This is a genomic window from Enterobacter sp. BIDMC93 (genome assembly GCF_001037805.1).
In the GTDB taxonomy this organism is placed as follows: Bacteria; Pseudomonadota; Gammaproteobacteria; order Enterobacterales; family Enterobacteriaceae; genus Enterobacter; species Enterobacter hormaechei_C.
In genome coordinates, this window is sequence record NZ_KQ089962.1 from 908,318 (window position 1) to 965,988 (window position 57,671).

Annotated in this window: 52 protein-coding genes, 1 tRNA gene and 2 rRNA genes (1 of these 55 cut by a window edge); 28 read left to right on the forward strand and 27 right to left on the reverse strand. The window is 54.9% G+C overall.

Annotation, left to right across the window (positions count from 1 at the left end):
* Positions 1 to 15: 15 nt before the first annotated feature.
* From rrf (SK58_RS04300) to rrf (SK58_RS04310), 3 genes are all read left to right on the forward strand, one after another.
* Positions 16 to 131 (forward strand): 5S ribosomal RNA (gene rrf, locus SK58_RS04300).
* A gap of 14 nt (positions 132 to 145) precedes the next feature.
* Positions 146 to 221: transfer RNA gene (locus SK58_RS04305), tRNA-Thr, on the forward strand.
* Positions 222 to 264: 43 nt separating this feature from the next.
* Positions 265 to 380, forward strand: a 5S ribosomal RNA gene (gene rrf / locus SK58_RS04310).
* Positions 381 to 715: 335 nt separating this feature from the next.
* On the opposite strand, the gene SK58_RS04315 is transcribed toward rrf (SK58_RS04310), so the two are convergent.
* The 3 genes from SK58_RS04315 to SK58_RS04325 form a co-directional block, all read right to left on the reverse strand.
* Positions 716 to 937: a lipoprotein gene (locus SK58_RS04315; RefSeq protein WP_003860364.1), complete on the reverse strand. Its 222-nt coding sequence runs from the start codon at positions 935 to 937 to the stop codon at positions 716 to 718.
* Between the two features lie 248 nt (positions 938 to 1,185).
* Positions 1,186 to 4,299 carry an efflux RND transporter permease subunit gene (locus tag SK58_RS04320; protein WP_017693888.1) on the reverse strand — a complete coding sequence of 1,038 codons (3,114 nt, stop codon included), beginning with the start codon at positions 4,297 to 4,299 and terminating at the stop codon, positions 1,186 to 1,188.
* A gap of 11 nt (positions 4,300 to 4,310) precedes the next feature.
* Positions 4,311 to 5,450, reverse strand: a complete 1,140-nt coding sequence (locus SK58_RS04325; protein WP_015572026.1) for an efflux RND transporter periplasmic adaptor subunit — start codon at positions 5,448 to 5,450, stop codon at positions 4,311 to 4,313.
* 396 nt (positions 5,451 to 5,846) lie between these two features.
* Between SK58_RS04325 and envR the strand changes: the two genes are divergently transcribed.
* The gene (gene envR, locus SK58_RS04330; protein ID WP_023295515.1) at positions 5,847 to 6,494 is read left to right on the forward strand and encodes an acrEF/envCD operon transcriptional regulator; all 648 of its coding nucleotides are present in this window, start codon (positions 5,847 to 5,849) and stop codon (positions 6,492 to 6,494) included.
* Here the strand turns inward: envR and SK58_RS04335 are convergent.
* The 14 genes from SK58_RS04335 to SK58_RS04400 all read right to left on the reverse strand — a co-directional run bounded on the left by SK58_RS04335 (position 6,489) and on the right by SK58_RS04400 (position 19,421).
* Positions 6,489 to 8,573, reverse strand: a complete 2,085-nt coding sequence (locus tag SK58_RS04335) for a putative bifunctional diguanylate cyclase/phosphodiesterase (protein WP_048219426.1) — start codon at positions 8,571 to 8,573, stop codon at positions 6,489 to 6,491. The two genes, envR and SK58_RS04335, sit on opposite strands and share 6 nt — an antisense overlap.
* Before the next feature lie 139 nt (positions 8,574 to 8,712).
* Entirely contained in the window at positions 8,713 to 8,877 is a 165-nt protein-coding gene (locus SK58_RS04340) for a DUF2556 family protein (RefSeq protein WP_003860373.1), read from the reverse strand.
* Between the two features lie 178 nt (positions 8,878 to 9,055).
* Positions 9,056 to 9,352 (reverse strand): DNA-binding transcriptional regulator Fis, encoded by a 297-nt coding sequence (gene fis / locus SK58_RS04345; RefSeq protein WP_000462905.1) that lies wholly within the window; start codon positions 9,350 to 9,352, stop codon positions 9,056 to 9,058.
* A gap of 23 nt (positions 9,353 to 9,375) precedes the next feature.
* Positions 9,376 to 10,341 carry a tRNA dihydrouridine synthase DusB gene (gene dusB / locus SK58_RS04350; RefSeq protein ID WP_023295513.1) on the reverse strand — a complete coding sequence of 322 codons (966 nt, stop codon included), beginning with the start codon at positions 10,339 to 10,341 and terminating at the stop codon, positions 9,376 to 9,378.
* Positions 10,342 to 10,671: 330 nt separating this feature from the next.
* Entirely contained in the window at positions 10,672 to 11,412 is a 741-nt protein-coding gene (locus SK58_RS04355) for a carbonic anhydrase (protein ID WP_017382702.1), read from the reverse strand.
* A 137-nt stretch (positions 11,413 to 11,549) separates the two neighbouring features.
* Positions 11,550 to 12,431 carry a 50S ribosomal protein L11 methyltransferase gene (gene prmA, locus SK58_RS04360; RefSeq protein WP_015572021.1) on the reverse strand — a complete coding sequence of 294 codons (882 nt, stop codon included), beginning with the start codon at positions 12,429 to 12,431 and terminating at the stop codon, positions 11,550 to 11,552.
* An 11-nt stretch (positions 12,432 to 12,442) separates the two neighbouring features.
* Complete coding sequence (gene panF / locus SK58_RS04365) at positions 12,443 to 13,894, reverse strand: sodium/pantothenate symporter (protein ID WP_017693892.1); 1,452 nt, start codon at positions 13,892 to 13,894, stop codon at positions 12,443 to 12,445.
* The gene (locus SK58_RS04370; RefSeq protein WP_003860385.1) at positions 13,884 to 14,126 is read right to left on the reverse strand and encodes a YhdT family protein; all 243 of its coding nucleotides are present in this window, start codon (positions 14,124 to 14,126) and stop codon (positions 13,884 to 13,886) included. The genes panF and SK58_RS04370 overlap by 11 nt, the downstream gene beginning before the upstream one ends.
* Before the next feature lie 108 nt (positions 14,127 to 14,234).
* Positions 14,235 to 15,584, reverse strand: a complete 1,350-nt coding sequence (accC, locus tag SK58_RS04375; RefSeq protein ID WP_003860388.1) for an acetyl-CoA carboxylase biotin carboxylase subunit — start codon at positions 15,582 to 15,584, stop codon at positions 14,235 to 14,237.
* Positions 15,585 to 15,594: 10 nt separating this feature from the next.
* A complete protein-coding gene (gene accB / locus SK58_RS04380; RefSeq protein ID WP_015572018.1) occupies positions 15,595 to 16,059 on the reverse strand; it encodes an acetyl-CoA carboxylase biotin carboxyl carrier protein in 465 nt (154 codons plus the stop codon).
* A gap of 21 nt (positions 16,060 to 16,080) precedes the next feature.
* On the reverse strand, positions 16,081 to 16,533 hold the full coding sequence (gene aroQ, locus SK58_RS04385; protein ID WP_047062657.1) for a type II 3-dehydroquinate dehydratase: 453 nt from the start codon (positions 16,531 to 16,533) through the stop codon (positions 16,081 to 16,083).
* Positions 16,534 to 16,767: 234 nt separating this feature from the next.
* On the reverse strand, positions 16,768 to 17,367 hold the full coding sequence (msrQ, locus tag SK58_RS04390) for a protein-methionine-sulfoxide reductase heme-binding subunit MsrQ (protein ID WP_047062658.1): 600 nt from the start codon (positions 17,365 to 17,367) through the stop codon (positions 16,768 to 16,770).
* Positions 17,368 to 18,369, reverse strand: a complete 1,002-nt coding sequence (msrP, locus tag SK58_RS04395) for a protein-methionine-sulfoxide reductase catalytic subunit MsrP (protein ID WP_015572016.1) — start codon at positions 18,367 to 18,369, stop codon at positions 17,368 to 17,370.
* 77 nt (positions 18,370 to 18,446) lie between these two features.
* Positions 18,447 to 19,421, reverse strand: a complete 975-nt coding sequence (locus SK58_RS04400) for an acrylyl-CoA reductase (NADPH) (protein ID WP_017382706.1) — start codon at positions 19,419 to 19,421, stop codon at positions 18,447 to 18,449.
* 183 nt (positions 19,422 to 19,604) lie between these two features.
* On the opposite strand from SK58_RS04400, the gene csrD reads away from it, so the two are divergent.
* The 8 genes from csrD to tldD all read left to right on the forward strand — a co-directional run bounded on the left by csrD (position 19,605) and on the right by tldD (position 31,878).
* Positions 19,605 to 21,545 (forward strand): RNase E specificity factor CsrD, encoded by a 1,941-nt coding sequence (csrD, locus tag SK58_RS04405; RefSeq protein WP_032669091.1) that lies wholly within the window; start codon positions 19,605 to 19,607, stop codon positions 21,543 to 21,545.
* A 282-nt stretch (positions 21,546 to 21,827) separates the two neighbouring features.
* Positions 21,828 to 22,871: a rod shape-determining protein MreB gene (mreB, locus tag SK58_RS04410; RefSeq protein ID WP_000913396.1), complete on the forward strand. Its 1,044-nt coding sequence runs from the start codon at positions 21,828 to 21,830 to the stop codon at positions 22,869 to 22,871.
* 62 nt (positions 22,872 to 22,933) lie between these two features.
* Positions 22,934 to 23,950, forward strand: coding sequence for a rod shape-determining protein MreC (mreC, locus tag SK58_RS04415; RefSeq protein ID WP_003860400.1), 1,017 nt, complete (start codon positions 22,934 to 22,936; stop codon positions 23,948 to 23,950).
* Entirely contained in the window at positions 23,950 to 24,438 is a 489-nt protein-coding gene (gene mreD / locus SK58_RS04420; protein ID WP_003860402.1) for a rod shape-determining protein MreD, read from the forward strand. Before mreC ends, mreD begins: the two co-directional genes overlap by 1 nt.
* Positions 24,439 to 24,447: 9 nt before the next feature.
* Positions 24,448 to 25,041 (forward strand): Maf family protein, encoded by a 594-nt coding sequence (locus SK58_RS04425; RefSeq protein WP_003860403.1) that lies wholly within the window; start codon positions 24,448 to 24,450, stop codon positions 25,039 to 25,041.
* Positions 25,031 to 26,500, forward strand: coding sequence for a ribonuclease G (rng, locus tag SK58_RS04430; RefSeq protein ID WP_003860405.1), 1,470 nt, complete (start codon positions 25,031 to 25,033; stop codon positions 26,498 to 26,500). The genes SK58_RS04425 and rng overlap by 11 nt, the downstream gene beginning before the upstream one ends.
* A 42-nt stretch (positions 26,501 to 26,542) precedes the next feature.
* Positions 26,543 to 30,349 (forward strand): AsmA2 domain-containing protein YhdP, encoded by a 3,807-nt coding sequence (gene yhdP, locus SK58_RS04435; protein ID WP_048219428.1) that lies wholly within the window; start codon positions 26,543 to 26,545, stop codon positions 30,347 to 30,349.
* Positions 30,350 to 30,432: 83 nt separating this feature from the next.
* Entirely contained in the window at positions 30,433 to 31,878 is a 1,446-nt protein-coding gene (gene tldD, locus SK58_RS04440) for a metalloprotease TldD (RefSeq protein WP_015572010.1), read from the forward strand.
* Positions 31,879 to 31,927: 49 nt separating this feature from the next.
* Here the strand turns inward: tldD and aaeR are convergent, their stop codons facing one another.
* Positions 31,928 to 32,854: an HTH-type transcriptional activator AaeR gene (aaeR, locus tag SK58_RS04445; protein ID WP_017382712.1), complete on the reverse strand. Its 927-nt coding sequence runs from the start codon at positions 32,852 to 32,854 to the stop codon at positions 31,928 to 31,930.
* 179 nt (positions 32,855 to 33,033) lie between these two features.
* Here aaeR and aaeX point away from each other — a divergent pair, with 179 nt between their 5' ends.
* From aaeX to SK58_RS04470, 5 genes are all read left to right on the forward strand, one after another.
* The gene (gene aaeX, locus SK58_RS04450) at positions 33,034 to 33,237 is read left to right on the forward strand and encodes a p-hydroxybenzoic acid efflux pump operon protein AaeX (protein WP_003860416.1); all 204 of its coding nucleotides are present in this window, start codon (positions 33,034 to 33,036) and stop codon (positions 33,235 to 33,237) included.
* Positions 33,238 to 33,244: 7 nt separating this feature from the next.
* Positions 33,245 to 34,177: a p-hydroxybenzoic acid efflux pump subunit AaeA gene (gene aaeA / locus SK58_RS04455; RefSeq protein WP_017382713.1), complete on the forward strand. Its 933-nt coding sequence runs from the start codon at positions 33,245 to 33,247 to the stop codon at positions 34,175 to 34,177.
* Between the two features lie 5 nt (positions 34,178 to 34,182).
* A complete protein-coding gene (aaeB, locus tag SK58_RS04460; protein WP_003860418.1) occupies positions 34,183 to 36,150 on the forward strand; it encodes a p-hydroxybenzoic acid efflux pump subunit AaeB in 1,968 nt (655 codons plus the stop codon).
* A gap of 86 nt (positions 36,151 to 36,236) precedes the next feature.
* Complete coding sequence (locus SK58_RS04465; protein ID WP_017382714.1) at positions 36,237 to 37,691, forward strand: NAD-dependent succinate-semialdehyde dehydrogenase; 1,455 nt, start codon at positions 36,237 to 36,239, stop codon at positions 37,689 to 37,691.
* A gap of 45 nt (positions 37,692 to 37,736) precedes the next feature.
* Complete coding sequence (locus SK58_RS04470; RefSeq protein ID WP_048219430.1) at positions 37,737 to 38,009, forward strand: barstar family protein; 273 nt, start codon at positions 37,737 to 37,739, stop codon at positions 38,007 to 38,009.
* 59 nt (positions 38,010 to 38,068) lie between these two features.
* Here SK58_RS04470 and yhcN read toward each other — a convergent pair whose 3' ends face one another.
* On the reverse strand, positions 38,069 to 38,332 hold the full coding sequence (gene yhcN, locus SK58_RS04475) for a peroxide/acid stress response protein YhcN (protein WP_023304501.1): 264 nt from the start codon (positions 38,330 to 38,332) through the stop codon (positions 38,069 to 38,071).
* A gap of 378 nt (positions 38,333 to 38,710) precedes the next feature.
* Positions 38,711 to 39,181: a transcriptional regulator ArgR gene (gene argR, locus SK58_RS04480; protein ID WP_003860428.1), complete on the reverse strand. Its 471-nt coding sequence runs from the start codon at positions 39,179 to 39,181 to the stop codon at positions 38,711 to 38,713.
* 397 nt (positions 39,182 to 39,578) lie between these two features.
* On the opposite strand from argR, the gene mdh reads away from it, so the two are divergent.
* Positions 39,579 to 40,517: a malate dehydrogenase gene (gene mdh, locus SK58_RS04485; RefSeq protein WP_003860429.1), complete on the forward strand. Its 939-nt coding sequence runs from the start codon at positions 39,579 to 39,581 to the stop codon at positions 40,515 to 40,517.
* A 51-nt stretch (positions 40,518 to 40,568) separates the two neighbouring features.
* On the opposite strand, the gene degS is transcribed toward mdh, so the two are convergent.
* The 3 genes from degS to zapG all read right to left on the reverse strand — a co-directional run bounded on the left by degS (position 40,569) and on the right by zapG (position 43,665).
* Entirely contained in the window at positions 40,569 to 41,636 is a 1,068-nt protein-coding gene (degS, locus tag SK58_RS04490; RefSeq protein ID WP_003860430.1) for an outer membrane-stress sensor serine endopeptidase DegS, read from the reverse strand.
* A gap of 92 nt (positions 41,637 to 41,728) precedes the next feature.
* Positions 41,729 to 43,096 carry a serine endoprotease DegQ gene (gene degQ / locus SK58_RS04495; protein ID WP_015572006.1) on the reverse strand — a complete coding sequence of 456 codons (1,368 nt, stop codon included), beginning with the start codon at positions 43,094 to 43,096 and terminating at the stop codon, positions 41,729 to 41,731.
* Between the two features lie 170 nt (positions 43,097 to 43,266).
* Positions 43,267 to 43,665, reverse strand: coding sequence for a Z-ring associated protein ZapG (gene zapG / locus SK58_RS04500; RefSeq protein ID WP_003860432.1), 399 nt, complete (start codon positions 43,663 to 43,665; stop codon positions 43,267 to 43,269).
* A gap of 189 nt (positions 43,666 to 43,854) precedes the next feature.
* Between zapG and zapE the strand changes: the two genes are divergently transcribed.
* The 10 genes from zapE (at position 43,855) to nanQ (ending at position 52,436) form a co-directional block, all read left to right on the forward strand.
* Entirely contained in the window at positions 43,855 to 44,979 is a 1,125-nt protein-coding gene (gene zapE / locus SK58_RS04505) for a cell division protein ZapE (RefSeq protein ID WP_015572004.1), read from the forward strand.
* Between the two features lie 289 nt (positions 44,980 to 45,268).
* Positions 45,269 to 45,697, forward strand: a complete 429-nt coding sequence (rplM, locus tag SK58_RS04510; RefSeq protein WP_003860434.1) for a 50S ribosomal protein L13 — start codon at positions 45,269 to 45,271, stop codon at positions 45,695 to 45,697.
* A 15-nt stretch (positions 45,698 to 45,712) separates the two neighbouring features.
* Entirely contained in the window at positions 45,713 to 46,105 is a 393-nt protein-coding gene (gene rpsI, locus SK58_RS04515; RefSeq protein ID WP_003860436.1) for a 30S ribosomal protein S9, read from the forward strand.
* Positions 46,106 to 46,412: 307 nt separating this feature from the next.
* Complete coding sequence (sspA, locus tag SK58_RS04520) at positions 46,413 to 47,051, forward strand: stringent starvation protein SspA (protein ID WP_003860438.1); 639 nt, start codon at positions 46,413 to 46,415, stop codon at positions 47,049 to 47,051.
* Positions 47,052 to 47,056: 5 nt separating this feature from the next.
* Positions 47,057 to 47,554 carry a ClpXP protease specificity-enhancing factor gene (gene sspB, locus SK58_RS04525; RefSeq protein ID WP_026080566.1) on the forward strand — a complete coding sequence of 166 codons (498 nt, stop codon included), beginning with the start codon at positions 47,057 to 47,059 and terminating at the stop codon, positions 47,552 to 47,554.
* A 102-nt stretch (positions 47,555 to 47,656) separates the two neighbouring features.
* Complete coding sequence (gene nanR, locus SK58_RS04530) at positions 47,657 to 48,439, forward strand: transcriptional regulator NanR (RefSeq protein WP_017382717.1); 783 nt, start codon at positions 47,657 to 47,659, stop codon at positions 48,437 to 48,439.
* Positions 48,440 to 48,561: 122 nt separating this feature from the next.
* The gene (nanA, locus tag SK58_RS04535) at positions 48,562 to 49,455 is read left to right on the forward strand and encodes an N-acetylneuraminate lyase (RefSeq protein WP_048219432.1); all 894 of its coding nucleotides are present in this window, start codon (positions 48,562 to 48,564) and stop codon (positions 49,453 to 49,455) included.
* A 62-nt stretch (positions 49,456 to 49,517) separates the two neighbouring features.
* Positions 49,518 to 51,008 carry an MFS transporter gene (locus SK58_RS04540; protein WP_015572000.1) on the forward strand — a complete coding sequence of 497 codons (1,491 nt, stop codon included), beginning with the start codon at positions 49,518 to 49,520 and terminating at the stop codon, positions 51,006 to 51,008.
* 88 nt (positions 51,009 to 51,096) lie between these two features.
* On the forward strand, positions 51,097 to 51,969 hold the full coding sequence (locus SK58_RS04545; RefSeq protein ID WP_015571999.1) for an N-acetylmannosamine kinase: 873 nt from the start codon (positions 51,097 to 51,099) through the stop codon (positions 51,967 to 51,969).
* On the forward strand, positions 51,969 to 52,436 hold the full coding sequence (gene nanQ / locus SK58_RS04550; RefSeq protein WP_023295505.1) for an N-acetylneuraminate anomerase: 468 nt from the start codon (positions 51,969 to 51,971) through the stop codon (positions 52,434 to 52,436). The genes SK58_RS04545 and nanQ overlap by 1 nt, the downstream gene beginning before the upstream one ends.
* Positions 52,437 to 52,525: 89 nt before the next feature.
* Here nanQ and SK58_RS04555 read toward each other — a convergent pair whose 3' ends face one another.
* The 4 genes from SK58_RS04555 to gltB all read right to left on the reverse strand — a co-directional run.
* Positions 52,526 to 53,818 (reverse strand): cytosine deaminase, encoded by a 1,293-nt coding sequence (locus tag SK58_RS04555; RefSeq protein WP_048219433.1) that lies wholly within the window; start codon positions 53,816 to 53,818, stop codon positions 52,526 to 52,528.
* Positions 53,808 to 55,058 carry a cytosine permease gene (gene codB, locus SK58_RS04560; RefSeq protein ID WP_017693905.1) on the reverse strand — a complete coding sequence of 417 codons (1,251 nt, stop codon included), beginning with the start codon at positions 55,056 to 55,058 and terminating at the stop codon, positions 53,808 to 53,810. The genes SK58_RS04555 and codB overlap by 11 nt, the downstream gene beginning before the upstream one ends.
* Positions 55,059 to 55,245: 187 nt before the next feature.
* Positions 55,246 to 56,664 (reverse strand): glutamate synthase subunit GltD, encoded by a 1,419-nt coding sequence (gene gltD, locus SK58_RS04565; RefSeq protein ID WP_017382721.1) that lies wholly within the window; start codon positions 56,662 to 56,664, stop codon positions 55,246 to 55,248.
* A 9-nt stretch (positions 56,665 to 56,673) separates the two neighbouring features.
* Positions 56,674 to 57,671, reverse strand: partial view of a glutamate synthase large subunit gene (gene gltB / locus SK58_RS04570; protein WP_048219434.1) — the 3' end only. Its footprint extends 3,463 nt past the window's final position; the window shows 998 of its 4,461 coding nt (coding positions 3,464–4,461); its start codon lies off the right edge, out of view — the gene reads right to left on this strand; it ends in the stop codon at positions 56,674 to 56,676.

The following is a 57,671-nucleotide window of genomic DNA, read 5'->3' on the forward strand; positions in this document are numbered from 1 at the left end:
AAGTAAAAGAATTTGTCTGGCGGCTTTAGCGCGGTGGTCCCACCTGACCCCATGCCGAACTCAGAAGTGAAACGCCGTAGCGCCGATGGTAGTGTGGGGTCTCCCCATGTGAGAGTAGGGAACTGCCAGGCATCAAATTTAGCGTGCTGATATGGCTCAGTTGGTAGAGCGCACCCTTGGTAAGGGTGAGGTCCCCAGTTCGACTCTGGGTATCAGCACCACTTTATACTTAGGTTAAAGTTCGGCAAGAAGTAAAAGAATTTGTCTGGCGGCTTTAGCGCGGTGGTCCCACCTGACCCCATGCCGAACTCAGAAGTGAAACGCCGTAGCGCCGATGGTAGTGTGGGGTCTCCCCATGTGAGAGTAGGGAACTGCCAGACATCAAACAAGTAGAAAGGCCATCCGAAAGGATGGCCTTTTTGCGTTATCGCTCCAGCCAAACCAATTCCCTCATTCGATATTCCTGCTGTCGCCATTAATACCTTACGGACGTATTAAAGCGTTTTACCCTACTGAAACTGAAGTTGTGGAATGCATTATGCTGGCTCGCAGCAGCGTTAAATCAATTAAATGTTATGTACAGGTATGGGGTATAGCGGGGAGTAAGGTAGCGTATTGAATTTAATTAATATCTGATGCTATTCGTGATGAGGAATATACGTTCCTTATATCAGGGAAAAATAAAAGCGCGGCGATGGCCGCGCTTTTAGAAGCCTTATTTAGTCAGGGCGACAATACCGAGTGTCAGGCCAGCGATTGCCGCGGCGCCACCAGCAATCGCACCTGCTGTTTCCCAGTTATCCTGGGTAGTGCCCTTCATACAGGTATTGGTGTGAACCAGTCGCCCCTGATCGTCGTATACCGGTACACATGGAGAGTCGTGCGCGCAACCAGCAAGCAGCGCAGCGAGAAGTGCAACGGAAAGGAATCTTTTCATGATGTTACCTCAATATGATCGCTTATTCGCTAAAGAGCCGATACAGCAATTAACGAACTGATGATTATTTTACCACCGCACTAATACCATGCAGCACGGGGAATAATCTCAATTTGTGTGGATTGTAAAAATTATGAAGAAAAAAGCGCGGGCACTGATTATTAATGGAGGAAATGTGAAGAGGGGATGTGTTTTTACATTGTTTTCAGGAAATAAAAAAGGCACCAGAGGTGCCTTTATGATTTTCATTAATCCTTGTGCTTTGTAAACCGTCTCCGGACAACCACAAAGAAAACAGGAACAAAGAAAATGGCCAACAGGGTGGCTGACAGCATCCCGCCCATCACGCCCGTCCCGACCGCATTTTGTGCCCCACTACCTGCACCGCTGCTGATGACCAGAGGCATAACACCAAGGATGAATGCCAGGGAAGTCATCAGGATAGGACGCAGACGCATACGCGAGGCTTCAAGCGTGGCTTCGATAATCCCTTTGCCTTCTTTATCCATGAGATCCTTGGCGAACTCAACGATCAGTATGGCGTTCTTGGCTGATAAACCAATTGTCGTAAGCAGACCAACCTGGAAGTAAACGTCATTGTTCAGCCCTCGCATTGATGCAGCCAGAAGCGCGCCGATCACCCCCAGCGGCACAACCAGCATGACCGAGAAGGGAATTGACCAACTTTCATAGAGGGCCGCCAGACACAGGAACACCACAATCAGTGAGATGGCGTACAGCGCCGGAGCCTGATTCCCGGAAAGTCGTTCCTGATAAGACATCCCCGTCCAGTCGTAGCCGATGCCGGAAGGCAGTTTTGACGCAAGGCTTTCCATCAACGCCATTGCCTCACCGGTACTTTTGCCAGGGGCAGACTCACCGAGGATCTCCATTGACGGCATCCCATTGTAACGTTCCAGACGCGGTGAACCGTACACCCAGTGAGAGCTGCTAAAGGCAGAGAAAGGCACCATTTCGCCGTTAGCGCTACGCACATACAGTCCGTTAATGTCTCCAGGTAGCATACGGAAGCGAGCATCAGCCTGCACATAAACTTTTTTCACCCGTCCGTGATCGATAAAGTCGTTCACATAGGTGCCACCCAGGGCTGTTGAAATCGTCTGATTGACGTCAGACACGCTCACACCCAGCGCCTGTGCCTTCTCCTGATCGACGTCCAGCTTGAACTGTGGCGTATCTTCCAGTCCGTTAGGACGCACGCGGACCAGTAAGTCAGGATGTTCTCTCACCATGCCCAGCAGCTGGTTACGCGCCTGGGTTAACTGCGTATGCCCCAGGTTTGCCTGGTCAATCAGTTCAAAGTCAAAGCCTGTTGCGGTACCCAGTTCAATAATGGCAGGCAGGTTAAACGGAAATACAAGACCGTCTTTGATCTGGCTGAACGCTTTCGTCGCGCGGCTGACAATCGCCTCAACGCCGTTTTCCTTGCCCGGGCGTTCTTCCCATGGCTTCAGGCTGACGAAAGCGATACCGGAGTTCTGCCCCTGTCCGCTAAAGCTAAAACCGTTTACGGTAAAGACCGATTCAACGTTCGCTTTCTCTTTCGTCAGGTAATAATCCTGAACCTGATCCAGTACCTGCTGGGTACGCATCTGCGTCGCCCCTGCCGGCAACTGAACCATCGTCATAAACACCCCCTGATCCTCTTCCGGCAGGAAGGAGGAAGGCAGGCGCAGGAACAGAACTGCCATGCCGCCGACGATGATGACGTAAACCAGCAGATAGCGGCCGGTTTTACGTAAAATGCCGCTCACGCTGTTGCTGTAATGCTCCACACTTTTATCAAAGAGCGCGTTAAACCAGCCGAAGAAACCACCTTTCTTTTCATGATGTTCGCTGGAAACCGGTTTGAGCAGCGTGGCACAAAGAGCAGGCGTTAATATCAACGCCACCAGTACCGACAAGGCCATCGCGGAGACAATGGTCAGCGAGAACTGACGATAGATAGCCCCGGTTGAACCACCAAAGAATGCCATCGGAATAAATACCGCCGAAAGCACCATGGCAATGCCCACCAGAGCGCCCTGGATTTGCTCCATCGACTTCTGCGTCGCCTCTTTTGGCGGCAGCTTGTCCTCAACCATGACGCGTTCTACGTTCTCGACCACCACGATGGCGTCATCGACGAGCAGACCTATCGCCAATACCATCCCGAACATCGTCAGGGTGTTAATGGAGAACCCGAACGCAGCCAGTACCGCAAAGGTGCCCAGTAACACCACGGGCACGGCGATCGTCGGAATAAGCGTTGCCCGCAGGTTTTGCAGGAACAAGTACATCACCAGGAACACGAGAACAATCGCTTCAAACAGTGTCTTCACCACTTCATGGATTGAGATCTTCACGAAAGGTGTAGTGTCGTACGGATACACGACTTTCAGGCCTTGAGGGAAGAAGGGCTGCAACTGCGCCAGTTTACTCTTGATGGCGGCAGCGGTATCCAGCGCGTTTGCGCCAGTCGCCAGCTTGATCCCCAGCCCCGTTGCTGCCTGGCCATTGATTTTGGTGACCATATTGTAGTTTTCGCCACCCAGCTCAATGCGGGCCACATCTTTCAGGTGGACCATTGAACCGTCCTGGTTCACCTTCAGCGTCACACGACCAAACTCCTCCGGCGATTTCAGACGCGTTTGAGCAATAATTGAGGCGTTCAGTTGCTGCCCAGGTACGGACGGTGTTCCGCCCAACTGGCCCGCAGCAATCTGGTCGTTCTGCGTTTTTAGCTGGTTAATGATATCCAGCGGCGTGAGCTGATATTTGTTCATCGCGTTGCTGTCCAGCCAGATGCGCATTGCATACTGGGCACCGAACAACTGCACGTCACCGACGCCGGAAGTACGGCTGATCGCATCTTTTACGTTAGAAGCGACATAGTCGGAGATATCATCCTGCGTGAGGTTTTTATTGTCCGACACAAAGCCTGCAACCAGCAGGAAGCTGCTGCTGGATTTCTCCACGCCGATCCCCTGCTGCTGCACTTCTTGTGGCAGCAGCGGCATGGCGAGCTGAAGTTTGTTCTGAACCTGCACCTGCGCAATATCAGGATCCGTACCCGACTCGAACGTCAGGGTGATGGTGACGTTACCAGCAGAATCACTGGTGGACGACATGTACATCAAATTATCGATACCGTTCATGTTCTGTTCGATAACCTGAGTGACGGTGTCCTGTACCGTCTGGGCATCAGCGCCCGGGTAGGTTGCTGTCACCGCAACCGCCGGCGGCGCAATGGTCGGATATTGCGCGACCGGTAGTTTTAAAATGGCCAGCCCGCCCGCAATCATCAGAATGATGGCGAGTACCCAGGCGAAAACAGGCCGTTGAATAAAGAAATTAGCCATGTCGTTATTCCTTAACTGGCTGGAGTCGCTGCGGTATCAGGAATAGCCACGACGGTGACGCCAGGGCGAACTTTTTGCAGGCCGCTGATAATGACGCGGTCGCCGTTTTTGAGGCCTTCCGTGATCAGCCAGCGATCGCCAATCGCCTGCGGTGCAACGACAGTGCGTGATTCCACCTGGTTTTTCTCATTTACCACAAGCACGGTGGCATCTCCGCGTGGTGTACGGGTTACTCCCTGCTGGGGAACCAGTATGGCATCAGGTTGCGTACCTTCATCGATGCGCGCACGGACAAACATACCCGGTAACAGCATATGCTGTGGGTTAGGGAAGAGGGCGCGAAGGGTGATTGAGCCGGTACTTTCATCTACCGTGACATCAGAGAACTGGAGCGTTCCTTTCAGCGGATAAGGCTGGCCATTTTCCATCAGCAACTCGACGCTGCTGGTGTCTCCCTTTTGCAGGCTCGTCTGCTGCTTCAGGCGCATAAAATCGCTGCTGGATTGCGTCACATCGACATAAATGGGATCGAGTTGCTGAACCGTCGCCAGTGCAGTTGCCTGGCCATTAGTGACTAACGCCCCTTCGGTGACGCTGGATTTACCTATACGCCCGTTGATTGGGGATGTGACTTTCGTATAGGCCAGGTTGATCCGCGCGCTTTCAACGCCAGCCTTCGCGGCAACCACGCTCGCATCCGCCTGCTGGGCAGTTGCCACCGCCTGATCGTACTCCTGCTTGCTCACATATTGCGTACCAACCAGCGGAACGTAACGTTTCACCGTCAGATGGGCGATATTCGCCGCCGCCTGTGCTTTTACCAGTTCACCTTTCGCATTGTCGTAGGCTGCCTGATAGGTGGCCGGATCGATTTGATAAAGGGATTCACCCGCTTTAACGTCGCTGCCTTCGGTAAAATTACGGTGCAGAATGATACCACTTACCTGAGGACGAACCTCCGCAACACGATACGCGTCAGTTCTGCCGGGCAATTCTGTCGTTACGGCCAGTGGCGCGCTTTTAACAATATGAACACTGACCTGAGGAGCTTGCGCATGCTGCTGTGGGTTTTCTTGCCCATCGCACCCGGTGAGCAGCGCGGCACAGACAATGAAACCGGATAAGGGTAAGCATCTGAAGTGATTCGTCATTACTGTTCCTTAAACTACCCTTGAGCCGATATTTGCCATGAATCGGTGAAAGGGTGTGAGGCAAAAAATAGAAATGTAGCCGCGTATAATAATGAGGGTGTTTAATGTTTTTTAATTTATAAGTGCTGATGGAGCTTTTAAAAGTAAAAATCGGAATCTGACACAGTGCATTCGGTATTCTTTTTCTGTCAGGATAATCAACGAAATGTTTTCGGTGAATGCTATTCATATATTTTATGAATTTTATGTATTCGATTTATTCACGTGAATTATAAATTAAATGAATTGACTTTTTTTGTGCAAAATTAACACGGGTTTTGGTTAATACTTTGACTACACGACCACGGCAATATCCTTTGATAACGTATCAATTTTATGAGTAATGAGTAGCAGGTTATGGTGCGCAAAAAAAAAGAAGAGGCTCAAAAGACCCGCCAGCAGCTGATTGAAGCCGCTATCGGGCTATTCGCGACGCGTGGCGTGTCCAGCACCACGCTTACCGACATCGCCGATGCTGCTCAACTCACTCGCGGGGCGGTTTACTGGCATTTCTCGAGTAAAGCGGAAATATTTAATGCAATATGGGATCAGCAATTGCCGATGCGTGAGATGATTCGTGACAGGTTAATACTTTCCGAAAATGACGACCCTTTGTTAATGCTTCGTGAACAATTTATTGTCGCACTACAATATATTGCGAGCGAGCCGCGGCAATATGCGCTTTTACAAATTTTGTATCATAAGTGTGAATTTCATGACGATGTGATTTCAGAATGTGAAATACGCAAGCGGATCGGTTTAAACGATGATTATCTTCGCAAGACGCTAAAGCGATGCATTGCTCGTAACGTTATCTCTTCGCAAACCAATATTGAACTGGCGCTGATTGTTTTCCACGCCTTTTTTAGCGGTGTCATTAAAAACTGGTTAATGGATAGCAACAATTTTAATCTGTACAAACAAGCACCGGCGCTGGTGGATAATATTCTGGCGACACTAAATATCACCCGAGTGGCACCAGTGGTTTACGATACAGCCTCATGACCGCGTCCGGGGTGGCGACATCTCCCCGTGCTGGCACTGTTCCATAATAGCTTGCGCGGTAATCGGTTTGCCCAGCAGGTAACCCTGTAGCGTATTGCATCCCAGTTCTGTCAGAAAGGTTTGCTGCGCTGCGGTTTCGACCCCTTCCGCCACGACCTTCAGATTCAGCGTTTTTGCCAGGGCGACAATCGCCGAGACAATCGTCGCATCTTCGCTCTCACCACTTAACTCTTTCACAAAAGCACGATCGATTTTCAACTCGCAGGCGGGGAGTCGCTTAAGATACAGAAGGCTTGAGTAACCGGTGCCAAAATCGTCTATCGAGGCTTTTACTCCCGCATCCGTCAGCGCTGTCAGGACACGAACGCTTTCGTCCGGATTGTTCATTGCCGTGGTTTCGGTCACCTCCAGGATCAACATGCCGGGTGGTACGCTATGGCGCGTCAGACAATCGAGAACTGTTTTAACCAGCGACGGCTGTTCGAACTGCAATGTAGAAAGATTCACCGCCATTGACCAGTCCGTGTGGCCCTGAAGATGCCATTCATGCAGCTGGCGGCAGGCCTCGTCGATTACCCAGTTTCCAATCGGAATAATCAGCCCCGTTTTCTCTGCCAGCGGTAGAAAAAGATCGGGTGGGAGTAACCCCTGTTTGGGATGCTGCCAGCGTAACAGCGCTTCGAATCCGAGGACTGGCCCGGCAGGGGCGTGAAATTTAGGTTGATAAAGCAGGCGTAACTCATTACGGTCGATGGCCTGCCACAGATCATTCATCAGCTGTAGATGCGTCTGCGCCAGCGTATTCATTGACGGCTGGAAGAAGTGATAGCCGTTACGACCCATATGTTTTGTGTGGTACATCGCAGCATCAGCGTTAAACATCAGTTCACGATCGGTTTTGCCATCGTGTGGATAGAGCGCAATGCCAATGCTCAGGGTGACCATCAGTTCGTAAGGATCGAGATGGAACGGGCTATCAATGACGCGCACCAGTGAATTTGCCAGTGAGGCAGCATCATCCGGAGTGGCGGTTTCGGCCAGCAGGACGAATTCATCCCCACCGATACGCGCCAGCGTATACTGACCTTTCAGCTGCAACAGCAAACGCTGAGTCACCGCAACCAGAAGCTTGTCACCGACATCATGACCATAGGCATCGTTGACGGTTTTAAAGCCGTCGAGATCCATAAACATCAGCGCGAAAGGGCTTCCTTCGCGATCGGCCTTGCTGATGGCCTGATCGAGGCGATCCTCAAGCAGAATACGATTGGGTAATCGCGTCAGCGTATCATGCAACGCCAGCTGTGCGAGTTCACGGTTAGCTTCTGCCAGTGATGAGGCCAGCAGCGAGGTACGAGCCTGAAGGCGGGCATCGAACATCGACACCAGCAGCGTAATCCCCAGAATAGCGAGCGCGACCACGCTAACCAGTATCGCCAGCCAGCTCCCGTTAATGCCATGATGGTGGACCATCGTCGACATTGGAAATTGTGCTGCTTCCATGCCGGCGTAATGCATGCCAGCGATAGCGATGCCCATGGTGATCGCCGCCCCCAGCCGCATCAACGCCATTCGTGCTGCTTCCTGACGTAAACGGAACGTCAGCCAAAGAGCGGCCAGTGAAGCGGCAAGGGCAATGACCACGGAGATAGCCACCCACTTTTTATCCCAGACAATACCCGGTGTGACCTCCAGGGCAGCCATACCAGTGTAGTGCATGGCAACAATGCCCGCTCCCATCACGACGGCGCCAGGCAGCAGCCGGCGCAAACGTAGCTGCTCGCCGCTAACGAGCCACAGGGCAAACATTGACGAGCTGATGGCGATAACCATCGAAAGCACGGTCAGGACCGCGTTGTAACTCATGCTCATGGAAAGATCCATCGCCAGCATACCGATGAAATGCATCGCCCACACGCCAATCCCCATCGAAACACCGCCACCTGCCAGCCAGACGCGTGCAGCGATGCCCTGGCTTCCGGCAACGCGCGCAGCCATATTCAGCGCGGTATAGGCGGCAAGAATGGCAACAACAAAGGAGATGACTACGAGGATTTGGTTGTATTGGCTAACCAGCATGGTCTGTTCACTCGTTGTGAGACGTTAAGCAAGAGCGGTTGGAAAGGGCACAGACATTATCATCGTCAGGAAATGACGAAAAGTGATTTAAATCCCTGTTTTTATTGGGTGATAACAGGGGGGGACAGGATGGAAGCGGTTAGTCCAGCTCTGAGCAGTTGACCAGTTTAAGCGGGTTCACGGAATTCATATTGCGACATTTATCGGTTTCGGTGCTCATCAGTTCAATCCACTGCATCAGCAGCGCATCAAAAATGAAAACAGAGACAGCAAAAACGACCAGCCACCAGTATTTACGAATCATGTGTCATTCCGTGAAAAGAGAGCCTGTAAGTTGCTGGAAATATACACGAAAAGCGGGCGTTGAAAAGTGGGGAAAGAGAAGGTTTACAAAGCATTGACGGTTGCCCGTCCGGACGATAAAAAAGGCGCTTCCCCATGCCGAAGAGCGCCTTTTTAAACAAGCAGTTAGCTAATCGAAATTAGTTCATGCCGTATTTTTTCAGTTTCTTACGCAGGGTACCACGGTTGATGCCCATCATCAGGGCAGCGCGGGTTTGATTACCACGGGTGTATTGCATCACCATGTCCAACAGTGGCTGTTCAACTTCAGCCAGTACCAGCTCATACAGGTCATTAACATCCTGACCGTTCAGTTGAGCAAAATAGTTCTTCAGTGCCTGTTTAACCGAGTCACGCAGGGGCTTTTGAGTCACCTGATCCTGGGAGTTAACGGTAGATACGGTCAGTACGTCAGAATTTACGCGTTGTTCGAACATAGTTCTGTCAGCTCTTTATTTCATTACGCAAGATTTTCGAAGTATGCCTCCAACGCCTCCAGCTGTACGCTGGCATCCTCTATGGCGTTGAATGTGCGCCGAAACTGGTCATTTGGAGCGTGCTCCTGGAGATACCAGGAGACGTGTTTACGCGCAATTCGGTACCCTTTTGCCTGGCCGTAGTGGTCATGCAGTTCCCGAACATGCGAACAAAGCAAGCGCTTAACCTCTGCCAGAGGCAGTGGGGCAAGCAGCTCCCCAGTGTCCAGATAATGCTGGATTTCCCGAAAGATCCAGGGTCTTCCCTGAGCGGCACGTCCTATCATCAGAGCATCAGCTCCCGTATAGTCGAGCACAGCTCTGGCTTTAAGCGGGTCAGTAATGTCGCCATTCGCGATAACCGGAATGGAAACTTTCTGCTTAACTGCCCGAATGCTGTCGTATTCAGCTTCGCCGTTGAACAAACAGGCGCGAGTGCGTCCATGAATGGTCAGGGCCTGAATGCCACAGTCTTCGGCCAGTTGGGCAATCTCTACGCAGTTACGGTGTTCCGGCGACCAACCCGTGCGAATCTTCAACGTAACAGGAACGTCCACTGCGCTGACAACCGCCGTCAGGATTGACTTCACCTGGTCGGGGTATTGCAGAAGGGCTGAACCTGCAAGCTTGCGATTCACCTTTTTGGCCGGGCAACCCATATTGATATCAATAATCTGGGCGCCACTTTCCACGTTAATACGCGCGGCATCTGCCATCTCTTCAGGCACGCTTCCGGCAATTTGCACGGTGCGGATACCTGGTTCATCAATGTGCACCATCCGTAGGCGGGACTTATCGCTTTCCCAAACCTGCGGGTTAGACGACATCATCTCGGAAACGGTCAGGCCTGCTCCCATCTCGTAACACAGCGTCCTGAACGGCCGGTCGGTAATACCTGCCATTGGGGCTGCGATCAGGCGATTTCTGAGCTGGTGGTGTCCGATGCGCATGAGTTAAGAAATGACCATACTGTGACTGCAAGGCGGCGTATATTACGCATTTTTTGCACGAGATGAAAGGCCAAACTTTGAACAATCCTCTGTTGTAGATCAAGGAATCGCCAGTCATTCTTTTTGAATAAGATTATTCGCTATTTAAATCATTGTGTTATGAATAAATGAACATTTTGTGGGCGCTTACAATTTCCCGTAACTTCTCATCATTTCTGAATAAATGAATCAATTGTCCGGGATAATCTGCTGCTATAAGCAGCAGATTATGGCGCTTCTTTGCGATCTGCGTCGCATTTCAGCACAGGATATCAGCGTAAAAAAATCGACTTATTCAACAACCAGACGGCCATGAAGCGGTTGAACCGGGCGGCTGTTTTCATGGTGCATGGTGTGAGTGAATTTTTGCAGCTGTTCAGCAGAGACGGTCAGCGGGTGCTTGAGCACCAGCCATGTCACCCCTTCTGAACATGGTGGCGTGGTCAGAGAGCCGCTAAAACGCCAGTAGGTTTTATCCGTGGGCAGTAATTTATTCATATCGAGGGTTGGCTTAATCGTGACGTTCTGGTCAACCTGTCCGGGCATCACGCCCCAGAGTTTATCCAGTTCAGTGTTTGCCGCGCCCTGATCGAACATAACGGCAACGACCGTCAGTTCGCCGTCAGCGTTTTTATGGACCAGATGCATTTCCATTGCGTATTTTTTACCGTGCACCGTGTTTTCGGATGGCGCATGGAAATGGAACTGCTGTAACGTCCAGCGCTGTTTATCAAGCGTGATGCTGTCGCGTGTATCGGCATTTTCACTTGCCTGGATAGTATGGCCGTTGTTTGTCAGAATGACCGGGCCGTCGATATAGTGCGTTTCCAGCGGAGAGATGTGGGCTTTGACCGTGTTATCTATGTTGACCGGCGACTGATACATTCCGCTTTTACACGTCTTGTACGCCTCGTCCAGTTCGCCCCAGTGTTCCGGTGCGCCTTCTCCCTGATAACTCCAGTGTGATGCGTAAGCCGTAGCCGAAATCATGCTCAGCGCCAGCAGCGCTGCCTTGCCTGAAATGTGTTTCATCATATTCTTCCTGTGAATTTTATTATCCAAATCAATGATTAACATTATGATTTGTGCGGTTATTTTATCGAAGAAAGGAAGAAGGCGGGAGAAAAAACCGAAGGGAAAAGGCGTGGTCAGACGACCACGCCAAACGCTTATTTTTTACGGCCGGTGATGCGACACCACTCTTCTTTCTCGACCACCGGGTCGAGCGCGAAGAGATCGGCGTAGGCTTCACAGACGCTGTCTGCCTGGCTGGCAAGGATACCGGACAGGCCCAGCAGACCGCCTTCAACCGGCAGCACGCTGATTAACGGCGCCAGCTCGCGTAACGGGCCAGCCAGGATATTCGCGACCACAACATCGGCTTTCATCGCCTCTGGCTGTGCATCGGGCAGATACAGTTCAAGGCGATCGGAAACGCCATTACGCTCGGCGTTATCACGGCTGGCCTGAATCGCCTGCGGATCGATGTCGATCCCGATGGCTTTGGCGGCGCCCAGTTTCAGCGCCGCGATAGCAAGGATCCCGGATCCGCAACCGAAGTCGATCACGGTTTTGCCTTCCAGATCCAGGCCATCCAGCCATTGCAGGCACAGGGAGGTTGTCGGGTGGGTGCCGGTGCCGAACGCCAGACCCGGATCCAGCATCACGTTGACGGCGTTTTTATCGGGAACTTCACGCCAGCTTGGGCAGATCCACAGACGCTGACCAAACTGCATCGGATGGAAGTTGTCCATCCACTCGCGTTCCCAGTCTTTGTCTTCCAACTGTTCAATTTTATGCGCGAAACCCACGCCCAGCAGCGGATGGTTTTCCAGAATCGCCACGACTTCTTTCATGTCGGTTTCTGCATCGAACAGGCCGATAACGTCCGTATCACCCCACAGGCGCGTTTCGCCCGGCAGCGGCTCAAAGACCGGCGTGTCATGCGTGTCCTGGAAGGTGATAGAGACCGAACCGGCCTCCATCAGCGCATCACTCAGTTCTTCGGCGTTCGCGCCGGTTGTGTTCAGTTTTAATTGGATCCACGGCATGGCAAAACTCTTTATTTGTCAGTAGAAATCAGGACAGTTTGTGGCACCGGTCGACCAAAACGGTTTCCCACCACAAACGCCAGTAAACTTACCAGTAACGAAGGCACGATCGGATGGAAGCCCAGATACTGAATTTTAAACGTGGCGAGAACGGCATACAGGACGCCCCCGACAATCATGCCGCTTAATGCACCCGCGGCATTCGCGCGTTCCCAGTAGAGCCCCAGCACCAGCGGCCACAGGAAAACGGCCTCCAGCCCACCAAAGGCGAGCAGGTTCAACCAGATGATCATCTCCGGTGGACGCCACGCGGCCAGCAGCAGCAACGCCCCCAGCACCAGGGTAATCACCGCCGACATGCGCTTGAGGCGTCGCTCATTTTCGACCTGTTCAGGGCGCAAATTCAGATAGAGATCTTTAATGATCGTAGCGGAACTTTGCAGCAACTGAGCGTTGATAGTCGACATAATGGCCGCCATGGGGGCGGCGAGGAAAATCCCGGCGGCAAACGGCGGAAGCACTTTCACCATCAGGGTTGGAATGACCAGATCCGGTACGGTAAGGTCAGGGATCACCGCGCGTCCCAGCGCACCTGCCAGGTGCATACCGAACATCAGGATCGCCACCACAATTGTCCCGATAATGATCCCGCGGTGCACCGCTTTGCTGTCTTTATATGAGATGCAGCGCACGGCGGTATGCGGCAGGCCAATCACGCCAAAGCACACCAGTACCCAGAACGAGGTCATAAAGGCTGGAGAGAGGATGTCATCCGCCCCCTGCGGTGAGACCAGTTTCGGATCGATCGCTTCCAGGGTTTCAACCGCATGGCTCAGGCCCCCTGCGGCATGCACGATACCCACCAGCAGAACGAGGGTGCCAATGAGCATCACCATCCCCTGCATCGTGTCGTTGAGTACGCTGGCGCGGAACCCGCCAAATGCGGTATACAGCGCGATACTCACACCGAAAATGACCAGGCCCGTCTCATAGGGGATCCCGGCTGCCGTCTCCAGCAGTCGCGCCCCGCCGATAAACTGCACCGTCATTGCGCCAATAAACGCCACCAGCAGACTCAGGCTTGCCAGCCATACCAGCAAGCGACTCTGATAGCGGGCAAACAGCATATCGTTCAGCGTTACGGCATTGTAGCGACGGGCCAGAATGGCAAACTTTTTACCCAGTATGCCCAGAGAGAGCCAGATGGCAGGCAGCTGGATCATGGCCAGCAGTACCCAGCCCAGCCCGTACTTATAAGCGGCGCCGGGGCCACCGATAAACGAGCTGGCGCTGATGTACGTGGCGGTCAGCGTCATGGCCAGCACGACGCCACCCATTGAGCGGCTCCCGAGGAAATACTCGTTCAGAAAGGTGCCGGTCGAACGTTTACGCATCGCATAAACCGACAGGCCAAACACCAGGAACAGGTAAGCGATAAGGGGCAGAATGACTTCAAGCTGCATCATCGTCCTCCAGTGAAATATCGCGATAGATGAATTTCACCATCGCCCAGCACAGCAGGATAAACACCAGCGGCAGCAGCAGGCAGGCCATTTCAAACCAGTGCGGGAGGCCGGTAATGCCAATCGCCGAATCAGGTAAGTAAGCAGTTACTAACCACGCGGCGAGATAGAGAAGGGTCAGCCACAGCGCCCAGCGCGCTTCTTTATGGGCCTGAACAAAACGTTTGTCCATTTTTTGTCCCTTGTGGATGAAGAAAGCGGGGATTGTACATGAAGGGGCTAAGCGATCCCCAGAAATAAAAAAGGCCGGATAATCCGGCCTTTTAGCAACACTGGTCTCTTACTTCTCGTTCAGACCGAGTTTTTTCTCCAGGTAGTGGATGTTAGTCCCACCATTCTGGAAGTGCTCGTCGCTCATAATGCGCATCTGGAGATCAACGTTGGTTTTGATCCCGTCGATGATCAGCTCCTGAAGGGCGTTCTTCATGCGGGCAATGGCCACGTCACGGTTTTCGCCGTAGCAGATCAGCTTACCAATCATTGAGTCATAGTACGGCGGTACGGTGTAACCGGCGTAGATATGGGACTCCCAGCGCACACCAAAGCCACCCGGCGCGTGGAAACGCGTGATTTTACCCGGGCTTGGCAGGAAGGTGTTCGGGTCTTCGGCGTTGATACGGCACTCTACCGCATGGCCTTTAACCACAACTTCTTCCTGTTTGATGGACAGCGGCTGACCGGCTGCGATACGCAGCTGTTCTTTGATCAGGTCAACGCCGGTGATCATTTCGGTAACCGGGTGTTCAACCTGAATACGGGTGTTCATCTCGATGAAGTAGAACTCGCCGTTTTCGAACAGGAACTCAAAGGTACCCGCCCCGCGATAGCCGATATCGACACACGCTTTAGCGCAACGCTCGCCGATGTAGCGACGCAGCTCCGGCGTAATGCCCGGCGCTGGCGCTTCTTCGACCACTTTCTGGTGACGACGCTGCATGGAGCAGTCACGTTCTGCCAGATAGATTGCGTTACCCTGACCGTCAGCCAGCACCTGAATTTCGATGTGGCGTGGGTTTTCCAGGTATTTTTCCATGTACACCATGTCATTGCTGAAAGCCGCTTTCGCTTCCGCTTTGGTCATGGAGATGGACTGCGCCAGTTCAGCATCGCTGCGTACAACGCGCATACCGCGACCGCCGCCGCCGCCGGACGCTTTGATGATCACCGGATAGCCAATGCGTTTAGCATGGGCGCGGTTAGCATCCATATCGTCGGTCAGCGGGCCGTCAGAGCCCGGTACGGTTGGCACGCCGGCTTTTTTCATCGCGGTGATGGCAGACACTTTGTCACCCATCAGGCGAATGGTGTCGGCTTTCGGGCCAATGAAGATAAAGCCAGAGCGTTCAACCTGCTCAGCAAAGTTGGCGTTCTCAGAGAGGAAACCATAACCCGGGTGAATCGCGACCGCGCCAGTGATTTCGGCGGCGCTGATGATCGCCGGGATGTTCAGATAGCTTTTTACGGACGGAGCCGGACCGATACAGACCGTCTCATCCGCCAGCAATACGTGTTTTAAATCGCGATCCGCGCTTGAGTGCACGGCCACGGTCTTGATGCCCAGTTCTTTACAGGCACGAAGAATACGCAGTGCAATCTCGCCACGGTTGGCGATAACAATTTTATCCAGCATGTTCGCCTCGTTACTCGATGACGACCAGCGGCTCGTCAAATTCTACCGGCTGACCACTTTCGACCAGGATCGCTTTCACAGTACCTGATTTGTCTGCTTCGATCTGGTTCATCATTTTCATGGCTTCAACGATGCACAGGGTATCGCCTACGTTGACTTTCTGACCCACTTCGATGAACGCCTTCGCGTCCGGGCTCGGGGTGCGGTAGAAAGTACCAACCATTGGGGAACGTACGATGTGACCACTGATTTCTGTTGCAGCTGCAGGTGCCGCTTCTGCTGCCACTGGTGCAACGGCTGCGGAGAGCGCAGGCTGCTGCACTGGCGCAGCGTAAGCTTGCTGCATTACCGGGAAGCTAGCGGCCGGGGCTGCACGGCTGATGCGTACAGACTCTTCGCCTTCAGAAATTTCCAGTTCGGAGATGCCTGATTCTTCAACCAGCTCGATCAGTTTTTTAATCTTACGAATATCCATGAGTGGGTTCCGTACTCTTGTTTAGTGTGATTGTGACAAGCGTTTTACCGCTGTCTGTAAAGCGTATGAATAGCCGTCTGCACCCAGCCCACAAATCACGCCAGCGGCGATATCTGACAGGTAGGAATGGTGGCGGAACGGCTCTCGGGCGTGCACGTTACTCAGGTGGATCTCGATAAACGGGATACTCACCGCGAGCAGTGCGTCGCGTATAGCAACACTGGTGTGCGTAAACGCGGCCGGATTGATCAGGATATAGTCCACAATGTCTTTAGCCTGATGAATACGGTCGATGATTGCGTACTCCGCGTTTGACTGAAAATGGTCCAAATCCACATTCAGCGAGGCTGCTTCCGTACTCAGACGGTTAACAATTTCGCTCAATGTCAGCGTGCCGTACTTCTCTGGCTCACGGGTGCCGAGCATGTTCAGGTTCGGACCGTTCAATACTAAAATTTGGAATTTGTCAGCCATTGTGCCGCTATCTCCTGCGATTTTCGGGTAAAAAACAACATATACCCTCAAAGCGCAATTGTCACCCTTTCAGAGGCCTAAAACCCCTGTCCGGAAAACCGAAGTCGCACATTATAACGATTTCGTAGCATTTGGCAGCTAAATACTGGTCTTATCAGGGAAGATTATCAACCGCTATCCGAAAAAGATTCGCGGTTGATAAATAATCTGCGGGAAAACGCACAGTTTCGTGAACTATCGCAACCACTGGCGGAACTTCTTGTAACGCCACGCTAAAAGGGCCAGGGCCAGCAGGGCGTAGATGACCGGCTGAGGGGATAAAATCTTCACCGACCACAGGTAATGAATAGGGGCGAGGATCGCGACAAGATAGACGAAGTTGTGCAGCAGTTGCCAGCGTCGACCCAGTTTTCGCTGCGCATACTGCGTGGATGTCAGCGTCAGCGCCAGTAAAACCAGCCAGCTTACGATACCCAGCGTCAGATAGGGACGCGTCACCAGTTCGCAGCCAAGGAGTGCCAGGTTGTTAATGCCCAATTCCAGCAGGGCGTAGCTGGTGAGATGCAGCGTCGCCCAGGCAAAACACCATAGCCCTAAAAGTCGACGGGTGCGTATCAATAATGGCTGTTTAGCGTAGCGCGCCAGCGGTGAGACGAGCAAGGTCGCCAGCAAAAATTTCAGAGCCATCCGACCCGTAAAATGCTGAATATCTTTCGCCGGATCGGCACTGAACTGTCCCTGGCTGGCTGCCCAGAAGAGCCAGATAAAGGGGAGCAATCCTGCTAAATGCAGGAGTACCTTCAGCCAGGTTATCTGCTTTGCCGTTAAACGCACTTAGAAGTTCTCCCGTAAATTCAGCCCACGGTAGAGGGATGCCACCTCATCCGCATAGCCGTTAAACAGCAGCGTTGGCTGGCGTTTAACATCCAGCGCGCCGCCGGAGCCGATAAAACGTTCCGTCGCCTGCGACCAGCGCGGATGGTCAACGTGCGGGTTAACGTTGGCAAAAAAACCATACTCGTCAGGCGCTGCCAGGTTCCAGGTGGTGGGGGGGCGTTCACGGGTGAGCTTAATGCTGACGATCGATTTGATGCCCTTGAAACCGTATTTCCACGGTACGGTCAGGCGAATGGGCGCCCCGTTTTGCGGCGGCAGCGCTTTGCCATAAACCCCGACGGTGAGCAGCGTAAGCGGATGCATGGCTTCGTCGAGACGTAAACCTTCAACGTAGGGATACTCCAGCCCGCCGCCGATAAACCGATCCTTCTGGCCTGGCATCTCGTCCGGGGCGTAGCGCGTCTGGAAGGAAACATACTTCGCGTTGCTGGTGGGCTCAACCAGCGCCAGCAGTTTATGCAAAGGGAAACCTACCCACGGCACCACCATCGACCAGGCTTCCACACAGCGCATACGGTAAATGCGTTCTTCAAGTGGGAAGCGGGTGGTGAGGTCATGATGATCCAGCGTCAGCGGTTTTGCCACCTCGCCATCTATCTTCAGCGTCCAGGGATCGGTTTTCATGCTCCCGGCGTTGGCGGCAGGATCGGCCTTATCGAGACCAAACTCATAGAAGTTGTTATAGCCGGTGACTTTGTCTTCCGGCGTCAGCGCCAGTTTATTCTGCCACTGCGCCGGTTTGGTGAAGTTAAGCGGTGCGCCGGAGGGGGCTTTCGGGCGATCGTTGCCCTTAAACCAGTCGAGCAGATCGGCATGGGCCGCAGGGGTGAGCGTCAGGGCGGTGGCGCTGATGCCAAGCATTTTCAGGATCTGGCGGCGCTGTAGCATAAAGACAGATTCAGACGTTACGTCGGCTTCCGTCAGTTTTCGGGTTTTCATGGCATCCTCCGTCAGGCGTTTTTCTAAGCATGACGGAGGAGGAGGGTTAGCGCGAATATGTCACGAAAATTTGAAGATTAGGCGATTTTAACCAGCGCACGACCGTGGAACTGATTGTCCATGATTTTACTGGCGAACTCTGGCGCCTGGCTCAGGGTAATCTCAGTGGCGCTCTGGTCAAAGAATGAGGCTGGCAGATCCTGCACCAGACGTTCCCAGGCCTCAGCTCGCCGCTCGGCTGGGGTCATGACCGAATCGACACCCTGAAGACGCACGTTACGCAGAATAAATGGCATCACCGTCGTCGGCAGGGCAAAACCGCCCGCCAGACCACAGGCCGCCACGCAGCCGCCGTAATTCATTTGCGCCAGCACCTTCGCCAGCACTTTGTCGCCGACGGTATCTACTGCGCCAGCCCAGACCTGTTTTTCCAGCGGGCGGGTCTCGGCGAATTCGTCGCGGCTCAGAATACGGCTTGCGCCCAACTGACGTAGATAATCATGCGTACTTTCGCGGCCTGAGACGGCAGCGACCTGATACCCCAGCTTGTGCAGCAGCGTGACGGCCGTGCTGCCCACGCCGCCGCTGGCGCCGGTGACGACAATTTCGCCAGAGTCAGGGCGGATCCCGGCCTCTTCCAGCGCCATCACGCACAGCATGGCGGTGAAACCTGCCGTGCCGATGATCATCGCCTTACGACCGTCCAGGCCTTTCGGCATCGGGACCAGCCAGTCACCTTTTACGCGCGCCTGCGCTGCCAGTCCGCCCCAGTGGTTTTCACCTACGCCCCAGCCGGTGAGCAGCACCTGCTGTCCGGCGTGAAAACGTGGATCTTCACTGGTATGTACGCGGCCTGCAAAGTCGATTCCTGGCACCATCGGGAAATTTCGGATGATTTTACCTTTTCCCGTAATGGCCAGCGCATCCTTATAGTTCAGGCTGGACCAGTCGATATCTACGGTCACGTCGCCCTCCGGCAGGCGGCTCTCCTCGATGGCTTGCACTGAGGCAACGGTTTTGCCGTCCTGCTGTTCTAAGATCAAAGCCTGCATACTGGGTCCTCACTAGGTTTGATGATGGGAAAATATGTTCTGATGACTATACTCGCTCAATGAAACGCAGTGCCGATTTAACGCAATAAATTGCCAGATACGCCAGGTTTGGTAGTATGCCGCATTTGAAATGCAAGTTAGTGCTCACTTGCACCCCCTTCAACCCACGGAGTAATCTCAAGGATGCGATTAACGACGAAGTTCTCAGCTTTTATCACCTTGCTGACGGGGCTGACCATATTTGTCACGCTAATCGGCTGCTCGCTGAGCTTTTACAATGCCATCCAGGATAAGCTGGTTAACCGGGTTGAATCGGTTGCATCGGTTATCGACACTCGCCTGATTGCAACCTCCTTCCCGGCGCTTTCGCGTGAGCTGGATGAGTTAATGGTGCCTGTGGATATCGTGCAGATCGACATTAAACAGGGGAAGCAGACCGTTTTCAGCCATACCCGCCAGGGCAGCTATCGTCCTGCCGGCACGGTAGATCAGTATCGGGACGTCACGGTTAATTCACTTAAACATCCGGGTATGACAATTCATCTAATGTACCAGGATCCGATGAGCAACTATTTACGCTCGCTTATGACCACCGCGCCCTTAACCATCGCCGTTGCCTTTATCGTACTGCTGATTTTCCTCGCCGTTCGCTGGCAGCGTCGTCAACTTTCCGGCCAGGAGCTGCTGGAAACACGCTCCGTGCGGATACTGAATGGCGAACGGGGTCCACAGGTGCGGGGATCGGTTTATGAATGGCCATCACGCACCAGTAGCGCCCTGGACGTGTTGCTCTCCGAAATCCAGTTTGCCAGCGATCAGCGTAGCCGTATGGACACGTTGATTCGCTCTTACGCCGCGCAGGATAACAAAACGGGCCTCAACAACCGTCTCTTCTTTGATAATCAGCTGGCTACGCTTCTTGATGACCCCGAAAAGGTGGGTACGCATGGCGTGGTAATGATGATTCGCCTGCCCGACTTCGATCTGCTCCGTGATACCTGGGGTCAGCGCGTGGCGGAAGAGAACCTCTTTACGCTGATTAACCTGCTGTCCACCTTTATTATGCGCTACCCCGGCGCGTTACTGGCACGCTACCACCGCAGCGATTTTGCCGTCTTGCTGCCGCATCGCACCTTAAAAGAGTCCGAGAGTATCGCCAGCCAGCTGCTGAAAGCCGTCGATGCGCTGCCCCAGAGCAAAATGCTCGACAGAGACGATATGGTGCATATGGGCATCTGTGCCTGGCGCGGCGGTCAGTCGACGGAGCAGGTGATGGAACATGCGGAAGCGGCCACGCGTAACGCCGTATTGCAGGGGGCGAACGGCTGGGCAGTCTATGATGATACGCTGCCGGAGAAAGGGCGTGGCAACGTGCGCTGGCGAACCCTGATTGAACAGATGCTGAGCCGGGGCGGACCGCGCATCTATCAAAAACCGGCGGTCATGAAGAATGGTCATGTTCATCATCGTGAGCTGATGTGCCGTATTTTTGATGGCACTGAAGAGGTTATCTCCGCGGAATATCTGCCCATGGTGTTGCAATTCGGATTGTCCGAAGAGTATGACCGTCAGCAAATCACCCGTCTCATTCCGTTTTTATCGTACTGGCCTGAAGAAAATCTGGCTTTACAGGTGACCGTCGAATCGCTGATCCGTCCGCGTTTCCAGCGCTGGTTACGTGACACGTTAATGCAATGCGAAAAATCGCAACGCAAACGCATTATTTTTGAACTTGCAGAGGCAGATGTAGGTCAACACATCAGCCGGTTGCGCCCGGTAGTGCGTTTAATCAATGCGCTTGGGGCTCGCGTGGCGGTAACCCAGGCGGGTTTGACGCTGGTGAGCACCCGCTGGATCAAAGAGCTGGATGTTGAATTATTGAAGCTGCATCCGGGTCTGGTAAGGAATATTGAAAAACGCACGGAAAACCAGCTGCTGGTACAAAGCCTGGTGGAAGCGTGCAAAGGAACGCAAACGCAAGTATTTGCCACAGGCGTACGTTCACGTAGTGAATGGCAGATGTTGACAGAGCGCGGCGTGACGGGCGGTCAGGGGGATTTTTTTGCCGCCTCTCAGCCGCTTGACACCAATGTGAAAAAATATTTGCAAAGATACTCTGTTTGACCTGCCGTTTACTTTGTTTTCACGTAGAATATCGCGCCTGTAGCTTTGAGTAAGACGAGCATAAAAGCCAGTGAACGACCTTTAGTGGGTTACAAGTGAAAGTGAGGGACGCTGCTGTTTACTCAGCCCTGAGGGATTCAGGGGATGAATTTGTAACAAAGGAAACGTGCTGCACTAATTTTCACCGTAGCAGACGATTTTTGCGCCTTGTCGCTGCTGCGTGTGGTTGGTAAAGTAAGCGGATTTTGTTTTCCGCCCCAGCTTTCAGGATTATCCCTTAGTATGTTGAAAAAATTTCGTGGCATGTTTTCCAATGACCTGTCCATTGACCTGGGTACCGCGAATACCCTTATTTATGTAAAAGGACAAGGCATCGTATTGAATGAGCCTTCCGTTGTGGCCATTCGTCAGGATCGTGCCGGCTCGCCAAAAAGCGTGGCCGCAGTAGGTCATGATGCGAAGCAGATGCTGGGCCGTACGCCGGGCAACATCGCCGCGATCCGCCCTATGAAAGACGGCGTTATTGCTGACTTCTTCGTGACCGAAAAAATGCTTCAGCACTTCATCAAGCAGGTTCACAGCAACAGCTTCATGCGCCCAAGCCCGCGCGTGCTGGTGTGTGTGCCGGTTGGCGCAACCCAGGTTGAACGCCGTGCGATCCGTGAATCCGCTCAGGGCGCCGGTGCGCGTGAAGTGTTCCTGATTGAAGAACCGATGGCTGCGGCAATTGGTGCGGGTCTGCCGGTTTCTGAGGCTACCGGTTCTATGGTGGTGGATATCGGTGGCGGTACCACTGAAGTGGCCGTTATCTCCCTGAACGGTGTGGTGTACTCCTCTTCCGTGCGTATCGGCGGCGACCGTTTCGACGAAGCCATCATCAATTACGTTCGCCGTAACTACGGCTCTCTGATCGGTGAAGCAACCGCAGAGCGCATCAAGCATGAAATCGGTTCTGCCTATCCGGGTGATGAAGTACGCGAGATCGAAGTTCGCGGTCGTAACCTGGCTGAAGGCGTGCCACGCGGATTCACCCTGAACTCCAACGAAATCCTGGAAGCGTTGCAGGAGCCGCTGACCGGCATAGTGAGCGCGGTGATGGTTGCGCTGGAACAGTGCCCGCCAGAGCTGGCTTCCGATATCTCCGAGCGCGGTATGGTTCTGACCGGTGGTGGTGCGCTGCTGCGTAACCTCGACCGCCTGTTAATGGAAGAGACAGGTATTCCTGTCGTAGTTGCAGAAGATCCACTGACTTGCGTCGCCCGTGGTGGTGGCAAGGCGCTGGAAATGATCGACATGCACGGCGGCGACTTGTTTAGCGAAGAGTAGTCGGGTGTGAGAGGGTAGCAATTCGCTACCCTTTCTCTCTGACGCGAGAATACGCATAGCCTATGAAGCCAATTTTTAGCCGTGGCCCGTCGCTACAGTTTCGCCTGATCCTGGCGGTTCTGGTTGCGCTCGGGGTCATTATTGCCGATAGCCGCCTCGGTACGTTCAGCCAGATCCGAACGTACATGGATACCGCCGTCAGTCCTTTCTACTTTATTTCAAATGGTCCCCGTGAACTGCTCGACTCCGTGTCGCAAACGCTCTCATCGCGTGACCAGCTCGAACTCGAAAACCGTGCGTTACGCCAGGAACTGCTGCTGAAAAATAGCGAGCTGCTGATGCTGGGGCAATATAAGCAGGAAAACGCCCGTCTGCGCGAACTGCTTGGCTCGCCGCTGCGCCAGGATGAACAGAAAATGGTCACCCAGGTGATCTCCACCGTAAACGATCCGTACAGCGATCAGGTGGTGATTGATAAAGGCAGCGTGAACGGCGTATACGAAGGTCAGCCTGTCATCAGCGATAAGGGCGTCGTGGGCCAGGTTGTGGCGGTTGCCAAACTGACCAGCCGCGTGTTGCTGATTTGCGATGCCACCCATGCACTGCCGATTCAGGTGCTGCGTAACGATATTCGCGTGATTGCCGCCGGTAATGGCTGCACGGACGATCTGCAACTGGAACACCTGCCTGCCAACACGGATATCCGCGTGGGTGACGTGCTGGTGACGTCCGGTCTGGGCGGTCGTTTCCCTGAGGGCTACCCGGTTGCGGTTGTCTCTTCCGTGAAGCTCGACACTCAGCGTGCCTACACCGTGATTCAGGCGCGTCCAACGGCCGGCTTGCAGCGTTTGCGCTACCTGTTGCTGCTGTGGGGCGCCGATCGTAACGGCGCTAACCCGATGACACCGGAAGATGTGCATCGCGTGGCCAACGAACGCCTGATGCAGATGATGCCGCAGGTGCTGCCTGCGCCGGATGCGATGGGACCACCTGCACCCGTACCGGCTCCGGCGACGGGGTTAACGCAGCCGCTGCCGGATGCGCCCCCACCGCCGCAAGTCTCGGGTGGAGGGCAGTAGTGGCCAGTTATCGTAGCCAGGGGCGCTGGGTAATCTGGCTCTCATTCCTCGTTGCACTGTTGCTGCAAATTATGCCCTGGCCGGACGACATTCTTGTTTTCCGGCCAAACTGGGTATTGCTCATTTTGCTCTACTGGATCCTTGCCCTGCCGCACCGCGTAAATGTCGGCACAGGTTTTGTGATGGGTGCCATACTGGATCTTATCAGTGGCTCTACGCTTGGCGTCCGCGCCTTATCCATGAGCATTATTGCGTATCTCGTCGCACTCAAATTCCAGCTCTTTCGTAACCTTGCGCTCTGGCAACAGGCGCTGGTAGTGATGTTGTTGTCGCTCGCTGCGGATATCGTTGTTTTCTGGGCAGAGTTTTTAGTGATCAACGTCTCTTTCCGACCGGAAGTGTTCTGGAGTAGTGTAGTAAACGGTGTGCTCTGGCCGTGGCTGTTCCTGCTGATGCGTAAAATTCGCCAGCAGTTTGCCGTGCAATAAAAGGTTTCTATGACGTCTTTGTATCTTGCCTCCGGTTCTCCGCGTCGCCAGGAACTGCTCGCGCAGTTGGGTGTCTCCTTCGAACGCATCGTTACCGGTATCGAAGAAAAACGTGCTGAGGGTGAAAGCGCTCAGCAGTATGTCTCTCGTCTGGCGCGTGAAAAAGCGCAGGCGGGCGTGGCATGCGTGCCGCGTGACTTACCGGTGCTGGGTGCGGATACCATCGTTATTCTCAATGGTGAGGTGCTTGAGAAACCCCGCGACGCAGACCATGCGGCGCGGATGCTGCGTAATATGTCCGGACAAACCCATCAGGTGATGACGGCGGTAGCGCTGGCAGATAGCCAGTACGTTCTGGATTGCCTTGTGGTAACGGAAGTGACGTTCAGAGTCCTCACCGACGAGGAGATCGCCGGCTATATCGCCAGCGGTGAACCTATGGATAAAGCAGGTGCATACGGTATTCAAGGGTTGGGTGGCTGTTTTGTCAGGAAGATAAATGGCAGCTATCACGCCGTAGTCGGCTTACCGCTGGTGGAAACGTATGAGTTGCTGAGCAATTTTAACTCACTGCGTGAGGGAAGGGATAATTATGACGGCTGAATTGTTGGTAAACGTAACGCCATCGGAAACCCGTGTGGCCTACATTGATGGTGGCATTCTCCAGGAAATTCATATTGAGCGTGAAGCGCGACGCGGAATCGTAGGCAATATCTACAAAGGTCGTGTCAGTCGTGTCCTGCCGGGTATGCAGGCGGCTTTTGTAGATATTGGGCTCGATAAGGCGGCGTTTTTACATGCCTCCGATATCATGCCGCACACCGAATGTGTGGCAGGCGAAGAGCAAAAGCAGTTTGCCGTGCGCGACATCTCTGAGCTGGTGCGTCAGGGCCAGGATCTGATGGTACAGGTGGTAAAAGATCCGCTTGGCACCAAAGGCGCGCGTCTGACCACCGACATCACCCTGCCTTCACGCTATCTGGTCTTTATGCCGGGGGCGTCGCACGTCGGCGTGTCACAGCGTATTGAGAGCGAAAGCGAGCGTGAGCGCCTGAAAAAGGTGGTCAGCGCCTACTGCGACGAGCAGGGCGGGTTTATTATCCGTACCGCGGCGGAAGGGATCAGCGAAGAAGATCTGGCCTCGGATGCGGCCTACCTGAAGCGCGTCTGGACCAAAGTGATGGAGCGTAAAAAACGCAACCAGACCCGCTACAGGCTGTACGGTGAGCTGGCGCTCGCTCAGCGCGTATTACGTGATTTCGCCGACGCCCAGCTTGACCGCATCCGCGTGGACTCCCGTCTGACGTATGAAGCCTTACTGGAGTTCACCGCCGAGTACATCCCGGAAATGCCGGGTCTGCTGGAGCATTACACCGGACGCCAGCCAATATTTGACCTCTATGACGTTGAAAACGAAATCCAGCGTGCGCTGGAGCGTAAGGTTGAGCTGAAATCGGGTGGCTATCTGATCATCGATCAAACCGAAGCGATGACCACCGTCGACATCAACACCGGCGCGTTTGTCGGCCATCGCAACCTCGATGACACCATCTTCAACACCAACATAGAAGCGACGCAGGCCATCGCGCGTCAGCTTCGTCTGCGTAATCTGGGCGGCATTATCATCATCGACTTTATCGATATGAACAATGAAGATCACCGCCGTCGCGTGCTGCACTCTCTGGAGCAGGCGCTGAGTAAGGACCGCGTGAAAACCAGCATCAATGGCTTCTCGCAGCTCGGTCTGGTGGAAATGACCCGGAAACGGACCCGCGAAAGCGTGGAACATGTCCTGTGTAATGAGTGTCCAACCTGCCATGGACGCGGAACGGTAAAGACGGTGGAGACGGTCTGCTACGAGATCATGCGTGAGATTGTCCGTGTCCATCATGCCTACGACTCAGACCGTTTTCTGGTCTATGCTTCCCCTGCGGTGGCGGAGGCCCTGAAAGGGGAAGAGTCGCACGCGCTGGCAGAAGTGGAAATCTTTGTCGGCAAACAGGTAAAAGTGCAAATTGAGCCGCTCTATAACCAGGAGCAGTTTGACGTCGTCATGATGTAAACGCAGTTCGCTGCGAGATTTAAGGCTGACAAGGAGAGACGCGTGAGGCGATTGCCGGGGATTTTACTGCTTACAGGGGCAACGCTGGTCGTGATTGTCGCGTTGCTCGTGAGCGGGCTGCGTCTCGCCTTGCCGCATCTGGACAGCTGGCGTCCGCAGATCCTGGCAAAAATCGAATCCGCCACCGGCCTGCCGGTGGACGTGAGTCATATCGAGGCAAGCTGGCAGAACTTTGGCCCGACGCTAGATGCCCGGGATATCAGCGCCGGCCTGAAAGATGGCGGCCACCTCAAAATCAAACGCGTCACCCTGGCGCTGGATATCTGGCAAAGCCTGCTGCATCTGCGCTGGCAGTTTCGCGATCTCACCTTCTGGCAACTTCAGCTGATGACTAACACGCCGCTGCGAAGCGGCGACAGCGATCGGGGGCTGGAAACCAGCCGTATCAGCGATCTGTTCCTGCGGCAGTTCGATCATTTCGATCTGCGCGACAGCGAAGTGAGCTTTATTACTCTTTCCGGCCAGCGCGCTGAGCTGGCGATCCCACAGCTGACCTGGTTAAACGGGAAAGATCGCCACCGCGCCGAGGGGCAGGTGAATCTCTCCAGCCTGAACGGGCAGCACGGCGTTATGCAGGTGCGGATGGATCTGCGTGACGACAATGGCTTGCTGAACAACGGCAGGGTGTGGCTACAGGCGGACGACGTGGACGTGAAGCCGTGGCTCGGTGAGTGGCTACAGCAGAACATGCAGCTGGAGACCGCGCGCTTCAGCCTGGAAGGCTGGATGACCCTGACGAACGGGACGTTCGCCAGCGGCGATATCTGGCTTAAGCAGGGGGGCGCGAGCTGGAAAGGGGAAAACCATCAGCATCAACTTTCCGTCGATAACCTCACCGCACACGTGACGCAGGATAAAGGCGGCTGGCAGTTCGCTATTCCGGATACGCGCATCTCCATGGATAACAAACCCTGGCCGCGCGGCGCGCTGACGCTGGCGTGGATGCCGGAGCAGGACGTCGGCGGGATAAACGGTAAACGCAGCGACGAGCTGCGTATCCGCGCCAGTAACCTGGATCTGACGGCGATCGAAGGGCTGCGTTCAATGGCCGCAAAACTCTCCCCGGAGCTGGGCGAAATCTGGCTGGCGACGCAGCCGAGCGGGCAGATAAACCGGCTGGCGCTGGATATTCCGCTCCAGGCCACGGAAAAGACGCGTTTTCAGGCGGCATGGAAAAATCTCGCCTGGAAACAGTGGAAACTGCTGCCGGGTGCTGAACACTTCAGCGGTAAACTGGAAGGAAGCGTGGAAAACGGCAGGCTGACGGCAGAAATGCAGGACGCGAAAATGCCGTACGAAACGGTCTTCCGTGCGCCACTGGAGATCGAAAAGGGAAATGCCACCCTCAACTGGCTGAAGAATGACAAAGGTTTTCAGCTCGATGGCCGCGATATCGATGTGAAAGCCAAAGCGGTCCATGCGCGCGGTAATTTCCGTTATCTACAGCCTGAAGGCGATGAGCCGTGGCTGGGTATTCTGGCGGGCATCAGCACGGATGACGGTTCTCAGGCGTGGCGCTACTTCCCGGAAAACCTGATGGGGAAAGCGCTGGTGGACTATCTCAGCGGCGCCATTCAGGGCGGCCAGGCGGATAACGCCACGCTGGTCTACGGCGGCAACCCGCACCTGTTCCCGTATAAGCACAACGAAGGCCAGTTCCAGGTTCTGGTGCCGCTACGCAACGCCACCTATGCCTTCCAGCCGGACTGGCCGGCGCTGAAGAATCTGGATATTGAACTCAACTTTCTGAATGACGGCTTGTGGATGAAGACGGACAGCGTTGCGCTGGGCGGCGTAACGGCAAGCAACCTGACGGCAAACATCCCGGATTACTCCAAAGAGAAACTGCTGATTGATGCGGATATTAAGGGGCCGGGTAAAGCGGTTGGTCCGTACTTTGAAGATACGCCGCTGAATGACTCCCTGGCAGCCACCCTTCAGCAGTTGCAATTAGATGGCGATGTGAATGCTCGCTTACATCTGGATATCCCGCTGGACGGTGAAATGACCACCGCCAAAGGCGACGTTCGCCTTAATAACAACAGCCTCTATATCAAGCCGCTGGACAGCACGCTGAACAACCTCAGCGGTCAGTTCAGCTTTGTTAACGGCACGCTGGAAAGTGAGCCGCTGAAAGCGACCTGGTTCAATCAACCCGTCAATATCGATTTCTCCACCACCGAGGGCGATAAAGCCTACCAGGTGGCGGTCAATATGGACGCGAACTGGCAGCCGTCACGCATGGATGTTCTGCCGAAGCCGATTGAGAATGCGGTGGACGGCGCGGTGTCATGGAATGGCAAGGTCGCCATCGACCTGCCTTATCATGCCGGTGCGCGCTATAACGTCGACATTACGGGCGATCTGAAAAACCTCAGCAGCCAACTTCCCGCGCCGCTGAATAAGAAAAGCGGTGAAGCATTGCCCGTCAATGTTAAGGTTGCGGGCAACCTTAACAGCTTCGATTTAACCGGAAACGCTGGTGGAACAAACCACTTCAACAGCCGCTGGCTGCTTAACCGCAAGCTGACGCTCGACAGAGCGATCTGGACGACGGACAGCCGTACCACGCCGCCGCTGCCGGAGCAGGCGGGCGTTGAACTGAATCTCCCGCCGATGGATGGCGCAGAGTGGCTGGCACTGTTCCAGAAAGGTGTCGGGCAAAACGTCGACCAAACGGCGCAGTTCCCGCAGTCCATTACCTTGCGCACGCCTGCGCTGACGCTGGGCGGGCAGCAGTGGAACAACCTGAGTATTGTCTCCCGGCCGACGGTAAACGGCTCAAAGGTCGAGGCGCAGGGGCGTGAGATTAACGGTTCGTTGACCATGCGCGATCACGCGCCATGGCAGGCGGCTATCCGTTATCTCTATTACAATCCGACCTTTACGGCGTCTAAAGCAGAGTCGACAAGCGCTTCTCCTGTCAGTGGCAGTGGGACGTCGCGCGTGGATTTCAGCGGCTGGCCCGATCTCCAGTTGCGCTGTGCGGAGTGCTGGCTGTGGGGGCAAAAATATGGCCGTATCGACGGTGATTTTGCTATTCAGGGCAATACGCTGAGCCTCTCTGGTGGGCTGGTGGATACCGGCTTTGGCCGCATGACTGCCGCTGGCGAATGGGTGAACAAACCGGGTGAACAGCGCACCTCGCTGAAAGGCGATATTAAAGGCAACAAGCTGGACGCCGCAGCTAACTTCTTCGGCATTAGCACGCCGCTTCGCGGATCGTCCTTCGATGTGAATTACGATCTGCACTGGCGCGCAGCGCCATGGACACCCGATGAAGCTTCGCTTAACGGCATCCTGAAAACCCACTTCGGTAAGGGGGAGATTGCCGATGTGAGCACGGGGCGCGCCGGGCAGATCCTGCGTCTGCTGAGTTTTGACGCGCTGCTGCGCAAGCTGCGCTTCGACTTTAGCGACACCTTCAGCGAAGGTTTCTACTACGATTCCATTCGCAGCACGGCGTGGATCAAAGACGGCGTTCTGCACACCGACGACACGCTGGTGGACGGCCTGGAAGCGGATATCGCGATGAAAGGGTCAGTGGATCTCGTGCGCCGCGAGCTGGATATGGAAGCCGTGGTGGCGCCGGAGATTTCCGCAAGCGTGGGCGTTGCGGCAGCCTTTGTGGTCAATCCTATTGTCGGGGCGGCGGTGTTTGCGGCCAGTAAAGTGCTGGGGCCGCTCTGGAGCAAAGTCTCGATTCTGCGCTATCGCATTACCGGGCCGGTTGATAAACCACAGATTAATGAGGTGCTGCGCCAGCCGCGCAAAGAAGCACAGCAATGATTTGACGTGGGCAGGTAATTGCCTCACTCTCAATAAATACGATCTTTATACCGCCACTGGCGGCAACGAACGAGTAGCAATAGATGAGTCTGAACCTGGTAAGTGAACATTTGCTCGCAGCGAACGGCCTGAGCCATCAGGACCTGTTCTCCATTCTTGGTCAACTGACCGAACGCCGCCTCGACTACGGCGATCTCTATTTCCAGTCGAGCTATCACGAATCCTGGGTTTTAGAAGACAGCATCATTAAAGATGGCTCTTATAACATTGACCAGGGCGTCGGCGTGCGCGCCGTCAGCGGCGAAAAAACCGGTTTTGCCTATGCAGACCAGATAAGCCTGGCCGCGCTGGAGCAGAGCGCGCAGGCGGCGCGAACCATTGTGCGCGATACGGGCGACGGACGGGTGAAAACGCTGGGTGAAGTGCAGCACGCTGCGCTCTATACCAGCATCGACCCGCTGCAAAGCATGAGCCGCGAGGAGAAGCTGGACATCCTGCGTCGCGTGGACAAAGTGGCTCGCGCGGCGGATAAACGCGTGCAGGAAGTCTCTGCCAGCCTGACCGGGGTTTATGAACTGATTCTGGTGGCGGCGACGGACGGTACGCTGGCCGCCGACGTGCGTCCGCTGGTGCGTCTTTCTATTAGCGTTCAGGTTGAAGACGACGGCAAGCGCGAGCGCGGCTCAAGCGGTGGCGGCGGTCGTTTTGGCTATGACTGGTTCCTGGGCGATGTTGACGGCGAAGCCCGCGCAGATGCATGGGCAAAAGAAGCCGTGCGCATGGCGCTGGTTAATCTTTCTGCCGTGGCTGCACCCGCCGGTACGTTGCCGGTGGTACTGGGCGCAGGCTGGCCGGGCGTGCTGCTGCACGAAGCGGTCGGTCACGGCCTGGAAGGTGATTTCAACCGTCGCGGGACGTCCGTATTCAGCGGTCAGATGGGGCAGCTTGTCTCCTCCGAACTGTGTACCGTGGTGGATGATGGCACCATGCTCGACCGTCGCGGCTCGATTTCTGTCGACGATGAAGGTACGCCGGGTCAGTACAACGTGCTGATCGAAAATGGCGTACTGAAAGGCTACATGCAGGACAAGCTTAACGCGCGCCTGATGGGCGTTGCGCCGACGGGTAACGGCCGTCGTGAATCCTACGCACATCTGCCGATGCCGCGCATGACCAATACTTACATGCTGCCGGGCCAGTCCACGCCGCAGGAGATTATCGAATCCGTTGATTACGGTATCTTCGCGCCAAACTTTGGCGGCGGTCAGGTGGATATCACCTCCGGCAAATTTGTCTTCTCTACCTCAGAGGCGTATCTAATTGAGAAGGGCAAAGTGACCAAAGCGGTGAAGGGCGCAACCCTGATTGGCTCCGGCATTGAGGCCATGCAGCAGATTTCCATGGTCGGTAACGACCTGAAACTGGATAACGGCGTGGGCGTTTGCGGCAAAGAGGGCCAGAGCCTGCCTGTGGGCGTCGGTCAGCCTACGCTGAAAGTGGATAATCTGACGGTGGGCGGCACGGCGTAAATTTTCCCCCGCACTCTAACCCTCTCCCCAACGGGGAGAGGGGAAAAGCCTACTCTTTCCTTCTACCTCGCATGCCCTGAAACAGCTCCGCCACTTCGACAAAATACTCGGTCAGATAGTTAATACACACCTGTACTTTGAGAGGCAGCTTGTCCTTTTCGGTATAGAGCGCGTACACCGGACGCGGATCGGACTGGTAGCGCGGGAAGAGGATCTCCAGCACGCCGCTGTTGATCTCGTTGATCACCCACATCAGCGGTACGTAGGCGATCCCGGCCCCGGCCACCAGCCAGCGTGAGATGGTCATCGGATCGTTGGTCACGAAGCGGCCTTCAGGCAGCAGTTTAGTGGAAAGCCCTTCCGGCGCGATCAGTTCAAATTCGTTATCTGGCCGAACGCTGTATTCCAGCCACGAGTGGTTGCTCAGGTCGGCAGGTTTTTCCGGCACGCCATACTGTGCCAGATAGCTTTTCGAAGCGCAGACCACCATCGGCATGCTGCCCAGTCGACGCGAGAACAGGCTCGAGTCCTGCAACGCGCCAACGCGGATCACCACGTCTAACCCATCGGCAATCAGATCCGGTGCCGGAATGCCCGTTACCAGATTAACGGTTAAACCGGGATACTCTTTAAGCATTTCCGCCGTCATGGCAGCGAGGACATTTTGTGCCATAGTTGAAGAACAACCGATACGCAGCGTGCCGATAGGCGTGTTGTTAAAGGCATAGAGCTGCTCGTGAACATCCTGCACCTCATGCAGCATTCGACGGCAGCCCTGATAGTAAATTTTACCCGCTTCCGTCAGCCCGATGCTGCGGGTGCTGCGGTTGAGCAGCTTCACCTGGAGCTCATCTTCCAGTTTTGACACTGTCTGGCTAATGGATGAGACGCTCATTTGTAGCTGACGTGCTGCGGCGGTAAAAGAGCCTTGCTCAACCACTTTCGCAAAGACGGACATGCGTTTTAGACGTTCCATTATTCACTCTGGCTTAAAAGTGATTTAGATCACATATGATAGATAACAGCATAACAGTTACGTTAATATATTATTAATTACATAACGGCTGCGCCACTCTCGCCCGGCAATTCTTGCTCTCCTGCGGCGGCGCGAGCTTAAAAATCCAGTAACCTGCACTCTCTTTAATCAAGGTCAACATGAGTCTGTTTCCCGTTATCGTGGTGTTCGGTTTGTCGTTCCCACCGATATTTTTCGAGCTTCTTTTATCACTGGCGATCTTCTGGCTGGTGCGCAAGGTGCTGGTCCCTACCGGGATTTATGATTTCGTCTGGCATCCTGCATTGTTCAATACCGCGCTGTATTGCTGCCTGTTCTATTTAATATCGCGCATGTTTGTCTGAGGTTGATGTGAAAACGCTAACAAGAAAAATCTCCCGCACTGCCATCACTATGGCGCTGGTCATCCTGGCGTTCATCGCTATTTTTCGCGCCTGGGTTTATTACACCGAATCCCCGTGGACGCGCGATGCGCGTTTCAGCGCGGAGGTGGTCGCGATAGCGCCCGATGTCGCCGGTCTCATTACGGCGGTCAACGTCCACGATAACCAACTGGTGAAAAAAGATCAGGTGCTGTTCACTATCGACCAGCCGCGCTATCAAAAAGCGTTGGAAGAAGCGGAAGCCGACGTGGCGTATTACAACGCGCTGGCCGCTGAAAAACGCCGTGAAGCAGGACGCCGTAACAAGCTGGGCATCCAGGCTATGTCCCGGGAAGAGATTGACCAGTCTAATAACGTGCTGCAAACCGTGCTGCATCAGCTGGCAAAAGCGCAGGCGACGCGCGATCTGGCGAAGCTCGATCTGGAACGTACCGTTATCCGCGCCCCGTCCGATGGCTGGGTGACCAACCTCAACGTCTATGCGGGTGAGTTTATCACGCGCGGCTCAACTGCCGTGGCGCTGGTGAAACAGAACTCCTTCTACGTCCTCGCCTATATGGAAGAGACCAAGCTGGAAGGCGTGCGTCCGGGCTATCGCGCCGAAATCACGCCGCTCGGCAGCAACCGGGTCCTGAAGGGAACCGTGGACAGCGTGGCCGCGGGGGTGACCAACTCCAGCAGTACCAATGATACAAAAGGGATGGCGACCGTCGATTCTAACCTCGAGTGGGTTCGCCTGGCGCAGCGCGTACCGGTACGCATTCGTCTGGATGAGCAGCAGAGCAACCTCTGGCCCGCAGGCACCACCGCGACGGTGGTGATCACGGGTGAAAAAGACCGTGATGCCAGCCAGGATTCTATCTTCCGTCAAATCGCCCATCGCCTGCGCGAGTTTGGTTGATCGCTATGGGCATTTTTTCCATCGCCAGCCAGCACATCCGCTTCGCCGTGAAGCTGGCATGCGCCATTGTGCTGGCGCTGTTTGTTGGCTTCCATTTCCAGCTTGAAACGCCGCGCTGGGCCGTTCTGACCGCCGCGATCGTCGCCGCCGGTCCAGCCTTCGCGGCGGGTGGCGAACCTTACTCCGGGGCAATTCGCTATCGCGGGATGCTGCGTATTATCGGCACCTTTATCGGCTGTATCGCCGCCCTGACCATTATCATCCTGATGATCCGCACGCCGCTGCTGATGCTGATTGTGTGCTGTATCTGGGCGGGTTTTTGCACCTGGGTCTCTTCGCTGGTGAAGGTGGAGAACTCGTACGCCTGGGGTCTGGCGGGGTATACCGCGCTGATTATTATCATCACCATTCAGAGTGAACCGCTGCTTGCTCCGCAGTTCGCCGTGGAACGTTGTAGCGAGATTGTCATTGGTATCGTCTGCGCGATTGTCGCAGATCTGCTCTTCTCTCCGCGATCCATCAAGCAGGAAGTCGATCGTGAGCTGGACGCGCTGATTGTTGCTCAGTACCAGCTTATGCAGCTGTGCATTAAGCACGGCGACAGCGAAGAGGTCGACAAGGCCTGGAGCGCGCTGGTGCGCCGCACGCAGGCGCTGGAAGGGATGCGCAGTAATCTCAACATGGAGTCTTCCCGCTGGGAGCGGGCCAATCGTCGTCTGAAAGCGATCAATACCGTCTCGTTAACGCTGATCACCCAGGCGTGTGAAACCTACCTGATTCAGAACACCCGCCCCGAAGTGGTAACGGATACTTTCCGCGAACTGTTTGATGAGCCCGTGGAGACGGTGCAGGACGTGCATCGACAGCTTAAACGCATGCGTCGTGTGATTGCCTGGACAGGAGAACGGGATACGCCAGTCACCATTTATACCTGGGTTGGCGCCGCAACGCGCTACCTGCTCCTGAAACGCGGCGTGATTAGCAACACCAAAATCAGTGCGGCGGAAGAAGAGGTATTGCAGGGCGAAGTGGTGATCAAACCGGAGTCCGCCGAGCGCCACCATGCGATGGTTAACTTCTGGCGTACCACCCTGGCCTGTATACTCGGCACGCTGTTCTGGCTGTGGACCGGCTGGACGTCCGGCAGCGGCGCGATGGTGATGATTGCCGTCGTCACCGCGCTGGCGATGCGTCTGCCCAACCCGCGCATGGTCGCGATCGATTTTCTGTACGGCACCATTGCGGCGTTACCCATTGGCGCGCTCTACTTCCTGGTGATTATCCCCTCGACGCAGCAAAGCATGCTTTTGCTCTGCATCAGCCTGGCGGTGATGGCGTTCTTTATCGGGATTGAGGTACAAAAACGCCGTCTGGGATCGTTGGGTGCGCTGGCGAGCACGATTAACATCATCGTGCTGGATAACCCGATGACCTTCCATTTCAGCCAGTTCCTGGATAGCGCATTAGGTCAGCTGGTGGGCTGTTTCCTGGCGATGATGGTGATCCTGCTGGTGCGGGATAACTCTCAGGCGCGGACAGGGCGTGTGCTGCTGAATCAGTTTGTGTCGGCCGCCGTATCGTCATTGACTACCAACACCGCGCGGCGTAAGGAGAACCACCTGCCGGCGCTCTATCAACAGCTGTTCCTGTTGCTGAATAAATTCCCGGGCGATGTCGCCCGCTTCCGCCTGGCGTTAACCATGATTATCGCGCACCAGCGTCTGCGGAACGCGCCAGTGCCGATCAACGATGATTTGTCCGCTTTCCACCGCCAGCTACGGCGAACGGCGGACCATGTGATATCGGCATCGAGTGATGACAAACGTCGCCGCTACTTTAAGCAACTGCTGGAGGAGCTGGATATCTACCAGGAGAAACTGCGGATCTGGGAAGCGCCGCCGCAGGTTACCGAGCCGGTAGAGCGGCTGGTGTTTATGCTGCACCGCTACCAGAATGCGCTGACAGACAGCTAACGAAGAGAAAACCGACGCCAAAAGCGTCGGTTTTTTTGTGGCTATACTTATTCTTGCAGGTTCAAACATTCAGGAAGGGAGGACACATGACAACCCAGGCTCTTCAGGACAGTATTCTTTTTCAGACCGGGTATCTGGTCAACGGTATCTGGAAAACACTCGACACCACGTTTGATGTGCTAAACCCGGCCACGGGCGAGGTGGTCGCGAAAGTGGCGAAAGCAGGGAAAGCCGAAACCGAAGAGGCCATTGCGGCCGCGACGAAGGCCTTTCCCGCATGGCGCGCAAAAACGGCAAAAGAGCGCTCCACGATCCTCTATCGCTGGTATGAACTGATTATCGAGAATAAAAGCTGGCTCGGGCGGCTGATGACCACCGAGCAGGGCAAGCCGCTGAAAGAGGCTGAAGGTGAGGTGGACTACGCTGCCAGCTTCATTCAGTGGTTTGCCGAGCAGGCCAAGCGCGCCAACGGTGAAATTATTCCTCCGGTTAAACCCGGCTCCCGTATTCTGGCCACTCGTGAACCTGTCGGGGTGGTTGCTGCTATCACGCCATGGAATTTCCCGATGGCCATGCTCACCCGTAAGCTCGGCCCGGCGCTGGCAGCAGGATGTACCGGCGTCATCAAGCCTGCAAACAACACGCCGCTGAGCGCCTTTGCGCTGCTGACGCTGGCGAAGCAGGCCGGTGTGCCGGATGGTGTGCTGAATGCGGTCGCGGGGAGCACCTCAGAAATTAGTGACGCCATTATGGCCAGCCATGACGTGCGCAAAATCTCGTTTACCGGATCAACCGCCGTCGGGAAAACGCTGGTTCGCAATTCCGCAGAGACCATGAAAAAGGTATCGATGGAGCTGGGCGGTAATGCGCCATATATCGTTTTCGAGGACGCGGATATTGAGGCCGCCGTCAAAGGCGCGATCGCCAATAAGTTCCGTAACGCTGGGCAGGTCTGCGTCAGCGTAAACCGTTTCTATATTCAGGAGACGGTCTATGACAAGTTTGTCAATCAACTTGCCGATGCGGTGAAGGCGCTGAAGGTGGGGAACGGTCTGGACGAGGGCGTCGTTGTCGGCCCGCTGATTGAGCCTTCGGCTGTCGAAAAAGTCCGTGAGCACGTCGAAGATGCGGTAGCGAAGGGCGCCACGGTGCTGGCTGGGGGTAAACCGCACGAACTTGGCGGCAACTTCTGGATGCCAACCGTACTCGGTGACTGCCATGAAGGCATGAAGCTGGCAGAAGAGGAGACCTTTGGTCCCGTTGCCGCCTGCTTCCGCTTCACGTCGGAAGACGAAGTGGTTATGCGCGCTAACAATACGCCTTACGGGCTGGCAGCCTACTTTTATACCCAGAATCTCTCGCGCGTGTTCCGCGTCTCGCAGGCCATTGAGAGCGGCATGATCGGAATTAACGAATGTGCTGTCTCGACCGAACTGGGTCCGTTTGGGGGCGTAAAAGAGTCCGGGCTGGGCCGCGAAGGGTCCGTGCTGGGGCTGGAGGAGTTTCTGGAAGTCAAAACCCTGCATATCGGGGGATTATAATAGACAGGGCGGCATTTGCCGCCCGCCTGTACCGGGTGGCTGGCAATGAAAATTTATACCTTTGATTTTGACGAAATTGAGAGTCAGGAAGACTTCTATCGCGAGTTTATTCGGGCGTTCGACCTGGAGCGGGGCAGCGTAGGCAATCTTGATATGCTGTGGGATGTGGTTACCGGCGATCGTCTGCCGTTACCGCTGGAAATCGAATTTACCCATCTGCCTGAAAAACTACGCAGACGCTTTGGCGCATTGATTTTATTGTTTGATGAAGCGGAGGAGGAGCTGGAAGGGCAACTGCGTTTCAACGTGCGCCAGTGATAAAAAAGCCCCTGACCGGGAGGTCAGGGGCAAGTCGTATGATGAGATACGACGAGGGTTTATTTGTACAGTTCTGCGGTAGCGTGCCAGTGGTCGCCACTGCGCGCTTCGATGATGCGATAGGATGACGCACCCTGTTCTTCCGCTTTTTTGTTCAGCATGTCGTGCATGTCCATCGGAGACGTACCGATGGCGCCAACAGAAACAGTCCCGATAGCCTGACGGGATTGTGCCTGTTCAGCATTAATGGTGTCGGCTGCAAACGCACCGAATGACAGGACTGACAGTACGCTCAGGGCAGCTACAGTGGTTTTAATTTTCATGATTATTTACCTCGTCAATTATTTTACTGGGGTCTTTGTTCTGTGACCCTCATCACAAAATCAAGTATACACTAATCACGCAAAAAATTAATACCAGACTAATGGTTTCGTCTGTTATTACGCGTTAAAAAATTCATTTTTTATAACGAGAATGCATAAAAAAGGGCAGCACAATGCGAGGTTTGTGGTTTTTTCTTGAATAAATCAAAGGGATAGGACAATTTGATTTTTAGTGCGATTTTGCGGCAGACCATTCACTGAATGAATGTTAACAGGCGGTAAAAAGCACTATTTGCAAAAGTAGCAGGCAGACAAAAGCAGGGTAAAACGCGGAAAGAGCAGAATGATCCCCGCAGCCAGGCGCTACGGGGCAGACAATTACAGCTCCTGTTCGAACAGGACCAGAATCGCTTCGTAGAGGTCTTTCACCGAGAAACCATTTGCCGGGGTGGTAAAAATGGTGTCATCGCCGGCGATGGTCCCGAGGATCCCCTCTGCTTTACCCAGCGAGTCCAGCAGGCGGGCAATCAGCTGGGCTGCGCCCGGGCTGGTGTGGATCACGACCACGGCATCGTTATAGTCGATGTCCAGAACCAGGTTTTTCAGCGGGCTGGAGGTCGTTGGCACGCCAAGTTCAGCAGGCAGGCAATAAACCATTTCCATTTTGGCGTTGCGCGTACGCACCGCACCAAACTTGGTTAACATGCGAGAGACCTTCGACTGGTTGATGTTGTCGAAGCCTTGTTCCTGCAACGCCTGAACAATTTCTCCCTGAGAACTGAATTTCTCTTCTTTGAGTAGCGCTTTAAACGCCTTCACTAATTCTTCTTGCTTAGACGAGCTTCGCATAAGTCACCCGGAATATGACGATAGAAACAACATTATTATGCATGTGGATGAATTTTTATGCAAATTATCTACCTGGCACCAGGCTGAAATAATGTTATGAAAGGGAGAGATTTTATCAGATTTCGTTATCGGAAAACATGCCTGGGTCACGCCGCGCAAATAAGCTTAAAAGTAAATTAAATGTTATCAAAATGATGTTGTTTTGGTGGCGTGGCAGGGTGTATTGTAACCCCCTCTTAATTCGTTGTTGCCTGCATCCCGATAGTATTCAGGTGAAGGCGAAAGACGTGCGACCTCAAATTCTTTAGCGATGAAAATTGTAATTAATGACGTGCTGAATTATGGTCGCCGCAACGGAGTTACAGATACTTAAGTTAACCATAATAAGGAGTTTAGGATGAAAGTCGCAGTCCTCGGCGCTGCTGGTGGTATCGGCCAGGCGCTTGCCCTACTACTGAAAACCCAACTGCCTTCAGGCTCAGAACTCTCCCTGTACGATATTGCTCCGGTAACCCCAGGTGTGGCGGTTGACCTGAGCCACATCCCGACAGCTGTGAAAATCAAAGGCTTCTCCGGTGAAGATGCGCGTCCTGCGTTGCAGGGTGCCGACGTGGTGCTGATCTCCGCGGGTGTTGCGCGTAAACCGGGTATGGATCGTTCAGACCTGTTCAACGTCAACGCGGGCATCGTGAAAAACCTGGTTCAGCAGATTGCTGAAACCTGCCCGAAAGCGTGCATCGGGATCATCACCAACCCGGTGAACACCACCGTTGCTATCGCAGCAGAAGTGCTGAAGAAAGCGGGCGTTTACGACAAGAACAAACTGTTCGGCGTAACTACGCTGGATATCATCCGCTCCAATACCTTCGTGGCTGAGCTGAAAGGCAAGCAGCCAACGGAAGTGGAAGTGCCGGTTATCGGCGGTCACTCTGGCGTGACCATCCTGCCTCTGCTGTCGCAGATCCCGGGCGTGAGTTTCACCGAGCAGGAAGTGGCTGATCTGACCAAACGTATTCAGAACGCAGGCACCGAAGTGGTGGAAGCGAAGGCGGGTGGCGGTTCTGCAACCCTGTCTATGGGCCAGGCGGCGGCACGTTTCGGCCTGTCTCTGGTTCGCGCGTTGCAGGGCGAAAAAGGCGTTGTTGAATGCGCCTATGTTGAAGGCGACGGTGAACACGCGCGCTTCTTCTCTCAGCCGCTGCTGCTGGGTAAAAACGGTGTTGAAGAGCGTAAGTCTATCGGCACGCTGAGCGCGTTTGAGCAAAACGCGATGGAAGGCATGCTGGATACGCTGAAGAAAGACATTACGCTGGGCGAAGAATTCGTTAACAAGTGATCTTATCCCGGTAAAAAAAACGGAGCGTTAAGCTCCGTTTTTTTATGCCCGTCAGTTAGTGGCCGGGTATTCCTGGATGGTGACCTGAATCGTCAGCTTCTTGTCATTACGCATGACTTCAACAGGGATGATGGAGCCCGGGCGAATCTCAGCCACCTGGTCCATGGTTTCCAGCGCAGAGACCGCTGGCGTACCGTTGACGGAAAGGATAACGTCGTTCACCTGGATACCTGCGTTGGCCGCCGGGCCGCCAGGCGCCACTTCGTTGACCACAATCCCCTGGATCTGATCGATACCACCGCCCTGCGTATGCATCGGCGCGATTTCACGCCCGCCAATACCGATGTAGCCACGGATCACGCGGCCATCACGGATCAGCTTGTCCATGATCTTGGTCGCCAGCTGGAACGGAATGGCAAAGCCAATCCCTTCCGGCGTTTCGCCGTCGTTGCTCTTGTCGAAGGAGAGGGTGTTAATGCCCATCAGTTCGCCCAGAGAGTTCACCAGCGCACCGCCGGAGTTACCGTGGTTGATCGAGGCATCGGTTTGCAGGAAGTTCTGCCGCCCTGACGGGTTCAGGCCGATACGACCGGTCGCGCTGATGATCCCCTGAGTGATGGTCTGGCCCAGGTTGTACGGGTTACCGATCGCCAGCACCACATCGCCGATGTGCGGCGTGCGTTTGCGATTAATCGGGATAGTCGGCAGACCGCCCGTGGCGTTGATCTTCAGCACCGCCAGATCGGTCAGGCTGTCCGACCCCACCAGCAGGGCTTCAAACACGCGGCCATCCTGCAAGGCGACGATAATCTGGTCGGCATCGTTAATGACGTGTTTATTGGTGATGATGTAGCCCCGGTCATCCATGATCACACCGGAACCGAGCGTGCGGATCTCCAGCTGGTTATGAGCGGAACTGTTAAGCCCGCGGTTATAGACGTTAACCACGGCGGGGGCGGCACGGCGTACCGCCTGATTGTACGTCGCAGGCGTTTCATCCGTGCTGTCGAACTGAGGAGCCGACAGTTTGTTGAACTGGCGTAACGATGGCATAGCCACCAGCAGCAGACCGGCAACGATCAAACCAATGACAATTGAACGAAAGAGCTTTAAAAGCATGATGCGTGTGTCGTTAAAAAAGGAACGGTTTGCAGCATAACATGAGTTATCCGGACATCACACGCAGCGGCGATGTCCGGAGTCGCAAATGGTTAACGCAGTAAAATGTAGAGAGTGTCGTTGCCACGGATAATTTGCAGGGCAATGACCGCCGGTTTACTCTCCAGCACCTTACGCATTTCGGCAATAGACTGCACGCGAGTGCGGTTCACGCCCACGATCACGTCGTCCTGATGTAAACCTGCCTGCGCGGCCGGGCTGCTCTTCTCAACGGTAGTGACGGTAATGCCTTTCGTGCCGTTTTTAAGCTGACCGTCGCTCAGCGTAGCGCCCTGTAGAGCAGGGGAGATCTGTTCTGCGCTGGCGGAAGAGGAGGTGCTCTTGTCCAGCGTCACTTCCACGGTCAGTGGTTTGCCCTCGCGGATCAGGCCCAGCTTCACTTTAGCGCCCGGCTCCGTGGTGGCAATACGTGATCGTAATTCAGCGAAGCTGCTCAGCGGTTTATCGTTCAGGCTGACAATAATGTCGCCGGATTTCACACCCGCTTTCGCAGAGCCTGAGTTGGGCAGCACTTCGCTGACAAACGCCCCGCGCTGGACGTTGAGCTTAAAGGCTTTGGCGATATCGGCGCTCATCTCCATGCCTTTGATGCCCAGCAGACCGCGCTTAACCTCGCCAAACTGAATCAGCTGTTGAGACAGGGTTTTCGCCATGTTACTCGGAATGGCAAAACCAATCCCGATGCTGCCGCCGCCTGGCGCGAGGATAGCGGTGTTGATGCCGATCAGCTCACCGTTCAGATTAAGCAGCGCACCGCCGGAGTTGCCCCGGTTGATGGAGGCATCGGTCTGGATGAAGTTTTCCAGCCCTTCGAGATTCAGGCCGCTGCGCCCCAGGGCGGAGACAATCCCGGAGGTGGCGGTCTGGCCTAAACCGAACGGGTTACCGACTGCGACGGCAAAATCACCGACGCGCAGCTTATCGGAATCTGCAATGGCGATCTGGGTCAGGTTGCTGGGGTTTTGCACCTGTAGCAGGGCGATATCACTCTGATCGTCACCGCCGATCAGTTTGGCGTCAAACTCCCGACCATCGTTCAGCTGAACGCTGATTTTATCGGCCTGGCTGATCACGTGGTTATTGGTCAGGATATAGCCCTTAGCCGCGTCGATAATCACCCCTGAGCCCAGGCCTTCAAACGGCTGAGCCTGCTGATCCGGCGCGTCTTCGCCAAAATATTTCTTCAGCTCTTCAGGAATACGCTGGCTTTGGCGTGCCGTCCCTTCCACCTGAACGCTGACTACCGCAGGCAGGACTTTTTCAAGCATCGGCGCAAGGCTGGGAATGGCTTCTTGTCCAGGCACCTGCGAAGGCAGTGCCGCACTGGCGGGGAAGGACGCCGAGAGAGATAACCCGACACTTAACGCTAAGGCGCTCAACAGCTGGTTTTTTTTCTTCATTGATGCTGACTCTCGTATCCTGGAATGAAAAAGAACGGCCCCAAAAACATCTTGATGTTATTGAATTTTCAACCGCTGAACAATGAGGTGTTTGACTAAATAATAGCTGGGGACGGGAAGAAAGGACGGGCGCATAAGGTACGCCCGTAAAATTTATTCAGGTTGTGCGATTAATCGCGTTTTACGCCACCGCGCAGCAGGCCGGACGCGCCGTCTGAATAGTCGCGTGGCATCTGAACCGGAGCCTGATCGTTACCGGCTTCAGAATCAGCCAGACGATTGCGGAAGGGGTTGGTCTCCGCGGTCATTTCCGGCAGCAGGCTGCTGGAGCTTTTCGCCATGTGCTGGTAGAGCTGGCGATAATCTGTCGCCATGTTGTCCAGCAGCTCAGCGCTACGGGCAAAGTGGCTGACCAGCTCTTCGCGATATTCTTCCAGTTCAGCTTTGTTCTTTTCCAGTTCGTATTGCAGTGACTGCTGCTGACGCAATTTGCGGTTACCGAAACGCATGGCCACAGCACCAATGATGATGCCGACGACTAAACCGATTAGCGCATATTCCCAGGTCATGAACTTCTCCCGTTGTCTTGTTGTTCCGTAGGGTGTTGGCTCGGCTCCTGCCTGTGCCTGATTATGCCACTATAACCGCTATTTCCGCAGAAGTGGAATCCTGACGTATCATCGCGTAGTGTAGAACGGCCTTTTTTTCATCAGCCACGCGCGCTGGTGAGGTTTAACTAAAGGAATAACAACAACATCATGCAAAACCTGTCCCCTTCATCGCGTTACCAACTGGCCCTGAGCGAGGGCACACACCAGCCGGATGATGTCCAGCGTGAAGCGGTTAACCGCCTGGACACGATTTATCAGGAACTTCTGGCGAAACCCGCCGATGCGGTGCAGAGCAGTGGGCTGAAGGCGGCATTCGGCCGTTTACTGGGCAAAAAAGAGCCCACGGTAAACGCACCGGTTCGTGGCTTATATATGTGGGGCGGCGTTGGGCGGGGTAAGACCTGGCTAATGGACATGTTCTACCAGAGCCTGCCCGGCACGCGTAAGCAGCGCCTGCACTTTCACCGTTTTATGCTGCGGGTCCATGAAGAGCTGACGGCGCTCCAGGGCGAAACCGACCCGCTGGACATTGTGGCCGATCGCTTTAAGGCGGAAACGGACGTGCTCTGCTTCGACGAGTTCTTTGTTTCCGATATTACGGATGCCATGCTGTTGGGGGGCCTCATGAAAGCGCTGTTTGCGCGTGGGATCACTCTGGTGGCGACCTCCAATATCCCGCCGGATGAGCTTTATCGCAATGGTCTCCAGCGGGCGCGTTTCCTGCCGGCCATTGATGCTATCAAACAGCACTGCGACATCATGAACGTCGATGCCGGCGTCGATTATCGACTGCGCACATTAACGCAGGCACACCTGTGGCTTTCGCCGTTGAACGCCGACACAGCCCGCGAGATGGATAAACTGTGGCTGGCGCTGGCGGGAGCGCCGCGGGGTAACGCGCCAGCGCTGGAGATTAATCATCGTCCGTTGCCGACGCTTGGCGTAGAAAACCAGACGCTGGCCGTCTCGTTTGCAACGCTCTGCGTGGACGCCCGCAGCCAGCATGACTACATTGCACTTTCGCGTCTGTTCCATACCGTTATGTTGTGGGATGTGCCCGTTATGACCCCACTCATGGAGAGCGAAGCGCGCCGCTTCATCGCGCTGGTAGATGAGTTTTACGAGCGCCACGTTAAGCTGGTGGTCAGCGCCGAAGTGCCTTTATATGAGGTTTATCAGGGCGAGCGCCTGAAGTTTGAGTTCCAGCGCTGCCTGTCGCGCCTGCAAGAGATGCAGAGCGAAGAGTACCTCAAGCGTGAGCATATGCCATAAATGCTCCCCTCTCCCTGTGGGAGAGGGGCTGGGGGTGAGGGCACCAGACCGCACAATACCTGACCCCGAAAAACCCATTCCAAATCACATTTAAGGGTCGATCTTTGACCTCAACTTCTCTATAATCTTGCGACCCCACGTTACGAGAAGGTTTTTTTCCCGAAACTTTCTATGTGTCGGCATGTGCTATTCGAAGGGGTAGGTTTGCCGGACTTTGTCGTGTGAACCTCAACTGACTAAACGTTTGGGTGTTCACCAACGTGTAACTTATTATTTGGGTAAGCTTTTAATGAAAACTTTTACAGCTAAACCAGAAACCGTACAGCGCGACTGGTATGTTGTTGACGCGACCGGTAAAACTCTGGGCCGTCTGGCTACTGAACTGGCTCGTCGCCTGCGCGGTAAGCATAAAGCGGAATACACTCCGCACGTTGATACCGGTGATTACATCATCGTTCTGAACGCTGACAAAGTTGCTGTTACCGGCAACAAGCGTACTGACAAAATGTACTACCACCACACCGGCCACATCGGTGGTATCAAAGAAGCGACCTTTGAAGAGATGATTGCCCGCCGTCCTGAGCGTGTGATTGAAATCGCGGTTAAAGGCATGCTGCCAAAAGGCCCGCTGGGTCGTGCTATGTTCCGTAAACTGAAAGTTTACGCAGGCAACGAGCACAACCACGCGGCACAGCAACCGCAAGTTCTTGACATCTAATCGGGATTATAGGCAATGGCTGAAAATCAATACTACGGCACTGGTCGCCGCAAAAGTTCCGCAGCTCGCGTTTTCATTAAACCGGGCAGTGGTAAAATCGTAATCAACCAGCGTTCTCTGGAACAATACTTCGGTCGCGAAACTGCCCGCATGGTAGTTCGCCAGCCGCTGGAACTGGTTGATATGGTAGAAAAACTGGATCTGTACATCACCGTTAAAGGTGGTGGTATCTCCGGTCAGGCAGGTGCGATCCGTCACGGTATCACCCGCGCGCTGATGGAGTACGACGAATCCCTGCGTTCTGAACTGCGTAAAGCTGGCTTCGTTACTCGTGACGCTCGTCAGGTTGAACGTAAGAAAGTGGGTCTGCGTAAAGCACGTCGTCGTCCACAGTTCTCCAAACGTTAATCCATTCTGCTTACGCAGAACGATTGGCGAAAAACCCGCTTCGGCGGGTTTTTTTATGGATAATGCGCAGGTTATCCACAGTAACATTTCATATATCTTCTCTTTTTCCACATTTCCGGAATCCCCTCACCACAAAGCCATCAAAATCTGGTAAACTATCATCCAATTTTCTGCCCAAATATCGGTGAATACTCGATTTTTGTTCGATTCTTGAACAATGTGTCTTCTCTGGGATGGGCGATACATCATCTGGCTGGCCCCGTTGGGCTGGTAGCAGTAAAAATTCTGAATATACCTGGAGGTTTTCATGGCTGTCGCTGCCAACAAACGTTCGGTAATGACGCTGTTTTCTGGTCCTACTGACATTTATAGCCATCAGGTTCGTATCGTGCTGGCCGAGAAGGGTGTCAGTTTTGAGATCGAGCATGTGGAAAAGGATAACCCGCCTCAGGATCTGATCGATCTCAACCCGAGCCAAAGCGTACCGACGCTGGTGGATCGCGAGCTGACCCTGTGGGAATCCCGTATCATTATGGAATACCTGGATGAGCGTTTCCCGCATCCGCCGCTGATGCCTGTTTATCCTGTTGCGCGTGGTGAAAGCCGCCTGTACATGCAGCGTATTGAGAAAGACTGGTACTCGCTGATGAACGTTATCGTCAACGGTTCCTCTTCTGAAGCGGATGCTGCACGTAAACAGCTGCGTGAAGAGCTGCTGGCAATCGCGCCAGTCTTTGGTCAAAAGCCTTTCTTCCTGAGCGACGAGTTCAGCCTGGTGGATTGCTACCTGGCTCCGTTGCTGTGGCGTCTGCCAACCCTGGGCGTAGAGTTCAGCGGCCCTGGCGCGAAAGAGCTGAAAGGCTACATGACTCGCGTCTTTGAGCGCGACTCTTTCCTGGCATCTTTAACTGAACCGGAACGTGAAATGCGTCTCGGCCGAGGCTAATGACTGTGGAAATGTCACAACTTTCACCACGCCGTCCGTATCTGCTGCGCGCCTTCTATGAATGGCTGCTGGATAACCAGCTCACGCCGCACCTGGTTGTGGATGTGACGTTGCCGGGCGTGCTGGTTCCAATGGAATACGCGCGCGACGGACAGATTGTACTGAATATTGCGCCACGCGCAGTGGGTAACCTGGAGCTGGCGAACGACGAAGTGCGCTTTAATGCGCGCTTCGGCGGCGTGCCGCGTCAGGTTTCCGTGCCGCTGGCAGCTGTGCTGGCTATCTACGCCCGTGAAAACGGTGCGGGCACCATGTTTGAGCCGGAAGCGGCTTATGATGAAGAGGTTGCCAGCCTGAATGATGATGAGGCATCCGATGAACGCGAAAGCGACACGGTAATGTCTGTCATCGATGGCGATAAACCCGATCATAATGACGACACCGATCCGGATGACGAGCCACCACCACGCGGTGGTCGTCCCGCACTGCGCGTTGTGAAATAAACAAACAGGCCCGACGGGCCTGTTTTGCTTTCGGTCCCTTTTCGCCCCCTCTAATTTCCTGTGTTATGATGAACTGTTTTCCTTCAATGGCACCGGACTGCAATGAAACCGACTGATCTTAAAGCTGAAAACTCTGATGAAACCATTGGTCGCAGCCTGCGCCGTCGGCCGCTGGCGCGCAAAAAACTGTCTGATATGGTGGAAGAAGAGCTGGAGCAGATGATCCGTCGGAAGGAATTTGCCCAGGGAGAGCAGTTACCCTCCGAGCGCGAACTGATGGAGTTCTTCAACGTGGGTCGCCCCTCGGTGCGCGAAGCGCTGGCGGCGCTAAAGCGTAAAGGGCTGGTGCAGATTAACAACGGTGAACGTGCCCGCGTAACCATGCCGTCTGCCGATACCATCATCAGTGAATTGTCGGGAATGGCGAAAGACTTTCTGACCCAGCCCGGCGGTATTGCCCATTTCGAGCAGCTTCGCCTGTTCTTTGAATCCAGCCTTGTTCGTTATGCCGCAGAATATGCCACTGACGATCAGATTGCGCAGCTCACGAAAGCCCTGGAGATCAACAGCCAGTCCCTGGATGACAACACGCTATTTATTCGTTCCGATGTCGATTTTCACCGCGTGCTGGCGGAGATCCCCGGCAATCCGATCTTCAATGCGATCCACGTTGCGCTGCTTGACTGGTTAATTGCGGCGCGTCCTAAAGTGCCGGACGCAGAGCTTTATCAGCATAATGAAGTCAGCTATCGCCAGCATATCGCAATTGTGGATGCGATCCGCCGCCGCGATCCCGATGAAGCGGATCGGGCGTTGCAAACTCACCTTAACAGCGTCTCCGCCACCTGGCACGCTTTCGGCCAGCATTCAAAAGCCAAAAAATAACGATCCTTTAGTGAAGCAGATCGCAATATAAGCGTTCTGTATTCTACTGCTGCTTAATTGATATGGTATAACAGGTATAAAGGTATGTCGTTATAACAAACACACGATCGATTGAGGTAACTATGGCAACGCAATTACGCGGCGTAATGGCCGCACTCCTGACCCCGTTTAACTCTGAGCAGATGCTGGATAAAGAAAGCCTGCGCCGTCTGGTGCGGTTCAATATTGAACAGGGTATCGATGGGCTGTACGTCGGCGGTTCAACGGGAGAGGCCTTTGTACAGAGCCTTTCGGAACGAGAGCAGGTGATGGAGATTGTGGCGGAAGAGGCGAAGGGGAAAATCACGCTCATCGCCCATGTTGGCTGCGTCAGCACGGCGGAAAGCCAGCAGTTAGCCATGGCCGCCGCCCGCGTCGGTTTTGACGCTGTGTCCGCCGTCACACCGTTTTACTATCCCTTTAGCTTTGAAGAACATTGCGATCATTACCGTGCAATTATTGATTCGGCGGATGGTCTGCCGATGGTGGTTTATAACATCCCTGCGCTAAGCGGCGTTAAGTTAACGCTGGATCAGATCAACACGCTGGTAACGCTGCCTGGCGTCGGCGCGCTGAAGCAAACCTCCGGCGATCTCTTCCAGATGGAGCAGATCCGTCGTGAACATCCGGATCTGGTGCTCTACAACGGTTATGACGAGATCTTCGCCTCCGGCCTGCTGGCCGGCGCGGACGGGGGGATCGGCAGCACCTACAACATTATGGGCTGGCGCTACCAGGCGATCGCTAAAGCGGTTCGTGAAGGGGATAACGCCACCGCACAGCGCCTGCAAAGCGAATGCAACAAGGTGATCGATCTGCTGATTAAAGCCGGGGTGTTCCGTGGTCTGAAAACGGTTCTGCACTATATGGACGTGGTATCCGTGCCGCTGTGCCGTAAGCCGTTTGCCCCTGTGGATGAAAAATTCGTGCCAGCGCTGAAAGCGCTGGCGGAGCAGCTAATGGCGGAAAAACGCTAACGCATAGCCGGGGGCGCAGCCGCCATCCGGCAAAACGACAGAGAAATCGTCGGGAGAGTGAAATGAGTAAGTCTACCCAAAGCATCCCGTGGTACCGCCATCTTACCCGTCCTCAGTGGCGCGCCTTCTCCGCCGCCTGGCTGGGATATCTGCTTGATGGCTTCGATTTTGTATTGATAGCCTTAGTCCTGACAGAAATAAAAAGCGAGTTTGCCCTGACGACAGTGGAAGCGGCGAGCCTGATTTCGGCGGCCTTTATATCGCGCTGGTTCGGCGGCCTGCTGCTGGGCGCCATGGGCGACCGCTATGGCCGCAAGCTGGCGATGATCACCAGCATCGTGCTCTTTTCCTGCGGTACGCTGGCCTGCGGTTTTGCGCCGGGTTACGTCACCCTGTTTATCGCCCGCATGGTGATAGGCATGGGGATGGCGGGGGAATATGGCTCCAGCGCAACCTATGTGATTGAAAGCTGGCCAAAGCACCTGCGCAACAAGGCGAGTGGTTTTCTGATTTCCGGTTTCTCCGTCGGCGCCGTGGTTGCGGCCCAGGTCTACAGCCTTGTCGTGCCCGTCTGGGGCTGGCGGGCGCTGTTCTTTATCGGCATTCTGCCCATCGTCTTTGCCCTGTGGCTGCGGAAAAATATTCCGGAAGCTGAGGACTGGAAAGCGAAGCACGAAGGCAAAGCCCCGGTGCGCACCATGGTTGATATTCTGTATCGCGGCAAATACCGCGTCATCAATATGGCGATGACGCTGTTTGCCGGTACGGCGCTGTGGTTCTGTTTTGCAGGCGAACTCAACAACGCGGGGCTGGTCGTTATTCTCGGCCTGCTGTGCGCCATCGTCTTTATCAGCTTTATGGTGCAAAGCAGCGGTAAACGCTGGCCGACGGGCGTCACGTTGATGGTTGTCGTACTCTTCGCCTTTCTCTACTCCTGGCCGATTCAGGCGCTATTACCCACTTATCTGAAAACCGACCTGGCCTATGATCCCTCAACGGTGGCGAAGGTGCTGTTCTTTAGCGGCTTCGGCGCGGCAGTAGGCTGCTGCGTGGGTGGTTTTCTCGGTGACTGGCTTGGCACCCGCAAGGCCTATGTCTGTAGCCTGTTGGCCTCACAGCTCCTGATTGTTCCCGTCTTTGCGATCGGCGGCGCCAATGTCTGGGTGTTGGGCTTGTTACTCTTTTTCCAGCAGATGCTGGGGCAGGGGATCTCCGGGATCTTACCCAAACTCATCGGCGGCTATTTCGATACCGACCAGCGTGCGGCGGGTCTGGGCTTTACCTACAACGTTGGCGCGTTGGGCGGCGCGATTGCCCCGGTGATTGGCGCGCTGCTGTCGCAGGATATGGCGCTGGGCACGGCCCTGGGATCGCTCTCCTTTGGCCTGACGTTTGTGGTGATCTTGCTTATTGGTCTGGATATGCCCTCCCGCGTTCAGCGCTGGATCAGGCCAGAAGCCCTGCGTACGCATGACGCTATTGACGGTAAACCTTTCAGCGGAGCCGTCCCGTTTGGCGGCGATAAAAGCGCTTTAGCGAAAAGCAAAAGTTAATCCGCTTGCCCGGACCTGTACCGGGCACATTCGTAAGGGATGAAGTATGTCACAACGGGATAAAAACATTTCCGAGCGGGGCGGTGCTATGACGACACTGGCGATAGACATAGGTGGAACTAAACTTGCCGCCGCCCTGGTGGATGACGGTTTACAGATCCACGCGCGACGCGAATGCCCTACGCCCGCCAGTAAGACGCCTGACGCACTGCGTGAGGCGCTGGCTGAGCTGGTCAAGCCGTTACAGACCCAGGCAACGCGTGCGGCCATTGCCTCAACCGGAATCATTCAGGACGGCAATCTGCTGGCGATTAACCCGCAAAATCTCGGAGGATTGCACCATTTTCCGCTGGTGCAGACGCTCGAAGACATTGCTGGTTTGCCGACCCTGGCGATCAATGATGCTCAGGCTGCGGCATGGGCGGAATATCACGTTAGTGCGAAGGAAATTAAAGACATGGTATTCCTGACTGTTTCAACGGGCGTGGGGGGCGGCGTAGTCAGTAACGGGAAACTCGTGACCGGAAGCGGCGGACTGGCAGGGCATCTTGGGCATACGCTCGCCGATCCAAACGGCCCGCAATGCGGCTGTGGTCGCGTGGGGTGCGTGGAAGCCATCGCGTCTGGTCGCGGTATTGCCGCCGCAGCCAGGGGAGAGCTTGCAGGATGCGATGCAAAAACGATTTTTGCGCGCGCGGCAGAGGGAAATAAACAGGCGGCGGAACTAGTCCAACGTTCTGCACAGGTACTTGCGCGGCTTATTGCCGACACGAAAGCGGTGATGGACTGCCAGCGCGTGGTGATTGGCGGCAGCATCGGGCTGGCAGGAGGGTATCTGGCGCGGGTCCGCGCGTATCTTGAGGAGCATCCTTCTGTTTATCACGTTGAATTAACCGCCGCGCACTATCGACACGATGCGGGCTTACTGGGCGCGGCGCTGTTAGCTCAGGGAGAAAGATGATGTTTTTTGGTGAGATTCGGACGCTTCCCTCCACGGGGTTGCATCCCGTTCTTCTGGAGGCGCTAACCCTCGCGCTGGCTGCCCGTCCGCTGGAAAAAGCGGCAGGACGTTATGAGCTTCGCGGTGAGGATATCTTCATGAACGTGATGACGTTTGCCACGCAGTTTCCAGACCAGAAGAAAGCGGAACTGCATGAGCAATATATTGATATCCAGGTGTTATTGACGGGAGAAGAGCGCATCCTCTTTGGCGTGACGGGCTCGGCACGCCAGCGTGAAGATTTTCATCCTGAAGAAGATTATCAGTTGTGCAGTGAGATTGCAGGTGAACAGTGTGTCACCCTCCGGCCGGGGATGTGCGCCGTATTTATGCCGGGAGAGCCACATAAGCCAGGATGCGCAATCCTTGAGCCAGGCGAGATAAAGAAAGTCGTGGTGAAGGTACGCGCCCGCTTGCTGGATACGTAGTTTATAGGCCTGATGGCGCTTCGCTTATCAGGCCTGCGGGCATAACGTAATTTGCAGGCCGGATAAGGCGCAGCCGCCATCCGGCAATGTTATTCGATATTCTGGCGCTTAAACGTCACCGCTTCCGGCTGCGTCAGGTGCAAGGTTGTCTGGCTGGGCACCGTCTCGGCAATCACCTTGCCGTGGCGAACAGAGTATCGTGCCGGCGTCTGGCGACGAACTGCATCAAACCCATTCTCTGCCGGGAGAATCACCAGGTTTGCTGTATTCCCAACGCGCACGCCATAGTCCTGCAAATCGAGCGTTTTCGCGCTGTGGGTAGTGATCAGGTTAAGCCCATCATTTATTTGCCCGTAACCCATCAGTTGGCAAACGTGCAGCCCCATATGCAGAACCTGAAGCATATTCGCGGTTCCCAGCGGATACCACGGATCGAAAACGTCGTCATGACCAAAGCAGACGTTGATCTCCGCTTCAAGCATTTCTTTGACGCGTGTGATGCCTCGGCGTTTGGGATAGGTATCGAAACGGCCCTGCAAATGCGTGTTAACCAGCGGGTTTGCCACGAAGTTAATGCCTGACATTTTTAACAGGCGGAACAGTCGGGACGTATACGCGCCATTATAGGAGTGCATCGCCGTGGTATGGCTGGCGGTCACGCGTGAACCCATTCCGTCACGATGTGCCAGTGCGGCAACGGTTTCAACGAAGCGCGATTGTTCATCATCAATTTCATCACAGTGGACATCGATCAGTCGGTCGTACTTTCTGGCCAGGGAAAACGTTTTATGCAGCGACTCAACGCCATATTCACGCGTAAATTCAAAGTGGGGGATTGCGCCGATGACATCCGCCCCTAAACGCACGGCTTCCTCAAGCAGTTCTTCACCGTTCGGATAAGAAAGAATGCCTTCCTGCGGGAATGCCACAATTTGCATATCGACCCACGGGGCGACTTCCTGCTTCACCTCCAGCATGGCTTTCAGTGCCGTAAGGGGGGGGTCCGAGACGTCAACGTGTGTACGTACGTACTGAATGCCGTTGGCGATTTGCCACTTCAGGGTCTGCATCGCGCGAGTTTTAACGTCTTCGTGGGTAAGCATCGCCTTGCGTTCGGCCCAGCGCTCGATTCCCTCGAAAAGCGTGCCGGACTGGTTCCAGTTCGGTTCACCCGCCGTTTGCGTTGTATCCAGATGGATATGCGGCTCGATGAAAGGAGGGATAACCAGCCCGCATTCGGCGTCCAGCACCTGACCGACTGGCGCAGAGGCGGTTTCCTGAGGATCGATACGGCTGAAGCGTCCGTCCTCAATCGTGATTTGCCATAAACCCTCTTGCCCCTGCAAACGGGCCTGACGGATAGTGAGGGAATTATTCTGCATGGGAAACCTCCGAAGGATTAGCAAGGGTACGTTTGGCGAATGGGTTTAACACCAAATAGCTGAAGACGCCACCCAATACTGCGTTAACGGGGACAATTCCCGGAATGTAGTGCCCGGCAGCAACACCCAGGGCGACCGAGAAAATGGCAATCCAGTTAACGGACACAAATTTTGCGTGGTCGAAGCTGGCATAGCGGCGGCGATTAATCAGGTAGTCGGCGATAATCACCCCGCCAACCGGCGGAATCGCTGCCGACAAAAAGGTCAGCCAGCCAACGAAGTTGTTGTATAGCCACAGCGCGCACAGCGTACCGATAATGCCATTAACCACCGACAGCGTACGGCTGGAAAGGCCAGTAATATTGGCGAAACCCAAACCAGAGGCGTACAACGCGTTGTCATTGGTGGTCCAGATATTCAGGCCAAGAACGACAATGGCCGGCAGCAGCAGTCCCTGGGCGATCATCACGTCAGAAATATCGGCCTGTCCTACGGCGGCAGCGCCTGCCGCACCGAAGATAAACATCAGCGAGTTGCCAAGGAAAAATGCCACCATCGCCACCAGAACGGCACCTTTGGCATTGCGGCCAAAGCGGACGAAGTCGGCGGTCAGCGTGCCTGCGCTGATAAACGAGCCTACGACCAGCGCCAGCGCGCTGGAAAAGTTGAGCGGCGTCTGCGGCACAATGGATTTGAGGTGGTCCAATCCTCCCACGCCGTCCACCGCCAGCCAGACGGAGTAGCTACCCAGGATGACGATAGCGGGTACGGCGATGATGGATAAAATCGTCAGTGCCGAGATGCCAAAAAAAATGGTTAACGTCATCAACAGGCCGGAAACTGCAATCAGGATGTTCACGTCGATGCCCGTGGCTTTACTCACCGGGATGGCAAACATCGCTACGCCGACGCCAAACCACCCTACCTGCGTACCGCCTAAAAGCATGGAGGGAAGCCAGGAACCTTTTATACCGAACGAGTAACGCGCAAGAAGATGGGTTGAGAGGCCGGTTTTTGCGCCAATGTAGCCAAGAAAAGCAGTGTAAATACCGAGGAGGAGATTGCCGAAGAGAACTGCGAGGAAGAAATCATTATAGGAAAGACCGGTACCGAGCGTGCCTCCGGTCCACATACTGGCGGAAAAAAACGTTAACCCTAACATCACAAAAGTGAGTGGAACCACGCCTTTCCGCGCCGCCAGAGGGACGGGGCCCTGGCTATAATTGTTATCTTGCGACACAATGCCTCCTTGAATTTTGGCCAAAAAATCCGCCGCATAATATACATTTTTTTCACGAAAGCAAACGTTTACGTCGGGATTTACGCTGCTTTTTTGCTTAAAAAGGCACCATTAACTTAAGGGTAGGCTACTGAAAACAGGCTCCCCAGCGTTCCGCTTTATGCTTCTGCCGGGGAGTCAGAGGGGCTTACACTTCCAGGAAGTTCATGATCCCGTCAGCCGCTTTACGGCCTTCGGCAATCGCCGTGACCACCAGGTCAGAGCCGCGAACGATGTCGCCACCGGCGAAGATTTTCGGGTTGCTGGTCTGGAACGCGTTATCGCTGCCTTCTGGCGCAATGATGCGGCCTTGAGAGTCCAGCTCTACGCTGTGCTTCGCCAGCCACTCCATGCTGTGAGGACGGAAACCAAACGCCATCACCACGGCGTCAGCCGGGATCACGTGTTCAGAACCGGCCACGATCTCCGCGCGACGACGGCCTTTCGCATCTGGCGCACCCATCTCCGTGCGCGCCATCTTCACGCCGCTCACTTTACCGTTGGCATTCACTTCAATACCCAGAGGCTGGATGTTGAACTGGAACTCGACGCCCTCTTCACGTGCGTTTTTCACTTCGCGCTTAGAGCCCGGCATGTTCTCTTCGTCACGACGGTAGGCACAGATGACATGCGCCGCATTCTGGCGAATGGAGGTACGCACGCAGTCCATCGCGGTATCACCGCCGCCCAGCACCACCACGCGTTTGCCTTCCATGCTGACGAACGGCTCATCGGCGGTCTCGCCGTAGCCCATTAGCTGTTTGGTATTCGCAATCAGGAACGGCAGCGCGTCGTACACGCCTGGCGCATCTTCGTTCTCCAGACCACCGCGCATGGACTGATAAGTGCCTACGCCCAGGAACACGGCGTCGTAATCTTTCAGCAGGTCGTCGAGCTGCACGTCGCGGCCCACTTCGGTGTTGAGTTTGAACTCAATGCCCATGCCGGTGAAGATTTCGCGGCGGCGGGTCATCACCTCTTTCTCCAGCTTGAAGGCCGGGATACCGAAGGTCAGCAGGCCGCCAATCTCCGGGTGGCGATCAAAGACCACCGCCTTCACGCCGTTACGGGTCAGCACGTCCGCACAGGCCAGGCCTGCCGGGCCCGCGCCGATAATCGCTACGCGCTTGTCGGTTTGACGCACACCGGTCATATCCGGGCGCCAGCCCATCTCGAACGCTTTATCGTTGATATAGCGTTCGATGTTGCCGATGGTTACCGCGCCAAACTCGTCGTTCAGCGTACAGGAGCCTTCACACAGACGATCCTGAGGGCACACGCGGCCGCACACTTCCGGCAGGGTGTTGGTCTGATGAGACAGCTCGGCGGCTTCAAAAATACGCCCTTCGTTGGCCAGCTTCAGCCAGTTCGGGATGTAGTTATGGACCGGACACTTCCATTCGCAGTAAGGGTTACCGCAGGACAGGCAGCGGTCTGCCTGTGCTTTGGCCTGGCCTTCTGAAAACGGCTCATAGATTTCAACAAATTCAATTTTACGGATCTTCAGCGGTTTCTTTGGCGGATCAACACGCTGAAGGTCGATAAACTGGTAAACGTTCTGGCTCATCTGAATTCCTTACTGCGCCTGCACGCGCAGCTCTGCTGCGCTACGACTACGGTGACCCAACAGGGCTTTAACATCGCTGGACTTCGGCTTCACCAGCGCGAATTTCGCAGAGAACGCCGGCCAGTTGGCCAGGATCTCTTCGCCGCGCGAAGAACCGGTATGCTGCACGTGTTCGGTAATTAAACCGCGCAGGTGTTCTTCGTGGATGGCCAGCGTATCAACGTCCAGCACTTCCACCAGCTCCGGGTTCACACGTTTGCGGAACTCACCGTCTTCATCCAGGACGTAGGCAAAACCGCCCGTCATGCCCGCGCCAAAGTTCACGCCGGTTTTACCCAGGACGCACACAATTCCGCCCGTCATGTATTCACAGCCGTTATCGCCGATGCCTTCCACCACGGTGATGGCGCCGGAGTTACGCACCGCAAAACGTTCGCCCGCACGGCCCGCGGCAAACAGACGACCGCCGGTTGCGCCGTACAGACAGGTATTGCCGATGATGCTCGCTTCATGGCTGCGGAAGGCTGAACCAACCGGAGGACGCACCGCCAGCAGACCGCCCGCCATGCCTTTTCCGACGTAGTCGTTGGCATCGCCGGTCAGGTATAACTCAACTCCGCCTGCGTTCCACACGCCGAAGCTCTGACCCGCGGTACCGCTGAAGTGCGCGGTAATCGGATCCGACGCCAGACCCTGGTCACCGTGCGTTTGTGCGATGTAACCGGAGAGGGACGCACCCACGGAACGGTCGGTGTTGCGGATATCAAACCAGAACGTTTTGCTCTGCTTCTCATCCACATACGGCTTCGCCTGTTGCAGCAGCTGTGCGTTCAGCACGCCGTTGTCGAACGGCGGGTTGTTCTCGGTACAGTAAACCGCTTTGCCAGGATGCGGCTGAGCGGTTTCCAGCAGCTTAGACAGCTCCAGCTTCTGCTGCTTGGCCGTGAAGCCCTCAAGCTCTTTCAGCAGGTCGGTACGGCCAATCAGGTCTACCAGACGCTTCACGC

Excerpts from the sequence above, each read along its gene's own strand:
- msrP (WP_015572016.1), bottom strand. The coding sequence starts at position 18,369 with ATGAAAACCCGAAAACTGACGGAAGCCGACGTAACGTCTGAATCTGTC.
- nanR (WP_017382717.1), top strand. The coding sequence starts at position 47,657 with ATGAAACCGACTGATCTTAAAGCTGAAAACTCTGATGAAACCATTGGT.
- nanQ (WP_023295505.1), top strand. The coding sequence starts at position 51,969 with ATGTTTTTTGGTGAGATTCGGACGCTTCCCTCCACGGGGTTGCATCCC.
- SK58_RS04315 (WP_003860364.1), bottom strand. The coding sequence starts at position 937 with ATGAAAAGATTCCTTTCCGTTGCACTTCTCGCTGCGCTGCTTGCTGGT.
- SK58_RS04370 (WP_003860385.1), bottom strand. The coding sequence starts at position 14,126 with ATGGACAAACGTTTTGTTCAGGCCCATAAAGAAGCGCGCTGGGCGCTG.
- degQ (WP_015572006.1), bottom strand. The coding sequence starts at position 43,096 with ATGAAGAAAAAAAACCAGCTGTTGAGCGCCTTAGCGTTAAGTGTCGGG.
- aaeR (WP_017382712.1), bottom strand. The coding sequence starts at position 32,854 with ATGGAACGTCTAAAACGCATGTCCGTCTTTGCGAAAGTGGTTGAGCAA.
- mreB (WP_000913396.1), top strand. The coding sequence starts at position 21,828 with ATGTTGAAAAAATTTCGTGGCATGTTTTCCAATGACCTGTCCATTGAC.
- aroQ (WP_047062657.1), bottom strand. The coding sequence starts at position 16,533 with ATGGCTGACAAATTCCAAATTTTAGTATTGAACGGTCCGAACCTGAAC.
- gltD (WP_017382721.1), bottom strand. The coding sequence starts at position 56,664 with ATGAGCCAGAACGTTTACCAGTTTATCGACCTTCAGCGTGTTGATCCG.
- accB (WP_015572018.1), bottom strand. The coding sequence starts at position 16,059 with ATGGATATTCGTAAGATTAAAAAACTGATCGAGCTGGTTGAAGAATCA.
- SK58_RS04355 (WP_017382702.1), bottom strand. The coding sequence starts at position 11,412 with ATGAAACACATTTCAGGCAAGGCAGCGCTGCTGGCGCTGAGCATGATT.
- argR (WP_003860428.1), bottom strand. The coding sequence starts at position 39,181 with ATGCGAAGCTCGTCTAAGCAAGAAGAATTAGTGAAGGCGTTTAAAGCG.
- dusB (WP_023295513.1), bottom strand. The coding sequence starts at position 10,341 with ATGCGCATCGGACACCACCAGCTCAGAAATCGCCTGATCGCAGCCCCA.
- aaeX (WP_003860416.1), top strand. The coding sequence starts at position 33,034 with ATGAGTCTGTTTCCCGTTATCGTGGTGTTCGGTTTGTCGTTCCCACCG.
- SK58_RS04340 (WP_003860373.1), bottom strand. The coding sequence starts at position 8,877 with ATGATTCGTAAATACTGGTGGCTGGTCGTTTTTGCTGTCTCTGTTTTC.
- SK58_RS04335 (WP_048219426.1), bottom strand. The coding sequence starts at position 8,573 with ATGCTGGTTAGCCAATACAACCAAATCCTCGTAGTCATCTCCTTTGTT.
- nanA (WP_048219432.1), top strand. The coding sequence starts at position 48,562 with ATGGCAACGCAATTACGCGGCGTAATGGCCGCACTCCTGACCCCGTTT.
- rng (WP_003860405.1), top strand. The coding sequence starts at position 25,031 with ATGACGGCTGAATTGTTGGTAAACGTAACGCCATCGGAAACCCGTGTG.
- mreC (WP_003860400.1), top strand. The coding sequence starts at position 22,934 with ATGAAGCCAATTTTTAGCCGTGGCCCGTCGCTACAGTTTCGCCTGATC.
- SK58_RS04400 (WP_017382706.1), bottom strand. The coding sequence starts at position 19,421 with ATGCAGGCTTTGATCTTAGAACAGCAGGACGGCAAAACCGTTGCCTCA.
- aaeB (WP_003860418.1), top strand. The coding sequence starts at position 34,183 with ATGGGCATTTTTTCCATCGCCAGCCAGCACATCCGCTTCGCCGTGAAG.
- yhcN (WP_023304501.1), bottom strand. The coding sequence starts at position 38,332 with ATGAAAATTAAAACCACTGTAGCTGCCCTGAGCGTACTGTCAGTCCTG.
- SK58_RS04555 (WP_048219433.1), bottom strand. The coding sequence starts at position 53,818 with ATGCAGAATAATTCCCTCACTATCCGTCAGGCCCGTTTGCAGGGGCAA.
- SK58_RS04320 (WP_017693888.1), bottom strand. The coding sequence starts at position 4,299 with ATGGCTAATTTCTTTATTCAACGGCCTGTTTTCGCCTGGGTACTCGCC.
- sspA (WP_003860438.1), top strand. The coding sequence starts at position 46,413 with ATGGCTGTCGCTGCCAACAAACGTTCGGTAATGACGCTGTTTTCTGGT.
- rpsI (WP_003860436.1), top strand. The coding sequence starts at position 45,713 with ATGGCTGAAAATCAATACTACGGCACTGGTCGCCGCAAAAGTTCCGCA.
- SK58_RS04425 (WP_003860403.1), top strand. The coding sequence starts at position 24,448 with ATGACGTCTTTGTATCTTGCCTCCGGTTCTCCGCGTCGCCAGGAACTG.
- SK58_RS04545 (WP_015571999.1), top strand. The coding sequence starts at position 51,097 with ATGACGACACTGGCGATAGACATAGGTGGAACTAAACTTGCCGCCGCC.
- SK58_RS04465 (WP_017382714.1), top strand. The coding sequence starts at position 36,237 with ATGACAACCCAGGCTCTTCAGGACAGTATTCTTTTTCAGACCGGGTAT.
- zapE (WP_015572004.1), top strand. The coding sequence starts at position 43,855 with ATGCAAAACCTGTCCCCTTCATCGCGTTACCAACTGGCCCTGAGCGAG.
- SK58_RS04540 (WP_015572000.1), top strand. The coding sequence starts at position 49,518 with ATGAGTAAGTCTACCCAAAGCATCCCGTGGTACCGCCATCTTACCCGT.
- fis (WP_000462905.1), bottom strand. The coding sequence starts at position 9,352 with ATGTTCGAACAACGCGTAAATTCTGACGTACTGACCGTATCTACCGTT.
- prmA (WP_015572021.1), bottom strand. The coding sequence starts at position 12,431 with ATGCCGTGGATCCAATTAAAACTGAACACAACCGGCGCGAACGCCGAA.
- SK58_RS04325 (WP_015572026.1), bottom strand. The coding sequence starts at position 5,450 with ATGACGAATCACTTCAGATGCTTACCCTTATCCGGTTTCATTGTCTGT.
- panF (WP_017693892.1), bottom strand. The coding sequence starts at position 13,894 with ATGCAGCTTGAAGTCATTCTGCCCCTTATCGCTTACCTGTTCCTGGTG.
- degS (WP_003860430.1), bottom strand. The coding sequence starts at position 41,636 with ATGCTTTTAAAGCTCTTTCGTTCAATTGTCATTGGTTTGATCGTTGCC.
- envR (WP_023295515.1), top strand. The coding sequence starts at position 5,847 with ATGGTGCGCAAAAAAAAAGAAGAGGCTCAAAAGACCCGCCAGCAGCTG.
- mdh (WP_003860429.1), top strand. The coding sequence starts at position 39,579 with ATGAAAGTCGCAGTCCTCGGCGCTGCTGGTGGTATCGGCCAGGCGCTT.
- rplM (WP_003860434.1), top strand. The coding sequence starts at position 45,269 with ATGAAAACTTTTACAGCTAAACCAGAAACCGTACAGCGCGACTGGTAT.
- SK58_RS04470 (WP_048219430.1), top strand. The coding sequence starts at position 37,737 with ATGAAAATTTATACCTTTGATTTTGACGAAATTGAGAGTCAGGAAGAC.
- accC (WP_003860388.1), bottom strand. The coding sequence starts at position 15,584 with ATGCTGGATAAAATTGTTATCGCCAACCGTGGCGAGATTGCACTGCGT.
- csrD (WP_032669091.1), top strand. The coding sequence starts at position 19,605 with ATGCGATTAACGACGAAGTTCTCAGCTTTTATCACCTTGCTGACGGGG.
- tldD (WP_015572010.1), top strand. The coding sequence starts at position 30,433 with ATGAGTCTGAACCTGGTAAGTGAACATTTGCTCGCAGCGAACGGCCTG.
- zapG (WP_003860432.1), bottom strand. The coding sequence starts at position 43,665 with ATGACCTGGGAATATGCGCTAATCGGTTTAGTCGTCGGCATCATCATT.